Raw genomic sequence first — 57671 nt, 5'->3', positions numbered from 1 at the left:
TTGGCCCGCCAGTCGGCCGCCGATGCATCTGGAGTAGCCGTCGATTTTACCGCAAACCCCTCATTCCCCTTAATAATCGATTTCGATCTTTTCATAACCACACGAAATTAGAGGAGCACCGCTGGCGCGCCGCGACGGTGCCGCGACTATGATCCGGAACACACATGCCAACCGACAGGGGACACGCCAGATGACCGCCACCACTACGCCGGCCGCCGCACCCGCCACCGCAGGACCGGGCCCTGCGTCGTCGCCCGCGCCGACCATGGGCCGCCTGCGTACCGCGGACGGGCTCGAACTGGCGTCGTACCGGTGGTCTGCCGGCAACGGCACCGCGCCGCCGCGCGCGACGATCGCGCTCGTTCACGGTCTTGCGGAACACGCGGGCCGCTACGCCGCACTCGCGGGCCGGCTGAATGCGGCCGGCATCGACGTGCTCGCGATCGACCTGCGCGGGCACGGCCAGTCACCCGGCAAGCGCGCGTGGGTCGAGCACTTCGACGGCTACCTGAACGATGCGGATGCGCTTGTCGCCGAAGCCGCGCGCGGCAATTCGCAGCTGTTCCTGATGGGGCACAGCATGGGCGGCGCGGTCGCGGCGCTCTACGCGATCGAACGCGCGCCGACGCGCGGCCACGCGCTAACCGGCCTCGTGCTGTCGAGCCCGGCGCTCGCGCCGGGGCGCGACGTGCCGCGCTGGATGCTCGCGGTGAGCCGCGTCATCAGCCGCGTCTGGCCGACCTTCCCTGCCATCAAGATCGATGCAGCACTGCTGTCGCGCGATCCGGCCATCGTCGCGGCCAATCGTGCCGACCCGCTCGTGCATCACGGCGCGGTGCCCGCACGCACCGGTGCGGAGATTCTCGACGCGATGGCGCGCATCGAGAGCGGCCGCGGTGGGCTCCGCGTTCCGGTGCTCGTCTACCACGGTACCGAGGACAAGCTGACCGAGCCCGACGGCAGCCGGGCGTTCGGTGCGCATGTCGGCTCGCCCGATCGCACGCTGACGCTATACGAAGGCGGCTTTCACGAAACGATGAACGATCTCGAACGCGACCGCGTGATCGACGCGCTGATCGCGTGGATTCACGCCCGCGCGCCGGCGCGCTGAGCACGCACGACACAGCCCCGGTCAATCGATAATCAGATACCGGCCAGCACGCGCAGGTGCGCGACGACGCTGCGCCCGAGCGCAGACAGGTTGTAGCCGCCTTCGAGGCAGCTCACGATGCGGCCCTGCGCATGCCGGCGCGCCACGTCGACGATCTGCGCGGTCAGCCATTCGAAGTCGGCTTCGACGAGGCCGAGGTTGCCGATGTCGTCCTCGCGATGCGCATCGAAACCCGCCGACACGTACAGCATCTGCGGCTTGAACGCATCGAGGCGCGGCAGCCAGAACATGTCGACGGCCTCGCGGATCGCCATCCCGTTGCTGCGCGCGGGCATCGGCAGGTTGACCATGTTCGGCGCCTGGTGATCGACGCCCGAGAACGGGTACAGCGGATGCTGGAAGAAGCTGCACATCAGCACGCGCTCGTCATTCGCGAATGCGGCCTCGGTGCCGTTGCCGTGATGCACGTCGAAATCGATGATCGCCACGCGCTCCAGACCGTGTACGTCGAGCGCGTGCCGCGCGGCGATCGCGACGTTGTTGAAGAAGCAGAAACCCATCGCGCGCGCAGGTTCCGCATGGTGGCCAGGCGGGCGCACGCCGCAGAACGCATTCGCATAGCGGCCTTCGATCACCGCGTCGGTCGCCGCGATCGCGGCACCGGCCGCGCGCAGCGCCGCACGCCACGTATCGCGGTTCATCAGCGTATCGGGATCGATCTCGACATAGCCGTCGACCGGCGTCATGCTCCGGATGTAATCGATGTGCGCCTGCGTATGCACCCGGCCCAGCGCCACCTCGCTCGCGAACGGCGCGGTTTCATGCACGATCAGGTCGTCGATGCGGCTCGCGATCAGTTGATCCTGGATCGCCGACAGGCGCGCCGGGCATTCCGGATGCCATTCCCCCATCTCGTGCAGCATGCAGTCGGGGTGCGTATAGAAAGCGGTTGCCATAAGCTGTCATCCGCGGCGCGCGGTGCGCCGCAGGTCTCCATCAATGATGTCCATCGTCTGCCGCGAATTCGCCGCTAACTTACCACAACGGGGGGCCGCCACGCCCCGGCGCGCCGGATCCGTCGGGTATACTGCGCCGAACCCAATCGCCTCGTCCGCCCGCTTCGACATGAATCCCAGCAAGCCTGCCGCCCTTCTCTCCGCGCTGTTCCGTGCTCGCGCGCCGCTCGTTGCGGCCGCCGTGGTCGCGGCTCTCGGCACCACGCCTGCCGGCGCGCAGACGCAACCCGCGAAGTCGGCGGGCAAGCTCGTCGCACAGGCCCAGCCACAGCAGCCGACACCGCAAGGCCAGACCTTCGAAGAGGAAATTGTTCCGCAGCGTTACGCGAACAACGCGAAGGTCGATGCATTCATCGACGAGATGGTAAGCCGCAACGGCTTCGACTCCACCAGCCTGCACGCGCTGTTCGCGCGCATCAGCTACTCGGCGACGGCCGTCAAGCTCGTGAAGCCGGCCCCGTCGCCGACGGTCAAGAACTGGCGCGTCTATCGCTCGCGCTTCATCGAGCCGATCCGCATCAACGCGGGCGTGAAATTCTGGAAGGCGAACCAGGCAACGCTGCAGCGCGCATCCGAGCAGTTCGGCGTGCCGCCCGAGGTGATCGTCGGCATCATCGGCGTCGAGACGATCTACGGCCGCTACATGGGCAATTTCCGCGTGCTCGACGCGCTGACGACGCTCACGTTCGACTATCCGGACACGCCGAATCGCGACAGCCGCCAGGCGACGTTCCGCAAGAACCTCGAGGATTTCCTGGTCTGGACGCGCGACAACCAGCTCGACCCGACCACCGTGCTCGGCTCGTATACGGGCGCGATCGGGATCCCGCAGTTCCTGCCGAGCAGCATCCGCGAATACGCGGTCGACTTCGACGGCACGGGCCATGTCGACCTGCGCAGCAGTCCTGTCGATGCGATCGGCAGCGTCGCGAACTACCTGAAGCAGCACGGCTGGGAAACCGACCGCCCGGTGGTCTGGCAGATCACGCCCGATACGGGCAGCCTGGGGATCGCCCAGGCCGCCGCCGACGGCCAGCCCGAGCCGCACTGGGCACTGTCGCAACTGCTGCGCGCGGGCATGACGCTGAACGAGCCGACGGTCAACATCACGACCGAAGGCGGCACCCCTGTGACGGTGGTCGACCTGCCGTCGCCGGGGCGTGCGACCGAGTACATGCTCGGTCTCAAGAATTTCTATGTGCTGACGCGCTACAACCGCAGCTTCTTCTACGCGCTCACCGTGTACCAGCTTGGCGAGGCGGTGAAGGCGCAGATGGAAGCGAGCGGCGCACTTCAGCCGGCCACCGCCGACACCGAGTCGCAATAAGCGCCAACCGCTCAAAGAAAAAGCGCCGCAGTAGCGGCGCTTTTTTTATCGCACGCGCACGGCGCGCACCTGCCTGCGTTCAGGCGGGAAACACGCCCGTGGACAGGTAGCGGTCGCCGCGATCGCAGATGATGAACACGATCGTCGCATTCTCGACCTGACGCGCGATGCGCATTGCGACGTCACACGCGCCGCCCGACGAAATGCCCGCGAAGATGCCTTCGACCGACGCGAGCCGGCGCGCCATCGTTTCCGCCGCGGCCTGGCTCACGCTCTCGACGCGGTCGACGCGGCTACGATCGAAGATGGTCGGCATGTACGCTTCCGGCCACTTGCGGATGCCCGGAATGCGCGAACCGTCTTCCGGCTGCGCACCGACGATCTCGATCGCCGGATTCTGTTCCTTCAGATAGTGCGACGTGCCCATGATCGTGCCCGTCGTGCCCATGGCCGACACGAAATGCGTGATGCGCCCCTCGGTATCGCGCCAGATTTCCGGGCCCGTCGCTTCGTAATGCGCAATCGGATTGTCGGGGTTCGCGAACTGGTCGAGGATCACACCCTTGCCTTCGCGCTGCATCTGGTCCGCGAGATCACGCGCCAGCTCCATCCCGCCCTTCACCGGGGTCAGGATGATTTCGGCCCCGTAGGCGGCCATGCTCTGGCGGCGCTCGACCGACAGGTCCTCCGGCATGATCAGCACCATCTTGTAGCCGCGGATCGCCGCGGCCATCGCGAGTGCGATACCCGTGTTTCCGCTCGTCGCCTCGATCAGCGTATCGCCCGGCTTGATGCGCCCGCGCGCCTCGGCCTTGCTGATCATCGACAGTGCCGGACGATCCTTCACGGAACCAGCCGGATTGTTGCCTTCGAGCTTCGCGAGCAGCACGTTGTTGCGCGCGCGAATTTCATCGTCCGGCAAGCGGACCAGTTGGACGAGCGGCGTATTGCCGATCGTATCTTCGATAGTTTTGTAAGCCATGGATATACCGTGAGTACGAGGCCGATCAATCGATCGATTGTAAACCAGCACCGCTGCTCGCGCCGGCAACCCCATTACGACGATGGAATACACGTGCCGTGCAACGCACGGTCGCCATACGCCGTGCCCACGCAAAAAACCCGCGGCATGCCGCGGGAAGCCGTCGCAACGACGGCGACTGAAGGAGCTCGTTGTCGGTCGCGCGCGACGCGTTACTTCTGTGCTGTGCGGGCGGGTGGTGCCGCTGGCTTGCCGGGCGGTTTGCCCGGCGCCGGCGGCGTAGTGCCCGTACCGGCCGCGCCTATCGTCAGGCCTTCCTGCTGAAGCCGCTCGACGGTATGGCCGCCCATGCCTTTCACGCGCGATGCGAGATCTTCCGCATTCTTGAACGGACCGCGTGCGCCGCGTTCGTCGAGAATCGCCTTCGCTCGTGCCGGGCCGATGCCCTTGATGCCGACGAGCGCATCCTCGTTCGCGGTGTTGACGTCAACGGCCGCCCAGGCCGACGCGATCGTGCCGAGCATTGCCGCTGCGGCCAACCATTTCCTGATCATGTGCTGGATCTCCGATGAAAAACGGCCGGCGGCTGCCGACCGTGAGACCCAGTCTATCGATGCAACGCTTCCGTTTAAACCTGGCCAGATAGCCAACGCACATAGCGGTCGACGCCTTCCTGCACGGTCAGGAACGGTGCGTCGTAACCGGCCGCGCGCAGCTTCGTCTGATCGGCCTGCGTGAAGCACTGGTACTTGCCGCGCAGTGCATCGGGGAACGGCACGTATTCGATCAGCCCTTGCTCGACCTGCTGCGCGAGTGTCAGCGGCGGCTGGTTGTCGAGTGCACGCAGCGTATTCACGACCGTCGATGCGATATCGTTGAACGGCTGCGCACGGCCCGTGCCGAGGTTGAAGATGCCCGACTTCTCCGGATGATCGAAGAAGAACAGATTCACCTTCGTCACGTCCTCGACCGACACGAAGTCGCGCGTCTGCTCGCCCGGTGCGTAGCCGTTGTACTCGCCGAACAGCTTCACCTTGCCTTCTGCACGGAACTGGTTGAAGTTGTGGAACGCGACCGACGCCATGCGCCCCTTGTGCGTCTCGCGCGGGCCGTACACGTTGAAATAGCGGAAGCCGGCGATCTGGCTCTTCGCGGTCGGCAGCACGCGGCGGATCACCTGGTCGAACAGGAACTTCGAATAGCCGTAGATGTTCAGCGGCGCCTCGACCTCGCGCTCCTCGACGAAGCGCGTCGACCCGCCGTAGGTCGCGGCAGACGATGCGTACAGGAACTGCGTACCCTGCGCGAGGCAGGCGTCGAGCACCGCGCGGCTGTAGCGGAAGTTGTTGTCCATCATGTAGCGGCCGTCGGTTTCCATCGTGTCCGAACAGGCGCCTTCATGGAAAATCGCGCGTACCTTGCCGAAATCGCCGCGGGCGAAACGTTCGACGAATTCCGTCTTGTCCAGATAGTCGTCGATCTCGCAATCGACGAGATTCCGGAACTTGTCCGCGCGCGTCAGGTTGTCGACCGCGATGATGCGCGTTTCGCCGCGCTCGTTGAGCGCCTTGACGATGTTCGCGCCGATAAAACCGGCTGCGCCGGTGACGATGAGGGTCATGATCGTCCTGCCTGAAAAGTGCGAGCCATGCGTGCGGCGCGCTCGTCGCGCCACCGCATGCGCTCAGTGAAACAGTTCGTCGTAATCCACCGTGGCCGTGCCGAGCTTGCCGACCACGATGCCTGCCGCGCGATTCGCGAGCACGACGGCGTCGACGAGCGGCACGCCCGCGCCGAGCATCGTCGCGACCGTTGCAATCACGGTATCGCCCGCGCCCGACACGTCGAACACCTCGCGCGCGAGCGCCGGCGCGTGCAGTTCGCCGGTGGCGGAAAACAGCGTCATCCCTTCTTCCGAACGCGTGAGCAGCAGCGCGTCGATGCCGAGCTCCGCACGCAGCTTCGCGACGCGCGCGCGCAGATCGTCTTCCGACTTCCACTGCCCGACCACTTCGCGCAGTTCCGCACGATTCGGCGTGATCAGCGACGCGCCGCGATAGCGTGCCCAGTCGTCGCCTTTCGGGTCGACGAGGACGGACTTGCCGGCCGCACGCGCCTTCTCGATCATCGTCGTGACGTGCGTCAGGCCGCCTTTCGCGTAATCCGACATCAGCACGACGTCGTGCTGCGGCAGCAGCGCATCGAAGCGCGCAAGCCCCGCGAGCAGCACCTCGTGCGTCGGCATGGCCTCGAAGTCGACGCGCAGCAGTTGCTGCTGGCGCGCGAGCACGCGCAGCTTGATCGTGGTCGGCAGCGCCGGGTCGCGCTCGAGATGCGGCGTCACGCCGCTGCTGCCGAGCAGCTCGACGATCCGCTCGCCGGGTTCGTCGCAACCGACGACGCACAGCAATCCGGCCTGGCCGCCGAGCGTCACGGCGTTGCGCGCAACGTTGGCCGCACCGCCGAGGCGCTCTTCCTGACGCTGCACATGCACGACCGGCACCGGCGCCTCAGGCGAAATGCGATCGACGTTGCCGAACCAGTAACGGTCGAGCATCACGTCGCCGACGACAAGCACGCGCGAGCGCGCGAGCTGCTCGCGCGGCACCGGAACGACTTCGCGGAGAGTATTCATCGTGTGGTCAGCCACGGGTAGACGACTGGGGATCGACATACGGCCGGCCGATCGCGTAGTAGTCGATGCCCAGTTCGGCCATCGCATCCGGCTCATAGAGGTTGCGACCGTCGAAGATCACCGGCGCCTTCAGTTCGGCCTTCAGGCGCGTGAAGTCGGGGCTCCTGAACTCCTTCCACTCGGTCACGATCACGAGCGCGTCCGCGCCCGTCACGGCGATGTCCTGCGTCTCGACGAGATGCAGCCGCGCCAGCGCGTCCGCATCGGCGCCGAAATCGAGCGCAAACACGCGCCGCGCCTCGTCGACCGCGACCGGATCGTACGCACGTACGGTCGCGCCGCGTTCGAGCAGCGCGGCGATCAGGCGGCGGCTCGGCGCCTCGCGCATGTCGTCGGTGTTCGGCTTGAACGCCAGGCCCCAGACCGCGAACTCGCGACCGGTCAGGTCGGCGCCGAAGCGCTGCTCGATCTTGCTGATCAGCACGTCCTTCTGCGCATGGTTGGCCGCCTCGACGGCCTCCAGGATGCGCAGCGGCTGGCCATTCTCACCGGCCGTGCGAATCAGCGCCTGAACGTCCTTCGGGAAGCACGAGCCGCCGTAGCCGACGCCGGCGTACAGGAAGTGGTAGCCGATGCGCGGATCGGAGCCGATCCCGCGGCGCACGGCCTCGATGTCGGCGCCGACCTTGTCGGCCAGATTCGACATCTCGTTCATGAACGAGATGCGCGTTGCGAGCATCGCGTTCGCCGCGTATTTCGCGAATTCGGCCGAACGCACGTCCATGTAGATCGTGCGCTCGTGGTTGCGATTGAACGGCGCGTAAAGCTTCTTCATCTTCTCGCGCGCGATCGTGCCCGTCTCGTCGCCGTCGACGCCGATGATGATCCGGTCCGGACGCATGAAGTCTTCGACCGCGGCGCCTTCCTTCAGGAACTCCGGATTCGACACGACCGAGAAGCGATGCGCGACGCTGCCTGCCAGACCGCGGGCGGCAAGCGCCTCGTCGACCACGCCGCGCACGCGCTGCGCGGTGCCGACCGGCACGGTCGACTTGTCGACGATCACCTTGAAGCTCGTCATGTGGCGGCCGATGTTGCGTGCGGCTTCGAGCACATACTGCAGGTCGGCCGAGCCGTCCTCGTCGGGCGGCGTGCCGACGGCGATGAACTGGATCTCGCCGTGCGCGACGCTCGCCTCGATATCGGTCGAGAAGCGCAGGCGCCCCGCCGCGCGGTTGCGCGCGATGATGTCCAGCAGCCCCGGTTCGTGAATCGGCATCCCGCCGTTGTTCAGGATGTCGATCTTGCGCTGATCGACGTCGAGACAGAAGACGTCGTGACCGATCTCCGCGAGGCAGGCGCCCGTGACGAGACCGACATAGCCGGTGCCGATGATGGTGATTTTCATAGATGTTCCGGTACTTCCCGGTAATTGACTAACTTGGCCGCCGGGACGAGCCCGGCGGCAACCGCAGCGCGTTGGCTCCGCGTGCCGGGATCAGCCCGGCATCGCAGGTTCGACGCGGCGCGGCGCATAGGTTTCCCAGCCGCTGCATCCTGGGCACTGCCAATAGAAGAGCCGTGCCCGGAAACCGCAATTCTGGCACGTATACCGCGGCAGATTCTTCGTGCGCTGCTTGATCAGCGCACGCATCATTTCAAGTTCCTTACGACGCGGTTCGTCGGCCGCCGCAATTTGCGCGTCGAGCAGATGCAGCATCCCCGACAGGTTCGGCGACTTCTCCATCTGCGTGCGCGCGAGCGTGTGCGCCGCGTCCTGGCCACGCAACCCCGCAATGTGCTGGTACGCGATGTCGAGCAGGTCGTTCGACGGATAGCGGTCGATATACCCCATCAGCAGCTCGGCGCCTTCGACATTCTTGCCGAGCGCGACATACGCCTTCATCAGCTTGTCGGCGACGAGCGGCAGATACGCAGGATTCTGCGCTTCGACGCGCTTCCAGTACTCGATCGCGGCCGCGTGGTTGCCCTCGGCTTCCGCCGCGTCGCCGGACAGCACCGTCGCGCGAACGTTCTGCGGGTTCACGGTCAGCGCCAGGCGCAGTTGTTCGGCGGCCGCTATCGCGTTCTTGCGCTGCAGCGCGTCCTGAGCGAGTTCGCAGTGGAACTGGGCAATTTCGACGCCGAGCGGCTTGTCGCTCATCGACTCGATGCGCTTCGCCGTATCGATCGATTTGTTCCAGTCCTTCTCGATCTCGTAGATCGTCAGCAGCGCCCGCTGCGCACCGAGCGCGTAATCGCCGTCGGCGAGCTTGTGAAACGCCTCTTCGGCACGATCCAGCAACCCGGCCTTCAGGAAGTCCTGGCCAAGCTCGTACAGCGCGTGATCGCGCTCGTTGACCGGCAGGTCCGTGCGGCTCAGCAGGTTCTGGTGCACGCGGATCGCGCGATCGGTCTCGCCCCGGCGGCGAAACAGGTTGCCGAGCGCGAAGTGCAGCTCGACCGTCTCGGGATCGAGCTTGGCGACCTCGATGAACGCATCGATCGCCTTGTCGGGTTGTTCGTTCAACAGAAAATTCAGGCCGCGAAAATACGATCGCGGCAGGTTGGCACTCTCCGACAGGAGATTCTTCAGGTCGTAGCGAGACGCCGCCCAACCAAGCGCGAACGCGACCGGAATCGCGAGCAACCACCAGAAATCCAGATCCATGCGAAATATCGAAGCAGAGACGAAAACCGCGCGATGATCGCGCGGCGTCCGTGTTAAATGACGGGCGGCATCGGCGGCTGGTCGATGACGGCCGGCGTTTCGCGCGCCGCACGCAGATCGCGCTTCAGGCGCCCGTTCTCGAGACGCAGGCGGAAGATCGAAGGCAGCGCGGACAGCAAGCCGGCCAGCAGCCCCACGGCGAAGAACGCCAGGCCGATCAGGATCAGCGGCGCTTGCCATGAATAGCCGGCAACGAAATTCAGCGTCGCGGTTTGCGTATTGGCCAGCGCAAGCACCAGCAGCAGTACGAACACCAATACCCGGATCAGCCAGACGATAAACTTCATGAAGCCCTCTCTTTGTTGAGGTTTGCCGCGGCGCGCGACTCCCCTTCGTCGCGCCGAATCGACCCGTATTGTAAAGGATGCGTTTCCGCGGCTGCGCAGATCCTGCGCGCATCCGTCGCGCGGCGATCGCCGGAAATGAAAAAAGCGCCCGCAAGGGGCGCTTTTCTTTTCAGCCTTCGCCGGATGGGTTCCGGGCAAACCGGATGACGCTTAACGCTCGTCGTCCGGATCATCAGCCTTCAGCGGTTCACCGGCGCGGCCGTCGACGCGTTCGCGCAATTCCTTGCCAGGCTTGAAGTGCGGCACGAACTTCTCGGGCACCTGCACTTTCTCTCCTGACTTCGGGTTGCGTCCGACGCGCGCCGGGCGACGGTTGAGGCCAAAGCTGCCGAAACCCCGAATTTCAATGCGATGCCCTTTCGCCAGGGCGTCGGACATCGCATCGAGCATCGTTTTCACCGCGAAATCCGCATCCTTGAGGACAAGTTGCGGAAATCGCGATGCCAGCTGCGCGACCAACTCGGATTTGGTCATACTTCAGCAGACCTCGTGAGGCTTACTGGTTCTGGCCGTCGAGCTTCGCCTTCAGCAGCGCGCCGAGGTTGGTCGTACCGGTCGCAGCAGCGCTGGAGTCCGACTGCAGGCCGCGGATCGCTTCCTGTTGTTCGGCCGAATCCTTCGCCTTGATCGACAGGTTGATGCCGCGCGACTTGCGATCGATGTTGATCACCATCGCGTTGACCTTGTCGCCTTCCTTCAGCACGTTGCGTGCGTCTTCGACGCGATCCTGCGAGATTTCCGATGCACGCAGGTAGCCTTCGATGTCGCCCGTCAGCGTAACGACCGCACCCTTCGCATCGACCGTCTTCACGACGCCGTCGACGATCGAGCCCTTGTCGTTCATTGCAACGTAGTTGCTGAACGGATCGCCTTCGAGCTGCTTGATGCCGAGCGAAATACGTTCCTTCTCGACGTCGATACCGAGCACGATTGCTTCGACTTCGTCGCCCTTCTTGTACTTGCGAACAGCCTCTTCGCCAGCTTCGCTCCACGACAGGTCCGACAGGTGGACCAGGCCGTCGATGCCGCCCGGCAGACCGATGAACACGCCGAAGTCGGTGATCGACTTGATTGCGCCCGTGATCTTGTCGCCCTTCTTGAAGTTGCGGCTGAAGTCATCCCACGGATTCGGCTTGCACTGCTTCATGCCGAGGCTGATACGACGGCGGTCTTCGTCGATCTCGAGGACCATGACTTCGACTTCGTCGCCCAGCTGGACAACCTTCGACGGAGCAACGTTCTTGTTGGTCCAGTCCATTTCCGACACGTGGACGAGGCCTTCGATGCCCGATTCCACTTCGACGAATGCGCCGTAGTCGGTGATGTTCGTGACCTTGCCGAACAGGCGCGTGCCCGACGGGTAACGGCGCGAGATGCCTTCCCACGGATCGTCGCCCAGTTGCTTGATGCCCAGCGAGACGCGGTTCTTCTCCTGGTCGAACTTGAGGATCTTCGCGGTGACTTCCTGGCCAACCGACAGGACTTCGCTCGGGTGACGCACACGACGCCATGCGATGTCGGTGATGTGCAGCAGGCCGTCGATGCCGCCGAGGTCGACGAACGCGCCGTAGTCGGTGATGTTCTTGACCACGCCGTTGACGATCGCGCCTTCCTTCAGCGTCTCGAGCAGCTTCGCGCGCTCTTCGCCTTGGGTTGCTTCGATCACTGCACGACGCGACAGCACGACGTTGTTACGCTTGCGATCGAGCTTGATCACGCGGAACTCGAGCGTCTTGCCTTCGTACGGGGTCGTGTCCTTGACCGGACGCGTGTCGACCAGCGAACCCGGCAGGAACGCGCGGATGCCGTTGACCATCACGGTCATGCCGCCCTTCACCTTGCCGGTGATCGTGCCGGTGACGAGCTCGTTGTTGTCGAGCGCCTTTTCCAGCGACAGCCACGATGCAAGGCGCTTCGCCTTGTCGCGCGACAGGATCGTGTCGCCGTAGCCGTTTTCGAGTGCGTCGATTGCGACGGACACGAAATCGCCCGACTGCACCTCAACCTCGCCCTGATCGTTCAGGAATTCCTCGATCGGAATGTAAGCCTCGGACTTCAGGCCTGCATTGACGACCACGAAGTTGTGGTCGACGCGCACGACTTCGGCGGAAATCACTTCGCCGGCGCGCATGTCTTGGCGGGTCAGCGACTCTTCGAACAGAGCCGCGAAAGATTCAGTATTCGGGGTAGAGGTTTGCAGGTCGGACATAAAAATCTGATTGTGCATGGATCGCTGTGCCACGCCGGCCGGAATGGCAGGCTGAAAGGGCCAGATCGAAGTCCACACGGGGTTAAGGGTTCGAAACACGCTTCGCACTTACGCGCGGAGCACCTACCGCTGCCCGCCTTCTCAGGCGGGCTGGCCGAGCGCCCGGTACCACTGCAGCACCTGGTCGACGGCTTCATCGACCGAAAGCGCCGACGTATCGAGCAGCTTGGCATCTGCCGCCGGCTTCAGCGGCGCGGCCGCGCGATTGCTGTCGCGCGCATCACGTTCACGAAGATCCCGGAGCAAGTCATCTATATTAGCAGAAAAACCTTTTTGCATCAATTGCTTATGCCGCCTGGTCGCGCGCGCCTCGGCGCTGGCCGTCAGGAACACCTTCAGCACGGCGTCCGGGAAGATCACGGTACCCATGTCGCGCCCGTCTGCAACGAGGCCCGGCGTCTTGCGGAACGCGCGCTGGCGCGCGACGAGCGCGGTGCGCACCGGCCCGTGCACGGCAATCGCCGATGCGCGGTTGCCGACCGCCTCGGCGCGGATGTCGTTCGACACATCGACGCCGTCGAGCTGCGCGCAGCCTTCGCGGAACGTGATGTGGAGATCGTCGATCAGCTTCACCAGCGCGTCGATGTCCTCCGCCTCGATGCCGTAGCGCACGCTCGCGAGCGCGGCGAGCCGGTACAGCGCGCCGCTGTCGAGCAAGTGGAAGCCAAGATGCGCGGCGACGAGCGCGGCGACGGTGCCCTTGCCGGAAGCAGTCGGGCCGTCGATCGTGATGACGGGGGTCGGGTGAAAGGGGCGGGTCGATTTCATCAGAACAGTGGGGTCAGGCTTTGGCGAGCGCGGCGAAGCGGTCGAAATAGTCGGGGAACGTCTTGCCGACGCACTTCGGATCGTTGATCCGCACGGGCACGCCGCCGAGGCTGATGAGCGAGAAGCACATCGCCATCCGGTGATCGTCGTAGGTGTCGATCGCCGCGTTCGGCGTGAGCTTTTCCGGCGGCGTGACGACGAGGTAGTCAGGGCCTTCCTCGATGATCGCGCCGACCTTGCGCAACTCGGTCGCCATCGCGGCGATGCGGTCGGTTTCCTTCACGCGCCAGCTCGCGATGTTGCGCAGCGTGCTCGTGCCGTTCGCGAACAACGCCGCGACCGCGATGGTCATCGCCGCATCGGGGATCAGGTTGAAGTCCATGTCGATCGGCTCGAGCTTGCCGTGGTCGTGGCCGATGCCGCGCACGTCGATCCAGTCGTCGCCCATCGTCACGTTCGCGCCCATCTGCATCAGCGCGTTCGCGAAGCCGACATCGCCCTGGATGCTCGCGCGCCCCACGCCTTCGACGCGCAGCGGGCCGCCGCCAAGCGCGCCGGCCGCGAGGAAGTACGATGCGGACGACGCATCACCCTCGACCATGATCCGGCCCGGCGAACGGTAGCGGACGCCGGCGGGCACGACGAAGCGCTGCCAGCCGTCGCGCTCGACGGTCACGCCGAAGCGCTCCATCAGCCGGATGGTGATGTCGATGTACGGCTTCGAGATCAGTTCGCCGTCGACCTCGACGACGATCTTGCCGTCCTTTGCCTTCACGAGCGGCAGCGTCATCAGCAGTGCCGTGAGGAACTGGCTCGACACGTCGCCACGCACGCGGATCGGCGCGTCGACGGAAATGTTCGCGGGCTTGATCCGCAGCGGCGGGTAGCCTTCGTTCAGCTCGTAGTCGATCTGCGCGCCGATTTGTCGCAAGCCGTCGACGAGATCGCCGATCGGCCGCTCGTGCATGCGCGGCACGCCGTGCACGCGATAATCGCCGCCGTTCACGGCGAGCGCGGCGGTCAGCGGCCGCACGGCCGTGCCCGCGTTGCCGAGGAACAGATCGGCCGTCTTCGCGGTGAATGCGCCGCGCGTGCCGGTGACCACGCAGGTGTCGCCGTCGCGCGCGAGCTTCACGCCGAGCTTGCCGAGAGCGTCGAGCATCACGCGCGTGTCGTCGGAGTCGAGCAGGTTGGTGATCGTCGTTTCGCCTTCGGCGAGCGCCGCGAGCAGCAGCACGCGGTTCGAAATGCTCTTCGAGCCGGGCAGGCGCACGGTGCCCGAAGCGCTGGAGTACGGGCCGAGATCGAGGTAGTCCATGGGAATCGTCCTGTTATTTCTTGACCGGTTCGGCAGCGGGCGCGCCGCCGCGCTCCTGCCATGCCTTGCGTGCGGCACGCGAGCGCGTGAACACCGCTTCGAGCGCCGCGCCGTCGCCGGCGTCGATCGCCGCACGCAGCCGCGTGAGCACACGCGTGTAGCCATCGAGTTCATCGAGCAGCGCCGCGCGGTTCGCGACGCACACGTCGCGCCACATCTCCGGACTCGACGCTGCGATGCGCGTGAAATCGCGGAAGCCGCCCGCCGCATACGAAAATTTCAGCTCCGCGTCGGCCTCGCCGAGGATCTGCTCGACGAGCGCGAATGACAGCACGTGCGGCAGATGGCTGATCGACGCAAACACGCGATCGTGCTGCTCCGTGCTCATCGTGCGCACATCGGCGCCCGTTGCGCGCCACATCGCGTCGATCCGCGCGACCCATTCGGGTGCGTTCTCCGGCAGCGGGCACAACACGACGTTACGGCCGACGTACAGATCCGGTAACGCGGCCTCGACGCCGCTCGACTCGCGACCGGCGATCGGGTGCCCCGGCACGAACTGCGCGATCCGTGCGCCGAGCGCTGCGCGCGCGGCCGCGACGACATCGGACTTGGTACTGCCCGCATCGGTGACGATTGTCGTCGCTTCAAGCCACGGCGCGATGCGCGCGAGCAACGGGCCCGTTTGCGCGACGGGTGCGGCCAGCAGCACCAGATCGGCGCCAGCCAGTGCGTCGCGCAATTGCGCATCGTCGTCGAGCGCCGCCGCGCGGTCGATCACGCCGAGTGCGAGCGCACGCTCGACCGAAGTACGTGAACGCCCCACGCCGACAACCTCGCCCGCGCCGCCCGGCGCGCGCTCGCGCAGCGCGCGGGCCAGCGATCCGCCGATCAGGCCGACGCCGAAGATGACCAGTTTGTTGAATGCAAAGCCTGACACGACAAGAGCCAAGTTACGCGCACAGGACGACGCCCCGCACGCGGAATTCCAGATTCCGGGCAACGGGCCCGCAGCCGGCGCAACCTGCGCCGGATGCCGCCCGAACCCGCCTTCGGCAGCGCCGATCGGCCTGCCCTGCCCGCCCGGCCCCAACGCCTGCGCAAACAGGCGACGGGCCGCCACGCATCAGCGTGCGCGCGGATACGAACCGAGTATCTTCAGGAACGCGGCCTTCTGGCCGAGTTCCGCGAGCGCGGCCGCAACCGACGCATCGTCCCGGTGCCCTTCGATGTCGATGTAGAAGTAGTACTCCCACGTGCCGACGCGCGCCGGACGCGACTCGAAGCGCGTCATCGACACGCCATGCCGCGCGAGCGGCTCGAGCAGCTTGAACACGGCGCCCGGCTCGTTCTTCACCGACACGATCAGCGACGTCTGGTCGTGACCGCTCTGTCCGGCCGGCTGCTTGCCGATGATCACGAAGCGCGTGCGGTTGTGCGGATCGTCCTGGATCAGCGAGAACGCGATCTGCAAGCCGTAGTGTGCGGCTGCGCGGTCGCCCGCGATCGCCGCGACGGTCGGATCGGCCGCCGCGAGACGCGCGGCCTCCGCGTTGCTCGCCACCGCCTGCCGCTCGAGCTGCGGCGCATTTGCCGCAAGCCACTGCTGGCATTGCGCCAGCGCCTGCGCGTGTGCGCAGACGCGTTTCACGCCGTCGAGCGTGCCGCTCTGCGTCAACAGGTTGTGATGGATCGGCAGCGCGAGTTCGCCGCTGATCAGCAGCTGCGTCTGCAGCAGCAGATCGAGCGTGCGCGAGACGGCACCTTCGGTCGAATTCTCGACCGGCGCGATACCGAACGCGGATGCGCCGGCCTCGACCGAGCGGAACACCTCGTCGATCGACGGGCACGGCAGCCCCTCGATCGACTGGCCGAAATACTCGAGCATCGCCTGCTCGCTATACGTGCCGACCGGCCCGAGGAACGCGACGTGGATCGTCTGCTCGAGCGCGCGGCTCGCGGCCATGATCTCGCGCCAGATCGCGCTGATGTGCTCGCTCTCGAGCGGCCCCGCGCTCATGTCCTGCAGCCGCGCGATCACTTGCAGCTCGCGCTCCGGCCGGAACACCGGCGCGTTGAAATGCTTCTTGACCTCGCCCACCTCCAGCGCCACCGCGGCGCGCTGGTTGAGGAGCGCGATCAGCTGCGCGTCGATCGCATCGATGCGATCGCGCAGCGGTTTCAGGCGGGAATTCAGTTCGTCGTCCATGCGTTTTGCCGTGCTGTTTGAACAGCGCCGCCGTCAGGCGCCGCGCTGCTCGAAGTCCTTCATGTACTCGACGAGCGCTTTCACGCCCTCGAGCGGCACCGCGTTGTAGATCGACGCCCGCATGCCGCCGACGGACTTGTGGCCCTTCAGCTGCAGCAGCCCGCGCGCCTTTGCGCCGGCAAGGAAGTCTTCGTTGCGCGTTTCGTCGGCCAGGAAAAACGGCACGTTCATCCGCGAACGTGCTGCCGGCTCGACCTTGTTCAGATAGAAACTGCTCGCATCGATCGTGTCGTAGAGCAGCTTCGCTTTTTCGATATTGCGGGCCTCGATCGCTTCGAGGCCACCCTGCCGCTTCAGCCACTGGAACACCAGGCCCGCGATATAGATCGCGTAGGTGGGCGGCGTGTTGTACAGCGAGTTGTTCGCCGCGATGGTCTTCCACTCGAACGCGGACGGGCAGATCGACAGCGCGCGGTCGAGCAGATCCTCGCGCACGATCACGAGCGTCACGCCGGCCATCCCGATGTTCTTCTGCGCGCCGCCGAACAGCACGCCGTACTTCGCGACGTCCATCGGACGCGACAGGATGTGCGACGAGACATCAGCAACCAGCGGTACGTCGCCGAGATCGGGAATCTCGAACGTCTCGACGCCGTCGATCGTCTCGTTGGTACACAGATGCACGTAGGCCGGATCGTCCGACAGCTGCCATTCGGCGCGCGCGGGCGCACGCGTGAAGCCGTCTTCCGTCTTGCCGGTTGCGGCGAGATGGGGCGTGCCGTATTTCCTCGCCTCGTTGAACGATTTCTGCGACCACGAGCCCGTGACGACGAAGTCGGCCGTCGTGCGCGACCCGAGCAGGTTCATCGGTACGATCGCGTTTTCCGCGATGCCGCCGCCCTGCAGGAACAGGATCCGGTGACTGGCCGGCACGCCGAGCAGGTCGCGCAGGTCGGTCAGCGCGGCCTCGTGGATCGACATGAATTCCTTGCCGCGATGGCTCATCTCCATCACGCTCATGCCGCTGCCGTGCCAGTCGAGCATTTCGTCGGCCGCTTGTCGCAGCACTTCCTCGGGCATCGCCGCGGGGCCGGCGGAGAAATTAAAGACGCGCATCGTGAAAACCTCGGAGGGACGCGACCGGCTCGCCGCCGGCAGAACGCGCCAGAAAAGAAATGGCCGCTTGCGCTCGCGCGCAAACGGCCATTATCGCACTGTCGTCTGGCTCCCGCCAAACCCGGCCGAACGGCCGGGGGCGTACCCCGACGGCTTTACTTGCCCGGCTTGACTGCTGCGACTTCCTTGTCAGCCTGCGTGCGCGTTGCCTGGATAGCTTGCGGCATGTACTTCTGCATCAGGCCGTTGACCACGTCGCGACCGACCTGGTCCTGAACCTGGATGAACTTGCGGCCCGTCGGGCTCTTGTAGAACGTCGTCAGATCCTTGATCTCCGACGTGCTGTAGTACTTCGCGTACGCGTCGTACTGAGCCGACATCGCGTCGCTCTGGAACTGCTGCGTGCCGAACACCTTGCCTGCGCCGTCAACCAGCTTCGGCACCGCGTTCTTCTGCAGCGTCGGAACGGCAGCCTGCTTCTGCTTGTCGTTCAGCGTCTTGTTTTCCGACAGTGCGTCCGACAGGATCGCCGGGACGAGTTGCTTGGCCTGCATTTCGGCGCTGTTGCCGATTGCCGACACGAGCTTCGGCGCGTCGATCGCGTCGAGCAGATCCTTGATCGCTGCCTTCTTGTCGGCGTCGATCGGCGCAGCTGCCGCCGGAGCTGCCGGTGCGGAATTCGACAGCGCTTGCGCCATCGCGAACGTCGGCACCAGTGCAGCCAGCAGAACCAGTTGCTTGAATTGCTTTTGCATCATCACTCCCTTTTGGAAATATGAATGGTTGCTCGCCGGCCGCGGCGCTTTTCGCCCGCGGCGGCCAGAGTCTCATCCGTTCTTCAGGCTTCGCCGTCCGACGCCTCGTCGGCTTCGCCCTCTCCCTCTTCGGCCTCGGCGATCTGCTGCAGGCCAGAGAGCTTCGTACCCTCATCGAGACTGATGAGTGTAACACCTTGCGTGGCGCGCCCCATCTCGCGAATCTCGGAAACACGGGTGCGAATCAACACGCCGGCCGTCGTGATCAGCATGATCTGATCCTCGGCATCGACGAGCGTGGCAGCCACGACCTTGCCGTTGCGCTCGGACGTCTGGATCGCGATCATACCCTTCGTGCCGCGACCGTGACGCGTGTACTCGGTGATCGGCGTGCGCTTGCCGTAACCGTTCTCGGTCGCGGTGAGCACCGTCTGCTCCTCGCTGCCGGCAACCAGCATCGCGATGACCTGCTGCCCGTCTTCCAGCTGCATGCCGCGCACACCGCGCGCCTCGCGCCCCATCGGACGCACGTCGTTCTCGTCGAAGCGCACGGCCTTGCCGGAGTCCGAGAACAGCATCACGTCGTGCGCGCCGTCGGTGATCGACGCACCGATCAGGTAGTCGCCTTCGTCGAGGCCGACCGCGATGATGCCCTTCTTCATCGGACGGCTGAATGCCTCGAGCGGCGTCTTCTTCACGGTGCCGAGCGACGTTGCCATGAAGATGAACTTGTCGGCCGAGAATTCCTTGACCGGCAGCACGACGTTGATCTTCTCGCCTTCCTGCAGCGGGAACATGTTGACGATCGGGCGGCCGCGCGAGTTGCGCGAGCCCTGCGGCACTTCATAGACCTTGACCCAGTACACGCGGCCGCGGTTCGAGAAGCACAGGATGTAGTCGTGCGTGTTCGCGATGAACAGCGTCTCGATCCAGTCGTCTTCCTTCATCTGCGTCGCCTGCTTGCCGCGACCGCCGCGCTTCTGCGCTCGGTACTCGGACAGCGGCTGCGACTTCACGTAGCCCGCATGCGACATCGTGACGACCATGTCCTGCGGCGTGATCAGATCCTCGGTGTTCAGCTCGGTCGCGTTCAGCTCGATCTTCGAGCGGCGCGCATCGCCGAACTCGGCCTTCACCGAGGTCAGTTCCTCGCCGATCATCGTCGTGATCCGCTCGGGGCGCGCGAGGATGTCCAGCAGGTCGGCGATCTGTGCCATCACTTCGCGGTACTCGCCGATGATCTTGTCCTGCTCGAGGCCGGTCAGGCGCTGCAGACGCATCTGCAGGATTTCCTGGGCCTGCGTGTCGGACAGGCGGTACAGCCCGTCGGCCTGCATGCCGAACGCCGGGTTCAGGCCTTCCGGGCGGTACGCGGAGCGGCCGCCGGCCGCCGCGTTCTCGCTCTCGGCACGCGTGAGCATCTCGCGCACGAGCGACGAATCCCACGGCTTCGCCATCAACTCCGCCTTCGCGATCGGCGGCGTCGGCGCGGCCTTGATGATCGCGATGAACTCGTCGATGTTCGCGAGCGCGACCGCGAGACCTTCGAGCACGTGGCCGCGTTCGCGGGCCTTGCGCAGTTCGTAGATCGTGCGGCGCGTCAGCACTTCGCGTCGATGCGACAGGAAGCACTGCAGGATTTCCTTCAGGTTCAGCAGCTTCGGCTGGCCGTCGACGAGCGCGACCATGTTCATGCCGAACGTATCCTGCAGCTGCGTCGCCTTGTACAGGTTGTTCAGCACCACTTCCGGCACTTCACCGCGCTTGAGCTCGATCACGACACGCATGCCGCTCTTGTCCGACTCGTCGCGGATGTCGGAGATGCCTTCGAGCTTCTTCTCGTTGACGAGCTCGGCGATCCGCTCGAGCAGCGAGCGCTTGTTCACCTGGTACGGCAGCTCGTCGACGATGATCGCCATCCGCTGGCCGCGGTCGATCTCCTCGAAGTGCGTGGCCGCGCGCATCACGACGCGGCCGCGCCCGGTGCGATAGCCGTCGCGCACGCCGGCGACGCCGTAGATGATGCCGGCCGTCGGGAAATCCGGCGCCGGGATGATCTCGATCAGCTCGTCGATCGTCGCTTCCGGGTTGCCGAGCAGATGCTGGCACGCGTCGACGACTTCGTTCAGGTTGTGTGGCGGGATGTTGGTCGCCATGCCGACCGCGATTCCCGACGAGCCGTTGATCAGCAGGTTCGGGATGCGCGACGGCAGGACCGACGGCTGCATTTCGTTGCCGTCGTAGTTCGGCTCGAAATCGACCGTTTCCTTGTCGATGTCGGCGAGCAGCTCGTGGCCGATCTTCGCCATGCGAATTTCGGTGTAACGCATCGCCGCGGCATTGTCGCCGTCGATCGAGCCGAAGTTGCCCTGCCCGTCGATCAGCATGTAGCGCAGTGAGAAGTCCTGCGCCATCCGCACGATCGTGTCGTAGACCGCCGTGTCGCCGTGAGGGTGATATTTACCGATCACGTCACCGACGATACGCGCCGACTTCTTGTACGCGCGGTTCCAGTCGTTGTTCAGTTCGTGCATCGCGAACAACACGCGCCGATGCACGGGTTTCAGGCCATCGCGGACATCCGGGAGGGCACGTCCGACGATCACGCTCATCGCGTAATCGAGATACGAACGGCGCATTTCCTCCTCTAGGGAGGTGGGCAGGGTCTCTTTGGCGAATTGATCCATGTATCCGTATCGTTTCGGAGCGAAGACGGCGAACGCCTTTCGCGTGGGCGCTGCATGCGCAACGCAACGCGAGATTCTAACATGCGCCCATCAGCCGCCAATCCGCCTCCCCCTCTATATGTAAACAGCAAAAATCGCGGCCACGACGAATCGGCGAAATCATCGGCTGAAATCGCGCGCGACTCGACGTCGCAGGCAATCGCACCCGCCGCGTTTCACGCGCACAAGTAAACAACTGCACGCAATCGCGCAATTTCGCCGCCACACTCTTGACAATCTCTAAAAGTTACGGCAGGTCGGTGTTGCGCATGCACCACAAAGTTGAAGCGATCTTGGGGTGGGGAGGATTTTTTTTCGTAGGAAGGGAACGATATGGCAAAATGCCAACGCACTGAAAGTTAGACGCTGCTCGAAGTCTACACAGAGCGGTGCCGCGTTTTTTGTGCCGCACCAATGTTATACTTCGAGCAATGTATGACTTGTCACCGTCAACAGGCTCGCAGTAAACCTGCGGTAATCTCAATTTCGAGAGGAGAAATATGAATAAACTTTCAAAGCTCGCGTTCATTGCAGCTACCGCAGTTATGGCTGCATCCGCTTCGGCACAGTCGGTGCCGGCGTCGCGTCAAGCCGTCAATGACAACTGGGTGAACGGCACGGGCGAATGGGTGTGGATGAACGGCACGAACGAGCTCTGCTGGCGCGATGCGTTCTGGACGCCGGCCACCGCCAACGCTAAGTGCGATGGCGCACTGGTCGCCCAGGCACCGGCACCGGCTCCGGTCGCTCCGGTCGCTCCGGCAATCACGAGCCAGAAGATCACGTATCAAGCTGACGCACTGTTCGACTTCGACAAGGCAACGCTCAAGCCGCTGGGCAAGCAAAAGCTGGACGAACTGTCGTCGAAGATCCAGGGCATGAACACGGAAGTGGTCGTCGCAACGGGCTACACGGACCGCATCGGTTCGGACAAGTACAACGACCGTCTGTCGCTGCGCCGTGCGCAAGCCGTGAAGTCGTACCTGGTCAGCAAGGGTGTGCCGGCCAACAAGATCTACACGGAAGGCAAGGGCAAGCGCAACCCGGTTACGACTGGCTGCAACCAGAAGAACCGCAAGCAACTCATCGCCTGCCTCGCACCGGACCGCCGCGTGGAAGTCGAAGTGGTCGGTACGCAAGAAGTCCAGAAGACGACCGTTCCGGCAAACTAAGCCGCGGTTTTCGACTGCTTCAAAGCCCCGCTCCGGCGGGGCTTTTTCTTTGACGCTCGTCCAGGCGCTCGCCGCTTCGCCGCTCGTCCGCTTCTTATATACTCGGGGCTGACGAATCGCAGCACCGCCCTCCTCCCGTAGCCCGTTTGCCGACATGACCAACGCCGATCCGCACGAACTCCAGAAATTCAGCGACCTTGCCCATCGGTGGTGGGATCCGAATGCCGAATTCAAGCCGCTGCACGACCTGAACCCGGTCCGGCTCGGCTGGATCGATGCGCATGCGCACCTCGCCGGCAAGCGCGCACTCGACATCGGCTGCGGCGGCGGCATCCTGTCCGAATCAATGGCCGGACTCGGCGCGCAGGTGAAAGGCATCGACCTGTCGACCGAAGCACTCGGCGTCGCCGACCTGCACAGTCTCGAAAGCGGCATCTCGGTCGATTACGAGGCCATCGCAGCCGAAGCGATCGCCGCGCGCGAACCGGGCACCTACGATGTCGTCACGTGCATGGAGATGCTCGAGCACGTGCCGTCGCCCGGCGATATCGTCGCCGCCTGCGCGACGCTCGTGAAGCCGGGTGGCTGGGTGTTCTTCTCGACGCTGAACCGCAACCTGAAGGCTTACCTGTTCGCCGTGATCGGCGCGGAATACATCGCGCAAATGCTGCCGAAGGGCACGCACGACTACGCGCGCTTCATCCGTCCGTCGGAACTGGCCGGCTTCGTGCGGGCAACGGATCTGCACATCGTGGAGATCAAGGGCATCACGTATCACCCGATCGGCAAGCGCTTCGCGCTGTCGAACGACGCCGACATCAACTACCTCGTCGCGTGCCGTCGCGGCGCGTGACCCTCCAACCGGCATGACGACTCCCCTCTCGACCGCGCGGGCTGCATTCGACGAACCGCGCCTGCTGCACTGCGATGCCGTGCTGTTCGACCTGGACGGCACGCTCGCCGACACGGCCCCTGATCTCGCGGCTGCCGTCAACAAGATGCAACGCATGCGCGACCTGCCAGAAACACCGCTCGACGTGCTGCGGCCGCTGGCCTCGGCCGGCGCGCGCGGCCTGCTCGGCGGCGCGTTCGGCATCGATCCGCACACGCCCGGTTACGAAGCGATGCGCGACGAGTTCCTGGCCAACTACGCGACGGATCTGTGCGTGCATACGACGCTGTTCCCCGGCATCGGCGACGTGCTCGACGAACTGGACGCGCGTGGCGTGCGCTGGGGCATCGTCACGAACAAGGCAATGCGGCTCACGGCGCCGCTCGTCGACCTGCTCGGCCTCGCGCCGCGCGCCGCCTGCGTCGTCGGGGGCGACACAACGCCGCACTCGAAACCGCACCCGGCCCCGCTGCTGCATGCGGCCGACCAATTGACGCTCGCACCTGCGCGCATCGTCTACGTCGGCGACGACCTGCGCGACATCCAAGCCGGCAGCGCCGCCGGCATGGCGACGGTCGCGGCGGCGTACGGCTATTGCGGCGATGGCGCCGCACCGGCCGACTGGCAAGCGCAGCATCTCGTCGACACGACGCAGCAACTGCGCGAACTGCTGCGCGATGTTGGGCTATAATGGTTGATCTTATCCGCGGGGGCGACCTGGTTTCGACAGGGGTTGTGAAGCGGCTAGGGCATGTCGAGGACCCGTCACCTCGTTAATCAATGGGAAAATCGTAACTGCAAACGACGATACGTTCGCACTGGCAGCCTAACGGCCGCCGTCCTCTGCCTAGTTCACTGACGGGCTAGTGTCGCAAGACCGGTAGCAATACCGCCAGAGGTCATTTACGTCAGTTAAGCCCTGTCGGCGTCGCGACGCCAGGGTCGAAAACCTAGCGAATCGCCGTAGTGCAGCGTGTTCGTCCGCGTCGCTGCGGTTAAATCAAATGACTGAACTAAACATGTAGAACTAGTCGTGGAGCGCTTCTGGACGCGGGTTCGATTCCCGCCGCCTCCACCAAATTCCGCGCTCGCCGCACGAACCCCGCATGACGCAAGTCTGCGGGGTTTTTTGTTGCCGGCAAAACGCACTCACCCCCTTCTTTCGAAAAAGCGCCCGGCCACGGGCGGGCCGGGCGGAATGCCACCGGACTTCCGGCGACAGGAGGTGACGGATATCCTGCCTTGCCCGCGCACGCATCGATCGCGCCGGGCAGCGGCCGGCCCGGGTGCTACGCCGCCAGGCGCGACGCGTCGTCGCACCCGGCATTCACGCACACCGGGCGATACGCGGTTCAGCTGCCGCGATACAGCGACTTCATTTCTTCAGCGGTGGCCGGACGCACGCCCATTGCACGCGAACCCGCTGCCGATGCGCCCTGCGCCTGTGCGCCATAACCGCTGGCATCGGCGCCTTGCGCTTGCGCCAGCGCGGCACGCTGCTGCTCTGCAACACGAGCCGTGGCAGCCTGGATCGCTTCCGGATAATGCGGATCTTCGCCGCGAGCGGAGTTGTAACCTGCCTGCTGCAGCTGGACCAGTTCGGCGCGAACCTGCGCGCGGGTGATCGTCGAGCCCGACTGGGCGAACGACACGACCGGGGCAACGAGAGCGGCAGCAACGACAACAGCTTGAACGAGCGACTTCATGATGACCTACCTCCAGATTTGTCTGTGTTCGCGGTGAACACCTTGTTCATCGCTGACAACCCGAAGTTTATGTAGGTGAATGCTTAAGAATAAGGCAGGTTTCTGGAAGTCATCCTTGCTGATTTACGGGTTAACCCTAAATCACCCATCAGGCCGGCGATACGCATATCCCTGCGTCGCCCGGCATCGAATTGCACGACGACTCACCGGAAAGCAAAAGCCCCGCGAAGCGGCAACGCTTCGCGGGGCTCGGACAAAATCGGAATCGCACGGTAGTCCGGCTGCCGCCGATCAGCCAGGTCGGCGTGCGAGCGCAACACCCGCCAGTCGAACCCGTGCTGCGGGCCTCTCGTGCGAACGCGCCCGTCGGCCAGGTTACCGGCTATCCATCGGACACTTCAGGTTGCAGCCGTTGGGATCGCCCAGGTCGCCCTTGCGGCGCAAGGCCGATTTGTTGCCGCTCTGGTATTTCTGCGACGGCGCAGACGCCGCGAACGGCATCTGCGGATGCTCGTTCAGGCGAAACTGTTCGCTCAGGATACCGCCGGGCACCCCGGGCGAATTCTGCGCGAGCGCAAACGGCGAAACAGCGACCAGCAGCCCCGCGGCCAACACTGCCGCGGTGAGGGAAACGGAAAATTTCATGGCGGGATGACGCTTGAACGGCGTGCTTGTTGGAACGTTGGTCAAGCGGCAAGCGTAGCGCAAATCCCCTGCTGCTGCATCGCGGTTAGATTGCGTCCGCGTTACCGGGAATTGCCCTCCGGCGCGCTCGCGCCGTCGCCGCCGGCGAGCCCCGACGCGATGCTCGTCAGCGTTCCGCACGCAGCCGGATCGTAGCCGTCGAGATGCGCGACGCGCTCGACAAAGCGCGCATCGCGCAGCAGCGCCAGCACACCGGCAAGCGGCCGCGCGTCGAGCCGCGCGCGTTCGCATGCAAAGTAATAGTCTTCGTCGACGACCGGGATGAAATCGAGCCCGAAATGACGGGCGGCCGGCTCGACGCCGAAGCCGAGATCGGCCATCCCGCTCGCGACGAACGCCGCGATCGCCGAGTGCGTGAGCTCGGCCGACGCATAGCCGTCGATGCGCTCTGGATCGATGCCGATCGCGCGCAGCGCGAGATCCAGCAGCATGCGCGTTCCCGACCCCGGCTGGCGGTTGACGAAGCGGATGTCATTGCGCGCGAGATCCGCGAGCCCGCGAACCTGCTTCGGGTTGCCGCGCGGAATGAACAACCCCTGCTGACGTCGTGTCAGGTGGATCAGCACATGGCGCGTATCGTCGAGCCACGGCCGGTAGATCTGCGCGCACCGCGCGCGAAACGCGCCGCGCGGCAGATGGAAGCCGGCCAGGTCGCACTCGCCGCGGCCAAGCGCCTGCACGGCCTCGACACTCTCGCGATACTTGATGTCGACGGCCGCCTGCGCATCGACGAGCGCGGAGACGAGCGTCGCGACCGCATAGCCGTGCGACGCATGGATGCGCACGGCGCCGTCGCGCTGCGCGAGCCGCCGGTTCAGGTCGCTCGCCACTTCGGCCGCCAGCGTGCGCAGGTTCCCGTCGAGACGGCTGCGCGCGAGGCGCTGCGCATCGACGACGGCCTGCCCGAGCGCCGACAACGTCGAGCCCTTGCCGCGCGCGGTTTCGATCAGTTCCCCGCCGATGCACGCCTCCAGCGCGCGGAGCATGCCCCATGCGTGCCGGTAGGACAGCCCTTTCGCTTGCGCGGCCTGCGCAATGCTGCCCGTGTCGGCCACGAGTTCGAGCAGCGGCGCGACATCCGACAGGCCGGCCGCACGACCTTCCGTGTCGCGTACGGTCAGATACGCGTCGCATTCGATGCGAATCATTTATGCACTCTGATTTCCTATTGCGACCGCCAGATCTTCCGCTTATCGTTGTTCAAAATCAATCAGAACGAAGTTTCAATGTGCACTATATGAATCACGAGCACATATGAGACTTTGGAGGAGCACAGCTGATGTCCCCGAATTCCCAAGCGCCCGACGCACTTGTCGAGCGCCATGCACGCGCCGGCCGGTCGCTCGTGGCGATCCTGCACGCGATCCAGGACGACACGGGCTACGTGCCGCCGGGCTGCGTCGCGCCGCTCGCCCGCGCACTCAACCTGTCGCGCGCGGAAGTGCACGGCGTCCTGACTTACTACCACCACTTCCGCACCGCACCGCCCGCCCGCGTGACGATCCAGATGTGTCGCGCCGAAGCGTGTCGCAGCATGGGCTGCGAAGCGCTGGCCGCGCATGCGGAAGCCCGCACGGGTTGCCGGTTCGACGCAGCGCACGGCGATGCCGCCGATGCGCATGCGCCCGGTGACGTCGCGCTTGAATCGGTCTACTGCCTCGGACTGTGTGCGCAGTCGCCGTCGATGACGGTCAATGGCGTGCTGCACGCGAAGGTCACGCCGGAGAAGTTCGACGCCCTGCTCGCCGACGCGGCCGCTCACACCCCGGAGGCCGCATGACGACCCGCATCTACGTTCCGCGCGATTCGTCCGCGCTGGCACTCGGCGCCGACGCGCTCGCCGCCGCGATCGAGGCGGAAGCCGAACGCCGCGGCATCGCCATCGAACTGGTCCGCAACGGTTCGCGCGGGCTGCTGTGGCTCGAGCCGCTCGTCGAGGTCGGCACAGCCGCCGGCCGCGTCGGCTATGCGAATCTGTCGGCCGCCGACGTGCCGGCCCTGTTCGACGCGAACTGGCTCGAAGGCGGCACGCATCCGAGCGCTGTCGGGCTCGTCGATGCACTGCCGTATCTCGCGCGCCAGCAACGCCTCACGTTCGCACGCATCGGCCTGACGGACCCGCTGTCGATCGACGACTACCTGCGATACGAAGGGCTCGTCGGCCTGAAGAACGCGCTCGCGCTCGACGGCGATGCCGCGTGCGAAACGCTGATCGAATCGGGGCTGCGCGGCCGCGGTGGTGCAGCGTTCCCGGCCGGCATCAAGTGGCGCACGGTCCGGCAGGCGCGCGCCGCGCAGAAATACATCGTCTGCAATGCAGACGAAGGCGATTCGGGCACCTTCTCCGACCGCCTGATCATGGAATGCGATCCGTACTGCCTGATCGAAGGGATGATCATCGCGGGCGTCGCGACCGGCGCGACCGTCGGCTACATCTACGTGCGCAGCGAATACCCGCACGCGATCGCCACGCTCGAAGCCGCGATCGTCCGCGCACGTGAAGCCGGCTGGCTCGGCGAGCACGTGCTCGGCTCCGCGCACGCGTTCGAGCTGCACGTCGCGAAAGGCGCGGGCTCTTACGTGTGCGGCGAGGAAACGGCGCTGCTCGAATCGCTCGAAGGCAAGCGCGGCGTCGTGCGTGCGAAACCGCCGCTGCCCGCACTCGCCGGCCTGTACGGCCAGCCGACCGTCATCAACAACGTGATCACGCTCGCAACGGCGCCCGTGATCTTCGCGCGCGGCGCGGCGTTCTATCGCGACTACGGGATGGGCCGCTCGCGCGGCACGCTGCCGTTCCAGCTCGCCGGCAACATCCGCCACGGCGGCCTCGTCGAACTCGCGTTCGGCGTCACGCTGCGCGAGCTGCTGTTCGACTTCGGCGGCGGCACGGCCAGCGGCCGGCCCGCACGTGCCGCGCAGGTGGGCGGCCCGCTCGGCACCTACCTGCCCGACCACCAGTGGGACGTGCCGCTCGACTACGAAGCGTATACGGCGATCGGCGCGGTGGTCGGCCACGGCGGCATCGTGCTGCACGACGACACGTCGAACCTCGCCGAGCTCGCCGAATACGCGATGAAGTTCTGTGCGATCGAGTCGTGCGGCAAGTGCACGCCGTGCCGGATCGGATCGACACGCGGCGTCGAGACGATCGCACGCATCCGCCACGGCGATACGTCGGAGCGGCAGGTCACGCTGCTGCGCGACCTGTGCGACACGATGCTCGCCGGTTCGCTGTGCGCGATGGGCGGCATGACACCCTACCCGGTGCTGTCCGCACTCGACCATTTCCCCGAAGATTTCGGGCTCGCTGCCGGCAAACATGCCGCGTCGGGTCCGGTCAAGGCTGCGGCCTGACCCAGAAGGAGCCCTGCATGTCCCTCGACACGAACAACGTCCGCCAAGGCGGCTGCGGCTCGGGCCAATGCGCGTGCAAGAGCGCCGCTCAGGCGCGTGCCCGCGATCCGTTCGACGATACCGACTACGGCACGCCGCAACGTCATGCCGATACCGACGTCACGCTCGAAATCGACGGCCAGCCGGTCACGGTGCCGGCCGGCACGTCGGTGATGCGCGCGGCGATCGAAGCCGGCGTCAACGTCCCGAAGCTCTGCGCGACCGATTCGCTCGAACCGTTCGGCTCCTGCCGGCTGTGCCTCGTCGAGATCGAAGGCCGCCGAGGTTATCCGGCGTCGTGCACGACGCCTGCCGAAGCGGGCATGAAGGTGCGCACGCAATCGGACCGGCTGCAGTCGCTGCGTCGCAACGTGATGGAGCTGTACATCTCCGACCATCCGCTCGACTGCCTCACCTGCCCCGCCAACGGCGACTGCGAGCTGCAGGACATGGCGGGCGTGGTCGGCCTGCGCGAAGTGCGCTACGGCTTCGACGGCGCGAATCACCTGAAGGACACGAAGGACGAATCGAACCCGTACTTCACGTACGACCCGTCGAAGTGCATCGTCTGCAACCGCTGCGTGCGCGCCTGCGAGGAAACGCAAGGCACGTTCGCGCTGACGATCGCCGCACGCGGCTTCGAATCGCGCGTCGCCGCCGGCGAAAGCGAATCGTTCATGGCATCGGAGTGCGTGTCGTGCGGCGCGTGCGTCGCCGCGTGCCCGACCGCCACGCTGCAGGAAAAATCCGTCGTGCAACTCGGGCAGGCCGAACACTCGGTCGTCACGACCTGCGCATACTGCGGCGTCGGCTGCTCGTTCAAGGCCGAGATGAAGGGCACGCAGGTCGTGCGCATGACGCCGCACAAGAACGGCCTAGCGAACGAGGGCCACGCGTGCGTGAAAGGGCGCTTCGCATGGGGCTATGCCACGCACAAGGACCGCATCACGAAGCCGATGATCCGCGAGAAGATCACCGACCCGTGGCGCGAAGTCAGCTGGGAAGAAGCGCTCACCTACGCGGCAACGCAATTCCGCAAGCTGCAGGACAAGTACGGCCGCGATTCCATCGGCGGCATCACGTCGTCGCGCTGCACGAACGAGGAAACCTACCTCGTGCAGAAGCTGGTGCGCGCCGCGTTCGGCAACAACAACGTCGACACCTGCGCACGCGTGTGCCACTCGCCGACGGGCTATGGCCTCAAGACGACGCTCGGCGAATCGGCCGGCACGCAGACGTTCGCGTCGGTCGGCCAGGCCGACGTGATCGTCGTGATGGGCGCGAACCCGACCGACGGCCACCCGGTGTTCGGCTCGCGGCTGAAGCGGCGCGTGCGTGAAGGCGCGAAGCTGATCGTGATCGACCCGCGCCGCATCGACGTCGTCGACGGACCGCACGTAAAGGCGACCCACCACCTGCAGTTGCGGCCCGGCACCAACGTCGCGATCGTCAACGCGCTCGCGCACGTGATCGTCACCGAAGGGCTCGTCGCCGACGCATTCGTCGCCGAGCGCTGCGAGACGCGCGCATTCGAGCAATGGCGCGACTTCGTCTCGCGAGCCGACAACTCGCCCGAGGCGACCGCCGCCGTGACGGGCGTGCCGGCCGAGCTGGTACGCGAAGCCGCGCGCCTCTATGCGACGGGCGGCAATGCCGCGATCTATTACGGTCTGGGCGTGACCGAACACGCGCAGGGCTCGACGACGGTGATGGGCATCGCGAACCTCGCGATGGCAACCGGCAACATCGGCCGCGAAGGTGTCGGCGTCAATCCGCTGCGCGGCCAGAACAACGTGCAGGGCTCGTGCGACATGGGCTCGTTCCCGCACGAACTGCCCGGCTACCGGCACATCGGCGACGAGGTCGTGCGCACGCAGTTCGAAGCGGCGTGGTCGGCGAAGCTGCAACCGGAACCGGGGCTGCGCATCCCGAACATGTTCGACGCGGCGCTCGACGGCAGCTTCAAGGGGCTTTACTGCCAGGGCGAGGACATCGTCCAGTCGGACCCGAATACGCAGCACGTCGCGGCCGCGCTGTCGGCAATGGAATGCATCGTCGTGCAGGACATCTTCCTGAACGAGACCGCGAAATACGCGCACGTGCTGCTGCCCGGCTCGTCGTTCCTCGAGAAGGACGGCACGTTCACGAATGCGGAACGCCGCATCTCGCGCGTGCGCAAGGTGATGCCGCCGCTCGCGGGCTACGCGGACTGGGAAGTCACGCTGATGCTGTCGCGCGCGCTCGGCTACGAGATGGACTATGCGCATCCGTCGGAAATCATGGACGAGATCGCGCGGCTCACGCCGACCTTTTCGGGTGTGTCCTACGCGAAGCTCGATACGCTCGGCAGCATTCAGTGGCCGTGCAACGAGCACGCACCGGAAGGCACGCCGACGATGCACATCGACGCATTCGTGCGCGGCAAGGGCAAGTTCGTGATCACGCAGTTCATCGCGTCGCCGGAGAAGGTCACGCAGCGCTATCCGCTGATCCTGACGACGGGCCGCATCCTGTCGCAGTACAACGTCGGCGCGCAGACCCGCCGCACCGAGAACGTGCGGTGGCACGAAGAGGATCGCCTCGAGATCCATCCGCACGACGCGCAGGATCGCGGTATCCGCAGCGGCGACTGGGTGGGCATTGAATCGCGTGCGGGGCAGACGGTGCTGCGCGCGCTCGTGACCGAACGCATGCAGCCGGGTGTCGTTTATACGACGTTCCACTTCCCCGAATCGGGCGCGAACGTGATCACGACGGACAGCTCGGACTGGGCGACGAACTGCCCCGAGTACAAGGTGACGGCCGTGCAGGTGCTGCCCGTCGCGCAGCCGTCCGACTGGCAGCAAGCGTATGCGCGCTTCAACGCGGAGCAGCTCGACCTGCTCGAGCGCCGCGCCGCCGCGACCGCCGGCGTGACGACGGGCAAGTGAGGAAGCGATGGACAATGGACACCTGATCGACATGGCCAACCAGATCGGCGCATTCTTCGAATCGATGCCCGATCGAGACGAAGCGTTGACCGGCATCGCCGACCATATCCGGCGCTTCTGGGAGCCGCGGATGCGTCGCGCGTTGCTCGCGGCGCTCGACGATCCGTCGAGCGAGGCCGGGCAACGGGCGGCACCGATCGTGCGCGACGCGATCGCCGCGCACCGCGCGTCGCTCATACCCGCCGCGGCGAGCGCCTGACCGCACCGCTACGCGGACCGCGACATGCCAGCGAACCAGCTTTCGCAGTGGCGCAGCAGCGCGTTCGCGTCGGTCGCCGTGCGCCCGCGCGCAGCGACGTAACCATCCGGCCGCAGCAGGTAAAACGACGGCCGCGAGCGGCCGTATTCCTGCGCGAGGCCGGCATCGCCGCCTTCGGCATCGGTGACGCGCCAGACGCGCACCGCGTCCGGCATGATCCGTTCGAGCCCCTGCACGAGCGCCTGCGCATCGGTCGGCATCGGCGGCACTGCGCCGGTATCGGCGTTCACCGGCTCTTCCAGCAGCAGCAACGTGAAGCTCGCCGGATCGTGCAGGTCGTATAGCCGCGCCGTTCCGGGCGCCTGACCGAGCGGCCCGTCGAGCACCCGCACGCGCGCGTCGGGTGCCCGCTCGCCTGCGCGAGGCCCGCCATCGAGCACGCGCTCGAGCGTCAGCGGACTCTTCCGGTACTGCACGCCGAGTTCGCTGACCGTGCGCCGCACTGCGTCGCGCATCGGCCCGAACGACGCCAGCACCGGCACGACGTGATCGCGCAGCAGCTTCATCGCGCCGCGCTCGGCTTCGACGATTTGCGTGACGAACCCGGTTTGCCGCAACACGTCGCGCTCGATCGGGTGACGCTCCGCGTGATACGTGTCGAGCAGCCGCTCGGGCGTGCCCGCGCCGAGCACGCGCGCGAGCTTCCAGCCGAGATTGAACGCCTCCTGGATGCCGGTGTTCATGCCCTGCGCGCCGGCCGGACTATGGACGTGCGCGGCGTCGCCCGCGAAGAACACGCGGCCGTGACGCAGCCGGTCGACCATCCGGCTGTGCAGATGAAAATACGACGACCAGGCGAGATCGCTCGGCGAGATCGACGCGCCGGCGCGGGCACGCACGATCGCGTCGCATTCCGCGAGCGACGGGGTCGGTGCATCGGGCGATGCGTCGCTCCCGGGCGGCCGGTCGGCCACGAGCCGGTAACGGCCGCCGCCCATCGGAAACAGGCCTGCGATGCCTTCGGCTGTCGTGAACAGGTGGATCTCTTCGTCCGGCCAGTCGGGTATTGCCGCGAAATCGGCGAGCAGGAAGGTCTGCTCGAACGCATGCCCGGTGAAACCCAGGCCGAGCAGATGCCTGACCGTGCTGTGCGCGCCGTCGGCGGCGATCAGGTACGACGGCGCGAACGATTCGTCGCGGCCGTCCGCGCAGCGGATCGACACGTCGAGCGACGCACCGCCCGCATCGCATGCGGTCAGCGTCGCGCCGCGCTCGACCGTCACGCCGAGCCGGGCCAGATGGTCGGCAAGCAGGCGCTCGGTGATGGTCTGGTCGAGAAACAGCAGGTACGGATAGCGCGTTTGCAGCGGATCGAAATCGAGCCGCGCGATCACGCGGCCGTCGGCATGCAGCGCGGCCGCATGGGCACGATGGCCGAGCGCGAGAAACGGTTCGACCGCGCGATGCTGCTCCAGCAGTTCGAGCGTGCGCGCCTGGATGCCGATCGCGCGCGAATGCGGCGCGGGTGCAGCGAGCCGATCGATGATGCGCACCGGCACGCGGGCTCGCGCGAGGCTCATCGCCGCGGCAAGGCCGGTCGGCCCCGCGCCGACGATCAGCACGGGCTGGATATCGGGCAGTGTGTCAGCCATGAGAACCTCGATGACACGCGACCCTGCAAGTCTACGCCGCTCCGCGTGACGGGGCCATATGCCGATCGGCCGACGCGCGGCACCCCCGCGCGGTGTGGGAAAATACGCGCTTTCCGTCAGTTTTCGCGTTATGGATTCCGCATTCGACCGGGCGTATGCCGCACACCGCGCGGGCCGCCTCGCCGAGGCCGAGCACGGCTATCGCAACGCGCTCGCCTCCAATCCCGCCGACGCCGACGCGCTGCATCTGTTCGGCGTGCTGCGGCACCAGCAGGGCCAGCACGCCGAGGCGGCCGATCTCGTCGGTCGCGCCGTCGCGCTGCGGCCGGGCGATGCCGCGCTGCAGCTCAATCTCGGCAACGCGCTGAAGGCACTTGGCCGGCTCGACGAAGCAGTCGACCGCTTTCGCAACGCGCTGACGCTCGCGCCCGAATTTCCGCTCGCGCACTACAACCTCGGCAACGCGTATGCGGCGTTGCAGCGCCACGACGATGCGATCGACGCATTCGGCCGCGCGCTGCGGCTCACGCCCGACGATGCATCGATCCACAACAATCTCGGCAATGCGCTGAACGCGCTCGGCCGCCACGACGACGCGCTCGCCGCGTTCCATCGCGCGCTCGAGCTGCGGCCCGGACATGCGGGGGCGCACAACAACCTCGCGATGGCGCTGAACGCGATGGGCCGTGCCGACGACGCGATCGCGCACTTCCAGGCCGCGATCGCCGCGCAGCCGGGCTTCGTCGCCGCCCATTTCAATCTCGGCAACACGTTCGACGCGGTCGGCCGGCATGCGGAGGCGGCCGCCGCGTTCGAAGCCGCGCTCGCGCTGCATCCGTCGTTTCCGCTCGCGCTGTTCGGGCTCGCGAACGCACTGGGCGCGCAGGGCCGCCACCGCGACGCGCTGCCCTACTACGAGCGTGCCGTCGGGCTCGATCCGTCGTTCAGCCTCGCCTGGCTGAATCTCGGCAACGCACATCACGCGCTCGGTGCGCACGAGATGGCGCTGCGCGCCTTCGACCAGGCACTGCGCGTCGCGCCGGATCTCACGCTGGCACGGCTGCACCGCGCGGTCACGCTGCTGACGCTCGGCGACTTCACGCGCGGCCTGCCCGCCTACGAAGCGCGCCACGACACGCCGGGCGCGACGCCGCTCGGCACGCTGCCGCGCTGGCAAGGCGAGCCGATTGCGTCGCGCACGCTGCTGATCCGCGCGGAACAGGGCTTCGGCGACACGCTGCAGTTCGTCCGTTTCGTGCCGCTCGCCCGCGCACGCTGCGCGCGCGTCGTGCTCGAAGTCCAGCCGGAACTCGTTACGCTGCTGGCGCCGGCCGCGGCACGCTGGCGCGTGACGCTCGTCGCCCTGGGCGCGGCGAAGCCGCCTGCGGCGGATGTCGCGTGCACGCTGATGAGCCTGCCGTTCCTGCTCGGGCTTCAGACGCAAGAGGACATCGTCGCGGGCGCGCGCTACCTCGACGTCCCCGACGGCGCCGGCCGGCGCTTTCGCGGCTCGCTCGGCGGGCGGTCGAAGCGCAAGTTCGGCCTTGCGTGGTCGGGGCGCCGGCAGGCGCAGGAAAATCGCTCGATGCCGTTCGACGCACTCGCTCCGCTGCTCGCGCTACCGGGCATCGACTGGATCGTGCTGCAACCCGCACTCGACGACGACGAGCGAGCGCGCGTCGACGCACATCCGCGCGTGCATCGGCTCGACGGCCGGCTGAACGACTTTGCCGACACGGCCGCGCTGATCGATCGGCTCGACGGCGTCGTCACGATCGATACGGCGGTCGCGCACCTCGCCGGCGCGCTCGGCAAACCGCTGTGGGTGATGCTTCCGTTCGCGCCGGACTGGCGCTGGTTCACCGGCGACGACTGCCCGTGGTATCCGCAGGCCAGGCTCGCCCGCCAGCCCGCGCCGGGCGAATGGCACGACGTGGCGGCCGCGGTCGCCGGCATGCTGCGCGAAGCCTGACCGCAGACGAAAAAAGGGAGCGCGCCGCGCTCCCTTTTCAGTACATCGCGTGCGGCCGCCGCCACGCGTGATACGTGTGCCGGTCAGGCCGCCTTGTACTGGTTGCGCGCCTCGGGCGTGCGATACAGCACGAGTGTCGCGATCAGCCCGCAAATCGCGGCAACGCTCAGCCACAAACCCGGCGCCGCCTTGTTCCCGGTCTGATGAATCAGCAGCGTCGAGATTGCGGGCGTGAAGCCGCCGATCGTCGTCGCCAGGCTGTATGCCAGCGAGAAACCGGCCGTGCGCACGTCGGCCGGCATCACTTCGGTCAGCGCGACGACCATCGCCCCGTTATACGACGCGTACAGGAATGACAGCCACAGCTCGACCGCGAGCAGCCGCAGGAACGACGGATCGCCGACGAGCCACAGCACGGCCGGGTAAGCCGTCAACAGCGTCAGCACCGTGAACGCGATCAGCACCGGGCGGCGGCCGATGCGGTCGGACAACGCACCGGACAGCGGCAGCCACACGAGATTGGAGATCCCCACGCAGACGGTCACGACGAGCGCATCGAGCGACGACAGGTGCAGCACTTCCTTGCCGAACGTCGGCGTATAGGCGGTGATCATGTAGAACGACACCGTCGTCATGATCACCATCCCCATGCCCGCCACCACAATGCCCCAGTTGTCGAGCATCGAACGCATGATCTCGCCCATCGTCGGACGATGACGCTTCGCGAGGAACTCGTCGGTTTCCTTCAGCGAACGACGGATCAGGAACAGGAACGGCACGATCAGGCAGCCGATCAGGAACGGAATGCGCCAGCCCCACGCGGTCATCTCCTCGACCGGCAGTGCGCGGTTCAGCAGCACGCCGACGAATGCGGCGAACACGACGGCCACCTGCTGGCTGCCCGACTGCCACGACGTATAGAACCCCTTGTGCCCCTTCGTCGCAATCTCCGACAGGTAGACCGACACGCCGCCGAGTTCGACGCCCGCCGAAAAGCCCTGCAGCAGCCGGCCGAGCAGCACGAGCGCCGGCGCGAGCACGCCGATCGTCGCATAGCCGGGTATCGCGGCCACCGTGAGCGTGCCGAGCGCCATCAGGCCGAGCGTCAGGATCAGCCCCTTGCGCCGGCCGTGATGGTCGATATACGCGCCGAGCACGATTGCGCCGACCGGCCGCATCAGGAAGCCCGCACCGAACACCGACAGCGACAGCATCAGCGACGCGAATGCGTTGCCGCTCGGAAAATAGGTTTTCGCGATGGCCGACGCGTAATAGCCGTAGACCATGAAATCGTACATTTCCAGGAAGTTGCCGCTGACGACCCGGAATACGGTGCGGAATTTCGATTCCTGCGCGATGGCGTGTGACGCTGTGGACATGTTTTCTCGCTCAGCTCGGATGGCGCGAATCCGCGCCGCATGGATCCGACGACGCACGCGGCGCCGGGCCGGCGCGCACGGGCATCGCTGCCCGCCGGCGGCGCGCCGCGCAACGACGCGCGCACCGGCATGGTTCGCGCATCATGCCATGCCAACCCGACATTTGCCTTGTGCCGCCCCTGCCGCTGAGGTCGCGGCGCTCTCCTCGTACTAGTCGTCCCGAAACGGAAGCAAAAATCAGATTGATCTGATCGACCGGCCTTCGCCGGCTGACGACAATGTCTCGATTTGCGACGACATATCCGCGCCGCACCGGCACGGATGTCCGTGCCGCATGGCGCACCGCCCTCATGACTCCATCGCACCTCGTCCCCGTTGCCGGCGCGCTTGCCCGCCCTCGCATCGCTCCGCTCGATCAGGTCCCGTCGTTCGGCCAAGACTGGATCTTTCGCGGCGCACCCGGTGCGCGCGCCGGCAAGCACTGCCTCGCGACACTGGCAACGTCCTGCATCGACGTCGACCGGCCGCACCGCACGTGCCACTGGAAGCCGCTGCCGACGATCGCGCCTGCACCGATTTCCACCAGGCCGCCGGTTGCGATTCCGGCCGCCGCCGGCCGGCGCCCCCACCGTATCGCCGGTGGCGCTCGCGACCGGCGTGCGAAGTACGCGCTCTGCTGGAGCATCGGCGCGCTCGGCATCATTGGCTGGCTGATCGCCGCGCACGAGCCCATGACGGAATTCTGGCCCACCTACGCGATTCGAACGGCCGATGGCGCGCCCGATCACGCCACGTCGTCGTCCGGCACGGTGCAGGTCGCGATGGCTCAGCCGCATGCGTCGACGAACGCCATGCCGCAGCACGAGACGGCCGCCACCGTCGCGACGACGGCCGGATCACCGCCGGCCGCGCACCCGGTCACGCGTCGTCCGGCGTCGCTTCGTCCGCCGGCTAAATCCGACACGCCGCGCACCGCCACGGCCTCGTCGCTCCATTCGAACGGCAAGCGCACGACAGTGGCACCGGCCGGGCGCCCGACCGTGCAGCGGCTGGCTGCGCGTCCGCCGGTCCGGAACAACCCGATCGACACCCGGGCACGCGATCGGCTCGCCACCGCGCCGCACGCAATCGCCAATTCACACGATGCGCTCGACGATCCGCTCACGCTGATCGCCATGGCAGGCGCGCTGCGCGCGACGCAGCCAGCCCGCGCAACGCACGCTCCCCCCGTCAATTTCGACTGGACGGCACAACTGTCCCACCGCCGCTTGACCGACACGCCGAACGCGTTCGCGCGCTGACGGCACGGCCGTAAAAAAACCCGGCGAAGCTCGCTTCGCCGGGTTTTGCTCGTCTCTGTGTCGGTCTGACGATTCGTTACTTGTGCGTGGGCAGCCCCGTCTCGGTCTGCTTCTCGAGCTGTCGCACCTGCTCCTGCAGATCGCGCAGCTGCAACTGCGCAGCCCGCTTCTCGACCTGCAGCGCCTGTGCCTGCTCCTGCGCCGAGCGCTGCCGCTGCGCGACTTCGGCCTGCTGGCTGCGTGCAACACTCAGGTCGGCCTGCAACTGCTGTGCACGATTCGCCTGCAGCGCGATCACGCGCTCGAGAAACGCCTTCTGCGCCTCCAGCTCGGTACGGCGGATCTCGATGTCGGCAAGTTGTACGGTCTGCTGAACGAAGTTTGCATACACCATCTCCGCGCGGCTCTTTTCCTGCGACCGGATCACACGCCACAGATGCTTGTCCTGGAACAGCGCGACGTAGTACGTCATCTCGCGCGGGTCGAACATCAGGCTTGCACCGTAGCTGCCGTTGTAGGTCGTACGCATCTCGACGATGCGGCCATCGCGCAGCATCTGCGTCAGCTCGGCGACGTTGCCTTGTGCGGACGCATCCGTCGCAGCCGGATTGGAAGCCGCCGCGTCGCCGCGCAAGCTCGTGACCGCCGGACGCGTTCCGGCGGCGGGCGCGGTCGTGTCGGCAGACCAGGCCGCACCCGCTTGCGTGCAGGCAACCAGCGCAACGATCCACGTTGCGCACCGTGCAGGGGAAAAATTTCGGAAAGCCAACGTCAGACTCCGGCGAACGAATCGGAACTCGCGATTATCGTTCAAAACGAAACGGCCGCATCTCGAATTTATCGGACTGCGGCCGGTCGTCGTGCGACGCGAAGCATCCAGCTTGCTACAGGCGGGTTTCGCGCGCCGCGCGCAGGAATGCATCGAGCAACGGCGTGCAGTCGAGCAGTTCCGAACCGCCGGCCCGATGGAACTCCGGGTGCCACTGCACGCCGACGACGAACGGCGAACGGCGATGACGAATGCCCTCGATGATCCCGTCACCGGCCGACACGGCTTCGATGTTCAGATCGCGGCCGAGATCCCGGATCGCCTGGTGGTGGATCGAGTTGACGATCGCTTCGCTGCGCCCGGGGAACATGCTCGCGAGCGTCGACGAATCCGGGAAGCGGATCGCGTGTCGATGCTGGTCGTAATGCTCGCTCACGTGCGCATTCGCGGTCGGCACGTCGGTGGCGATGTCCTGGTACAGCGAGCCACCGAACGCGACGTTGATCAGCTGGCAGCCGCGGCATACGCCGAGCACGGGTTTGCCGGATTCGACGAACTCGTGCAGCAGCTCGAGCTCGTACATGTCGCGCACGCGATCGCCCGGCCATTCGGGGCGGGCGTCGGATGCGGCGTAGGTTTGCGGCGATACGTCCGCGCCACCCTGCAGCAGCAGGCCGTCGAGATGCTTCGCGTAGTCGCGCAGGCGGATGTTGCTCGGGTGAATCATGCCCTGGTGGCCGACGGTCGGAATCATGAACACGAGCACGTCGCGCGACATGACCCAGTGCGCGATCGATTCCTCGAGATACTGGAGCGTCTTGCCCCGCAGCCCCTTCGCACCCGGCTCCGGATGGAAGATCCGCGCCGACACGCCGATGCGCAGCGTGCGCTGCGTGATGCGCTGGCCTGCACGGTCGAACAGCCTGCGCGCGCGCGCGGCCACGATCCGGCCGAATACCGACCACGGCGTGTCGCTTTGCTTCAGATAGGCCGGCGGCGCATTCTGCGCGCTCGCAGGCGGCGGGCGCGGCGTGTCGAAATCAGGCGGTGCGCCGAAACCGGGTGGCGGCGTTCCAGCCTTCGGCGGCACGGCGGCAGCAGCACCATCGATGGCGGCGCCGGTCGCACCGGGCGCGCCCGGCTCGGACGCGGCCGTAACCGGTGACGCGCCGTCGGCAGCGACGTTCTGCGCGGCGGCCTGGGCAGCCGGCGCATCGGGCGCTTTCGCCGGATCGGAACGGGGGGAATCGGAAGAAACGGAGGAGGTGCCGGGCAGACCGGCCGGGGAAGGCGTGTTTTCGCTCATGACGATGGTCTGGTACGTCGCTCACGCGTATGGATAAACGAGGATTCATTATGCTTCAGCGCACGATCGAGCGGCAAACCTGCAACATCCTGTCGATATTGTTGCAAGTCGGCGGCAAACTGCGTCGGGGAGCGTCCCCGCCCACGCGCCGGCGAGGCTGTTACAGCGCCTCCGGCACTGGACACCAGTGATATATCACAATAATATCCACGCATCGTCCACGTTTCCCGCCAGCCTGCGCCATGATCGCGCCCCGCCCGGCCACCGCGCCGCACCCCGCATGAATGCCCTGACCGACGTCACCCGCGAGCCCCCGGCCGCACCGACGGCCAGCCTCGCCGACCGCGCGTATGCGCTGATCCAGCGCGACATCATCACGATGCGCCTGAAGCCCGGCGCCGCCCTCAACGAAGCCGACCTCGTCGCCCGCACCAGCATCGGCCGCACGCCGGTGCACCAGGCCGTGCATCGGCTCGTGCTCGAAGGGCTGCTGTCCGTGATGCCGCGCAAGGGATTGATGGTGCAGCCGCTGTCGCTCGACGACATCGTCGCGGTGATCGACGTGCGGCGCATCAACGAAGCGCACTGCGCGGAACTCGCCGCACGCCACGCAACGCCTGACGATCTCGCGCGCCTGGCCGCGCTGCTTGACGGCGGGCAGGCATGTGTCGACACGCACGATGTCGAAGGCATGATGGAACTCGACCGCGCATTCCACCAGGCGATCGCCGCGGCCGCGCGCAATGCGGTCCTCGCCGACATCCTGCGCGGGCTGCATGAGCGCTCGCTGCGCTTCTGGTTCGTCACGCTGTCCGAACCTCACCATCTCGCCGACGTCCAGCACGAGCATCGCGAACTGTTCGACCGGCTGTCCGCACGTGACGCCGCCGGCGCACGCGCGGCCGTCGAAAGTCATATCGATTCGTTCCGCTCCGCGCTTCTTCAACATCTTCGCCCCTGAGCCGCCCATGACCACTTTCACGCCCTTCCCCCCGCTCGCCCAGCTCGCCGCCGACCTCGCCGCCGGCCGGACCACGAGCCGCGCGCTCGTCGACACCGCGCTCGACCGGATCGCCGATCCGTCGGGCCAGGGCGCGGTCGTCTTCACGGAAGTCGATGCCGACAACGCGCGCGCGGCCGCCGACGCGCACGACCGGCTGCGCGCCGCGGGCACCGTTCTGTCGCCGCTCGCGGGCATTCCGGTGTCGGTCAAGGACCTGTTCGACGTCGCGGGGCAGGTGACGCGTGCGGGTTCGCGCGTGCTCGACGGCGCGCCGCCCGCCCGCACCGATGCGGTCGCGGTCGCGCGGCTCAAGCGCGCGGGCGCGGTGCTGGTCGGCCGCACCAACATGAGCGAATTCGCGTTCTCGGGGCTCGGGCTGAATCCGCACTTCGGCCATCCGCGCTCGCCGTACCACCGCGACGTGCCGGGTGACGCACGGATTTCCGGCGGCTCGTCGTCCGGCGCCGCCGCATCCGTCGCCGACGGCATGGCGGCCGTCGCGCTCGGCACCGACACCGGCGGCTCGATCCGCATTCCGGCCGCGCTGTGCGGGCTGACGGGCTTCAAGCCGACCGCGAGCCGGATTCCGACGCAAGGCGGCGTGCCGCTGTCGACGACGCTCGACTCGTTCGGCCCGATCGGCCTGACGGTTGCGTGCTGTGCGCTCGTCGACCGGATGCTCGCGGGCCTCGAACCGCACGTGCCGGCCGCCCGGCCGCTCGAAGGCGTGCGGCTCGGCGTGCTGACGAACTACGTGACGGACGGTGTCGATGCCGACGTCGCGGCCGCGCTCGACGCCGCGCTCAAGCATCTCGAAGCCGCCGGCGCGATCGTCACGGAAGTGCGCTTCCCCGCGCTCGACCGGCTGCCGGACGTCAACCGCTTCGGCTTCTCGCCAATCGAGGCCTACGCGTGGCATCGCCCGCTGCTCGCCAAGCACCGCGACCAGTACGACCCGCGCGTGCTCACGCGGATCCTGAAGGGCGAACCCGCGACCGCGGCCGACTATCTCGACCTGCTCGCCGCACGCACGGCGATGCTCGACGAAGCCGCCCACACGGTCTGGTCGCGTTTCGATGCACTCGTCGCGCCGACGGTGCCGGTCGTGCCGCCGCGCATCGCCGAACTCGAAGCGGACGACGCCGCGTTCACACGCACCAACGCGCTGATCCTGCGCAACCCGAGCGCGTTCAACTTCCTCGACGCGTGCGCGTTGTCGCTGCCCTGCCATCCGCGCGACGCGGCGCCGGTCGGGCTGATGCTCGCGGCCGCCCCGCACCGCGACGACGCGCTGCTCGCGATCGGCCAGGCGGTCGAGGCCGTGCTGAACACGATCCGCTGAGCGCAACCGTCCAAACGCCGGCGGACACGACGCGCGATGCGGCAGGTTGCCGCACGCGCGCTGTCAGTTTCGTGCCAGACCATTCGCGCTAAAATCGCGCGATTGTTTTCCGGACCGACCCACGAGGAACCCCGCCGACATGAACGACTACACGCTCGCACTCCGCCGCGAACGCCGCCTGCTGATGCTGCTCGGGTGGGTGTGCATCGCCCTGCTGGCCGGTGCGCTGTACCTGCAGTACGTGAAGAACGAAGATCCGTGCCCGCTGTGCATCATCCAGCGCTACTTCTTCTGCGCGATCGGGATCTTCGCGTTCCTGGCCGCCGGGATCCGCAACTGGCGCGGCGTCTGGGTGCTCGAGCTGCTGATCGCGATCGCCGCGGCCGGCGGCGTCGGCACGGCCGCCCGGCACCTGTCGATCCAGATGAATCCGGGCTTCAGCTGCGGTTTCGACACGCTGCAGCCGATCGTCGACAGCCTGCCGCCCGCGCAGTGGTTCCCCGGGATGTTCAAGGTCGCCGGGCTGTGCGAGACGGTCTACCCGCCGATCTTCGGCATCCTGCTGCCCGGCTGGGCGCTGATCGGCTTCGCGGTGATCCTGATCGCCGTGGTCGCGAGCCTCTGGCGCCATCGCCGCAAGCTCGCGGCCTGACCGGCCGGTTTCGACCGGCCTGCGCGCGGCCCGCTCGCCCCGGGGCGCACACTGCCGCCGGCCGGTAGCCGCCCGGCTCCGGCGCACCCGCCGTCCCGGCCCGGCGAGCCGCATCCGGCCCGTCAAGCGTAAACACCTACCCCGCCGCCGCCCGGCTCTCCGGGCGAACGCGCATCGCGCGACTTCCGCGCCCAGCCCCGCCACGCCTGCGTTTCGGCCCGATGTGCACGCATCGGCGCCCCGATCCCGCGCGGCGGGCCTATGATCGACATGATCGCCTCCTGATAGTCCGGATCACCGCCTGGCAATGTTCCCGTCGCCTTGCGGTGCTATCTTCGTGACTGGATGGCGATCTACGTGCGCGAGGCCAGGCGGTCTCACCACCCCTGCGTAACGCGCGCCCGATCCGCAATGTCGACTGGATTCATCATGACAACGCAAACCATCCGCATCCGTCATCCTCATGGCGTCCGCGCATCCGGCGGTGCCGACCGCGCGCGCCGTTCGCGCGCTGCCGCCGCACTGCATCGGCCGTGCGGCCGGCCCGCCTCGCTCCCGTCCGCCATCGTTGCCGCCGCGCCCGCCAGCCCGCGCCGCGTGTCGTGCCGCGTCGCCCCGAACGGAGCGTGCTGATGGAAGCCTGGCTCGGCGATCTGCAGCAACTGCTCGCACATGGCGAAGCGGCCGTGCTCGTGACGGTCGCGCACACCGACGGCTCCGCGCCGCGCGAAGCCGGCACCAAGATGCTCGTCACGCGCGACATGGCCCGCCATACGATCGGCGGCGGTCATCTGGAATGGAAGGCGATCGAGATCGCGCGGCATCTGCTCAAGGATGGCGCGCACGTGCCGCACGCGCGCCGGCTCGAACGGCTCGCGCTCGGCCCGAGTCTCGGCCAGTGCTGCGGCGGCGCCGTGGTGCTCGCGTTCGAGCGGCTCGATGTGGGCGATCTCGGCTGGATCATGTCGCTCGCGAAGCGTGTCGCGGCCGGCGCCGCGACCGTGCGTAGCGTATCATTCGGCCCCTCACCGGGCGCGCCGCTGTTGAGCGAGCCCGAATCGGAAGCCGCGCGTGCCGACTGCCTGCTGTGGGAAACCGGCGGCGTGTCGCTGATGACCGAAACGATCGCGCCGTATGCGTTCCCCGTCGTGCTGTTCGGCGCCGGGCACATCGGCACCGCGCTCGTGAAGGTGCTGGCGACGCTGCCGTGCCACGTGCGCTGGATCGACGGGCCCGATGCGGTGTTCCCGCCGGCCGACGCGCTCGCCGGCATCGGCAACCTCGCGATCGAAGCGGCCGCTGCCCCGGCCGACGCGGTCGACGCCGCACCGCCGCAGTCATACTTCGTCGTGATGACGCACGACCACGCACTCGATTTCGTGCTGGCCGAGCGTATTTTGCGGCGCGGCGACTACGCGTACTTCGGGATGACCGGATCGCACACGAAACGCGTGCAGTTCGATCATCGCCTCGCCGCGATCGGCATCGACCCGGCCCAGGTGGCACGGATGCGCTGCCCGATCGGTGTCGAGGGCATCATCGACAAGGCACCCGAAGTGATCGCGATCTCGGTGGCTGCGCAATTGCTGCAGGCCGTCGAGGCCAACGCGAATGCGAACGCGTCCACGCAGGCTTCCCCTACCTACTGACCGACCAAGAACGACGCCATGACCCCGACATTCAAGGACAAGATTGCCCGCGCGCCGAAAGCGGAGCTGCACATCCATATCGAAGGCTCGCTCGAGCCCGAACTGATTTTCGCGCTGGCGCAGCGCAACGGCGTGAAGCTCGCGTACGACTCGATCGACGCGCTACGCGCCGCGTACGCGTTCACCGACCTGCAGTCGTTCCTCGACATCTATTACGCCGGCGCGAGCGTGCTGCTGACCGAGCAGGATTTCTACGACATGACGGCCGCGTATTGCGAACGCGCGCTCGCCGACAACGTCGTCCACACCGAGCTGTTCTTCGATCCGCAAACGCACACCGAGCGCGGCGTATCGATCGAGACGGTGGTCGCGGGTATCGAGCGGGCACTCGCCGATGCCGAACAACGCGGGCTGTCGAGCAAGCTGATCCTGTGCTTCCTGCGTCATCTGTCCGAAGAGGACGCGCTCGCGACGTTCGAATCCGCGCTGCCGCTGTTCGAGCGCTATCGCCATCGCCTGATCGGCGTCGGCCTCGACTCGTCCGAGCTCGGCCATCCGCCGACGAAGTTCGCACGCGTGTTCGAGAAGGCGCGCGCGCTCGGGCTGAAGCTCGTCGCGCACGCGGGCGAGGAAGGCCCGCCCGCTTACATCTACGAAGCGCTCGACGTGCTGAAGGTCGACAGGATCGACCACGGCGTGCGCAGCATCGAGGACGAGGCGCTCGTCGAGCGCCTCGCGAAAACCCGCACGGCGCTCACCGTCTGCCCGCTGTCGAACCTGAAGCTGTGCGTGTTCGACGACATGGCGAAGCACACGCTGAAAGCGCTGCTCGATCGCGGCGTCGCGGTGACGATCAACTCCGACGATCCGGCCTATTTCGGCGGCTACGTCAATGAAAACTACTTCGCGACGGCCGAAGGGCTGCAACTCACGGATGCCGAAGTCCATGCGGTGATCCGCAACGGCTTCGAGGCGTCGTTCATCGAACCGGCGCAGCGCGACGCACTGTACGCGCGCCTAGACGCGTACTGGCAGGCCGCGTGACGGCCGGCATCGAGGAACGCTGGACAGATGAAACACGGCAACGGCATCCGCTTCGCGACCACCGGCCCGGCCTTGCGCCGGGACTATCGCGTGCGTGAGCGCGCGGCGACGGCGCTGTTCGTCGTCGCTCGCGCGTGCCTGCCGTCGCGATTTGCCGTTTCGCTCAAGGCCGCATCGGTCGTGAGCGCAACGGCTGCGAGGCCCGCCGGCAACCACTCGCGGGCGGCTTCGGCCGCCACGTTCGCCCGCGCAATCGCATCCGGTCGTGCCGCACGCAGCGTGCCGCACCCGCTCGCCAGGCGCTGTCTTGCCGCCGTGCGGCGTCGCCCGTTTTCTTCTGTTCGCCTTACCTTGATGCAGGATCATTCGTCATGACGCAAACCGCTTTCCGTTCCCAGTTACTGACCTTCAACGGCGACCCGGCGCAATCGAGCCAGGCCGCGATCTACGAGACCGACGGCCTCCTGATCGTCGACGACGGCAAGGTCGTCGCGGCCGGCCCGTACGCGCAGCTCGCCGCGACGCTCGCGCGCGACGCGATCGTCCATGAGCTGCGCGACAAGCTGATCGTGCCCGGCTTCATCGACACGCACATCCACTATCCGCAGACGGACATGATCGCGTCGCCGGCACCGGGCCTGCTGCCGTGGCTGGACAAGTACACGTTCCCGACCGAGCGCCAGTTCGGCGATCCCGAGCACGCGCGCGAAGTCGCCGACTTCTTCGTCGACGAACTGCTCGCCTGCGGCACGACGAGCGCGCTCGTCTACTGCACGGTGCACAAGCAGTCGGCCGATGCGCTGTTCGCGGCGAGCGACGCGCGCGACCTGCGGATGATCGCGGGCAAGGTGCTGATGGACCGCAACTGCCCCGAGTTCCTGCGCGATACCGCGCAATCAGGCTATGACGACAGCGCCGAGCTGATCGACCGCTGGCACGGCAAGGGGCGCCAGATGTACGCGCTCACGCCGCGCTTCGCGCCGACGTCGACCGAGGCGCAGCTCGAGGCGTGCGGCGAACTCGCACGCCGCCATCCGGACGTGTTCGTGCAGAGCCACGTCGCGGAAAACGTCGACGAGGTGAAATGGGTGGGCGAGCTGTTCCCCGGCCATCGCAGCTATCTCGACATCTACGACCGCTACGGGCTGCTGCGCCCGCGCGCGGTGTACGGCCACTGCATCCACCTCGACGACGAGGACCGCCGCCGGATGGCCGAGACGCGAACCGTCGTCGCGCACTGCCCGACGTCGAACTTCTTCCTCGGCAGCGGGCTGTTCGATTTCGACAAGGCCGGCGAATACGACGTGCCCGTCACGCTCGCGACCGACGTCGGCGGCGGCACGTCGTTCTCGATGCTGCAGACGATGAACGAAGCGCACAAGGTCGCGCGGCTGTCGGGCCACCACCTGACCGCGACGCGGATGTTCTGGCTCGCAACGGCCGGCGCCGCGCAGGCGCTCGACCTCGCCGACACGGTCGGCACGCTCGCACCGCGTACCGAAGCCGACTTCGTCGTGCTCGATCCGCAAGCCACGCCGCTGCTCGCACGCCGCACGAAGCGTGCGGATTCGCTCGAGGAACTGCTGTTCGCGTTCGCGCTGCTCGGCGACGACCGCGCGGTGTACCGCACCTATGCGGCCGGCCAACTCGTCCACGAGCGCGGCGCGGCACCCCGCCCCGCCGCGTAACGACCTGCCGGGGTGCGCCCCGGCACGTGCGGGCATCCACCGCCGCGCGCGCCGGGCCGCCGAGCTTGCCATGCGCCGATCCCGCCCCGACTCGGGGCGTAGCGCCCGCCAACCGCTTTCCCGCGCGTAACGCGCCGTGCTAGAATTCGCCGCTCATTGGGGAGTAGCCGCTCCGCTCGATGTCCCGCGCCCCCGGCGCGCATCGTGACGGAGGCGTCCGTCAACAGACTTGGCCATACGGCCATGGCGGACGCAGCCACCTAGGCCTGGCGAGACCGATGGTTCACAGCGCGCCGCATCAGGGCCCGGCGCGCGGTGGATCGTCGCTCGCACGCACAACATCGGCCCGTGGAACCCCATACGTGTCCCAAGCCTTCCTGATCTCCACCGGCGCCGTCGCCCTCGCTGAAATCGGCGACAAGACCCAACTGCTTTCCCTCGTACTGGCCGCGCGCTATCGCAAGCCGGTGCCGATCATTCTCGGCGTGCTCGTCGCGACGCTCGTGAACCACGGTTTCGCCGGCGCGCTCGGCGAATGGCTCGGCGCGCTCGTCACGCCGTCGATCATGCGCTGGGCGCTCGCATTCTCGTTCATCGCGATGGGGTTGTGGATCCTCGTGCCGGACAAGCTCGATGCCGACGAAGCCAATGCCAACCGCTCGCGGCTGGGCGTGTTCGGTGCGACCCTCGTCGCATTCTTCCTCGCGGAAATGGGCGACAAGACGCAGATCGCGACCGTCGCGCTCGCCGCGCGCTTCCAGGACTACATCGGTGTCGTGGCCGGCACGACGTTCGGGATGATGCTCGCGAACGTGCCCGCGATCCTGCTCGGCGACCGCTTCGCGCACCGCCTGCCGACGAAGCTCGTGCACGCGATCGCGGCCGTGCTGTTCGTCGTGCTCGGCGCGCTGGCGCTGCTGGGTATCGGGGTCTGACGGAAGGGCATGGCCGGCGCGGCCGGACGGCCGCGCCGAGAGGGATACCGCGTTACTTCGCGGCGGCAGCACCCGAGGCGGGCGCCGCCGGCACCGCGCGCTCGTTGGCAGCCGGCGCCGCCGAGCCGCCGCGCTTGTCGACCGGCAGCCGGACCGAGCGAACCGCGCCGTTGGACAGCGGGAAATCAGCGAGCGCGCTGCGCGCGAGGAACGGCATCGCGTACAGCAGCGTGCCGTTGTCGCCGGTCGTGCGCGCGGACACGTTGTACACCTCCTTGCCCGTCGCGCGCTCGGTGATGCGGATGCCAAGCGTGTAGTCGAACACCTGGTATGTCTGCGCGACGTAGCCGGCCGGCATCGGCCCCCAGGGACCCCACGGGCCCCACGGCCCGCGCCGCCAGTACGGCCCGGGCGCGAACCACGGATCGTAATAGACCGGCTGCGGTACCGTCACGAGATCGCTGCCGACCGCATAGGTCAGCCCGACGAGGTACCGCGCCTGCGCCTGCGGCACCTGCCGGAACGCATACGTCGACAGCTCGTTCGCGACGATCGGCTCGTAGGTCGACTGCTCGATGCTGTTCTTCTGCGCGTCGGTGCGCGTGAACGCATAGGTGCGTGTCGCGTCGCTGCCGCTCCAGTCGGAGAAGGCCGTGACCTGGGTCGTCACGTAGCTGGTACAGCCGGTCAGCAGCGCCACGCACAGCGCCGCCGCCCAGCCCGCACCGCGTTGAATCCATTCGCGTTTCATGTTGATCCTCTTCGATCCGTCACCCGTTCGTCGCACCGCGCGAACCGTAACGGGATGCCGATAATACGCGGACTCCCGGAACCGGTAAAAAGTTCGGCCGGCACGCGGCCGCCAGCCTTTGTACAATGGCCCGGTTCGCCCGGCCCGTGCCACGGGCCCGTCCCCTACTCCACCGATCTCGACGACCATGTCCGACAACGCCTCTTCCACCGTGATCCGCCGCGCCGACTACACGCCGCCGGCCTTCCTCATCGATTCCGTCGCGCTCGAATTCGATCTCGCGCCGGCCCGCACGATCGTCAGGAACACGATGCGCGTGCGCCGCAATCCGGACGCCGCGCCCGCGCCGCACCTGGAGTTGATGGGCGAAGCGCTCGAATTCCTCGGCGCGCACCTGGACGGCGCGCCGCATGGCGCCGTGCGCACGCACGAGCACGGGCTGACCGTCGAGAATGTTCCCGAGGCCTTCGAGCTGACGCTCGAAAGCGCATGCGCACCCGACCAGAATACGACGCTGTCGGGCCTTTATGTGTCGAGCAGCAACTTCTTCACGCAGTGCGAAGCCGAAGGTTTCCGCCGCATCACCTACTTCCTCGACCGCCCGGACGTGATGGCGTCGTACACGGTGACGCTGCGCGCCGACAAGGCCGGGTACCCGGTGCTGCTGTCGAACGGCAACCTCGTCGATTCCGGCGACCTGCCCGACGGCCGCCACTTCGCGAGATGGGAAGACCCGTTCCGCAAGCCGAGCTACCTGTTCGCGCTGGTCGCGGGCAAGCTCGTCGCGATCGAGGAAACGATCACGACCGGCTCAGGCAAGGAAAAGCTGCTGCAGGTGTGGGTCGAGCCGGCCGACCTCGACAAGACGCGTCATGCGATGGATTCGCTGATCCACTCGATCCGCTGGGACGAGAAGCGCTTCGGCCTCGAGCTCGATCTCGACCGCTTCATGATCGTCGCGGTGGGCGACTTCAACATGGGCGCGATGGAGAACAAGGGGCTCAACATCTTCAACACGAAGTACGTGCTGGCGAACCCCGAGACCGCGACCGACACCGACTTCGCGAACATCGAATCGGTGGTCGGACACGAGTACTTCCACAACTGGACCGGCAACCGCGTGACCTGCCGCGACTGGTTCCAGCTGAGCCTGAAGGAAGGCCTGACGGTGTTCCGCGATCAGGAATTCTCGGCCGACATGGCCGCGGGCGACGACGTCGAATCGGCGGCCCGCGCGGTCAAGCGCATCGAGGACGTGCGCGTGCTGCGCCAGCTGCAGTTCGCCGAGGATGCGGGCCCGATGGCGCACCCGGTGCGCCCGGAAAGCTACGTCGAGATCAACAACTTCTACACGATGACCGTCTACGAGAAAGGCTCGGAAGTCGTGCGGATGTACCAGACGCTGTTCGGCCGCGACGGCTTCCGCAAGGGGATGGACCTGTACTTCAAGCGCCACGACGGACACGCCGTGACCTGCGACGACTTCCGTCACGCAATGGCCGACGCGAACGGGCGCGACCTCGCGCAGTTCGAGCGCTGGTACAGCCAAGCGGGCACGCCGCGCGTGTCGGTGCGCACCGCGTACGACGCGGCCGCGCGCCGTTATACGGTCACGCTCGCGCAGGGCTACGGCGACGGGTCGCCGGCCGCGCGCGAAACGCAGCAGGGGCCGCTACTGATTCCGTTCGCGATCGGCCTGATCGGCCGCGACGGCCGCGACCTGCCGCTGCGTCTCGACGGCGAAGCCGCCGCCGCAGGCACGACGCGCGTGCTCGACTTCACCGACACCGAGCAGACCTTTACGTTCGTCGACGTGCCGGAACACCCGCTGCCGTCGCTGCTGCGCAACTTCTCGTCGCCGGTGATCGTCGAGTACGACTACAGCGACGACGACCTCGCGTTCCTGCTTGCGCACGACAGCGATCCGTTCAACCGCTGGGAGGCCGGCCAGCGCCTCGCGACGCGCGCACTGCTGACACTCGCCGCGCGTGCGGCCGCGAACGAGCCGCTCACGCTCGGCGAGAACTTCGTCGCCGCGTTCCGCCGCGTGCTGACCGACGCGACGCTGTCGCCGGCGTTCCGCGAACTCGCGCTGACGCTGCCGTCGGAAACCTACCTCGCCGACCAGATGGCGGAAGCCGATCCGGCCGCCGTGCATCGCGCGCGCCAGTTCGTGCGCCGCCGGCTCGCCACCGCGCTGCGCGCGGAATGGCTCGCCGCCTACGAGCAGCACCAGACGCCCGGCGCCTACGAACCGACGCCGGAGGCCTCCGGCCGCCGCGCGCTGAAGAACCTCGCGCTCGCGTATCTCGCCGAGCTCGAGGATCCGGCCGATGCGGTGCGCCTCGCGACCGCGCAATACGACGCGGCGAACAACATGACCGATCGCGCGGCTGCGCTCGGCGCGCTGCTGTCCGCCGCGGCCGCCGGCGCGACCGAACCGGCCGAGCACGCACTCGACGATTTCTACCGCCGCTTCGAGAAGGAAGCGCTCGTGATCGACAAGTGGTTCGCGATGCAGGCCGCGCAACGCGGTACGCCCGCGCAGCCGACGCTCGCGAAAGTGCGCAAGCTGCTCGCGCATCCGGCGTTCAACCTGAAGAATCCGAACCGCGCCCGCTCGCTGATCTTCAGCTTCTGCGCGGCCAACCCCGCGCAATTCCACGCGGCGGACGGCTCGGGTTACGCGTTCTGGGCCGAACAGGTGCTCGCGCTCGATGCGATCAACCCGCAGGTTGCCGCGCGCCTCGCGCGCTCGCTGGAACTGTGGCGCCGCTTCACGCCGGCACTGCGCGACCGGATGCGCGAAGCGCTCGAGCAGGTTGCCGCCGGCGCGAAATCGCGCGACGTGCGCGAGATCGTCGAGAAGGCACTCGCGTAACGCGATCGCCCGCATCGCGCCTGCGCGATACAGCCGGTGCCGCCCGTCGCGGCACCGGCTTTTTTATTGTGTGAAGACTCCCGGAACCGCGCGCAATCGCAGGGTCCGATCACACCGCCTGCCGTTGCCGCGAAGCGTGTCGCGCCGGTTTCCCCCACCGGAAAGCGGGCCGGTCCGGCTGCCCAGCCGTGTAACCGGACGAAAAAACCCGGCGGCACGGAAGGCGCGACGGGTAAAATTGCGGCCATTCAAGGATTCTTTGGCCTTCTGGAGTCTGTCATGTCCATTGCCCGCCGCACCACGCTGTCGAAGTTCCTGATCGAACAGCAACGTGAGACCAACAACCTCCCCGCCGACCTGCGCCTGCTGATCGAAGTCGTCGCACGCGCGTGCAAGGCGATCAGCTACAACGTGTCGAAGGGCGCGCTCGGCGAAGCGCTCGGCACCGCCGGCAGCGAGAACGTCCAGGGCGAAGTGCAGAAGAAGCTCGACATCCTGTCGAACGAAATCCTGCTCGACGCGAACGAATGGGGCGGCAACCTCGCCGCGATGGCATCGGAAGAAATGGAAACGTTCTTCCCGATCCCCGCGAACTACCCGCGCGGCGAGTACCTGCTCGTGTTCGATCCGCTCGACGGCTCGTCGAACATCGACGTGAACGTGTCGATCGGCACGATCTTCTCGGTGCTGCGCTGCCCGGACGGCAAGCAGGCCACCGAGGAATCGTTCCTGCAGCCCGGCACGCAGCAGGTTGCGGCCGGTTACGCCGTGTACGGCCCGCAGACGGTGTTCGTGCTGACGACCGGCAACGGCGTGAACTGCTTCACGCTCGACCGCGAAGTCGGCTCGTGGGTGCTCACGCAGAGCAACATGCAGATCCCGGCCGACACGCGCGAATACGCGATCAACGCATCGAACGCGCGCCACTGGTACGACCCGGTCAAGCGCTATATCGACGAACTGAACGCCGGCAAGAACGGCCCGCGCGGCGACAACTTCAACATGCGCTGGATCGCATCGATGGTGGCCGACGTGCACCGGATCCTGAACCGCGGCGGCATCTTCATGTACCCGGCCGACAAGCGCACGCCCGACCGTCCGGGCAAGCTGCGCCTGATGTACGAAGCGAACCCGATGTCGTTCATCGTCGAACAGGCGGGCGGCGCCGCGACGACCGGCACGCAGCGCATCATGGAAGTGCAGCCGACGGGCCTGCATCAGCGCGTCCCGGTGTTCCTCGGTTCGAAGAACGAAGTCGAGCGCGTGACGGGCTACCACCAGGAAAAGGAATAAATTTGCACTGCAGCACTAGACAGTATCGCGCGACGTACGTAGAATCGCGGCTCTCGATGTGACCCCAACGGGTCGCATCGCAGTGAAACGAAGCGGGAAGTTTGCCGAGTCGATGAGTTTCGCGAAACAGCAGCAGCAAGCTGAAAAAAATTCGCAAAACCTATTGCCAAGGTCTCAGATTTCACCTTATAATTTCGTTTCTCTGATGCCGGTGTAGCTCAGTTGGTAGAGCAGCGCATTCGTAATGCGAAGGTCGTAGGTTCGACTCCTATCTCCGGCACCAAGTTATAAAGGGCTGACAAGCAATGCTTGTCAGCCCTTTTCTCATTCCGGGCGCCAAATCGTGCGCTGCCCTTCTTCTCTCTGCGTCCGCTCCGCTTGCGGGCATCACCCGACTCCCGCGCAGCACGCCGCCGATTACAATCGCCGGACCACTCCGCCCTTTCCGAGCATCATGCGCACCTGGCGTCTCGAGCGACCGAACCTCACCGGGCAACTGGACGTATTACGTGCGACGCGCCTTGTCGCCGCGATCGGCGGCAACGAGCCCAACGCATTCGCAGCCGAAGTGCTGAAGCTGTTCGACGATGCGCTGTCGGTCACGCAATGCACGATCTTCGCGTACGAGCTCGGCAACCGCCCGCGCACGCTATCCGTCGCCGACCATCGCGGCGGCCGCTACCTGCGTGACGTCGCCGACATCTACGCACGACACTTCTACACGCTCGACGGCAACCAGAAGATCGTATCGAGCGCGCCTCGCGGCGCGCGCCGCCACGACCTGCTGCTGCACCAGCAGGCCGGCGACGAGATCGATCACGAAGCGTATCGAGCGGCCTGCTACCGCGGCCCCGACGTGTCCGACCGGCTGTCGTTGCTGATGCAGCCCAACGATGCGAGCTGGCTGTCGATCAACCTGTACCGCGCGCATCGCAGCGGCGCGTTCCAGCCGCGCGAGATCGCGGAGATCGAAGCGCTCGCCCCGCTGATCGCGCAGGCCGCGAAGCATCACTACGCACTCGCCGGTGCCGCGCAGATCGGCATCCCGCAACGGATGCTCGCGCGGTTACGCAGCGCCTGCCCGGCGCTGTCCAAGCGCGAACTCGACGTGCTGCGCGGCGTGCTCGAAGGCCAGACCGCGCACGAGATCGGCGAGACGATCGGCGTGAAGGCGTCGAGCGTCGTCACATACCAGAAGCGCGCGTACCGGCGCCTGGGCATCTCGAGCCAGCGCCAGTTGTTCGCGCTCTGCCTGCAGCCTTGAACCGACCCGGCTTGCGATGACCGAATCGGGGTAAATCCCGGTCGGCTTGCCGTACCCCGAATGGGGACAGCGGATTCCCGCACGGCTTCCATACTGCTTCGACTGCCTGCACGCGGCCCCGGCGCGCGTGCACGTCGAACCGCTCTCCCCTGGAAGCCAACGATGGATATCGACTTCAAGCCCTACCCGTTCGTCGCCGAGCGCCATCCCGCGCATCTGCCGGCCTGCGACGACGGTATCGACACGCACCGGCATCGCGTCGCGATCGTCGGCGGCGGCCCCGTCGGCCTCGCCGTTGCGCTCGGTCTCGCGAACCACGGCATCCGGAGTGTACTGATCGAGGCCGACGACGCGGTCTGCCACGGCAGCCGTGCGATCTGCATCTCGCGGCGCAGCCTCGAGATCATCGAGCGGCTCGGCGCGCTCGACGACTTCCTGCGCACGGGGCTGCCGTGGACCGGCGGACGCAGCTTCTACCGTCGCGACGAAGTGCTGCATTTCACGATGCCGCAGGACGAAAACCAGAAACTGCCGCCGATGATCAATCTCGCGCAGTATCACATCGAACAGTTCCTGCTCGACGCCGCACTGCGCCGCCCCGAACTCATCGAGATCCGCTGGCAGGCGAAAGTCACCGGCGTCTCCCTGCACCCGGAGGGCGTGCGCCTCGACGTCGACACGCCGCTCGGCGGCTACGCACTCGACGCCGACTGGGTCGTGGCGTGCGACGGCGGACGCAGCACGATGCGTGAAGCGCTCGGCCTGTCGCTGCAAGGCACGAGCTACGAGGGCCGCTACGTGATCGTCGACATCGCGCTCGACAGCGACCGGCCGACCGAACGGCTCGCGTACTTCGACCCGTCGTCGAACCCGGGCTCAACGGTGCTCGTCCACAAGCAGCCCGACAATGTGTGGCGGATCGACTACCAGTTACGCGACGATGAGGATCCCGAAGCGGCCATCAAGCCGGAAAACGTGATCCCGCGCGTGCAGAATCTGCTCGACATGATGGGCGAGCGCGGCGACTGGTCGCCGATCTGGATCACGATCTACAAGGCGAATGCGCTGACGCTCGAACGCTATCGGCACGGCCGCGTGCTGTTCTGTGGCGACGCCGCGCATCTCGTGCCGATCTTCGGCGTGCGCGGCGCGAATTCGGGCATCGACGATGCCGACAACCTTGCATGGAAACTCGCGTACGTGATTCGCGGCCTTGCATCGGACACGCTGCTCGACAGCTACTCGGACGAACGCGTGTTCGCGACGCACGAGAATCTTCGCTACGGCACGAAGAGCACCGAGTTCATGGCGCCACCGTCGTTTGCATTCGACCTGATGCGCAAGGCCGTGCTGTCGCTCGCGGTCCGGCATCCGGCGCTGCGTTCGCTGATCAATCCGCGCCAGACGACGGCCATCGCCTATGCGACGTCGTCGCTCAACGCAGTCGAACGCGATACGTTTTCAGCCGGCCCCGCGCCCGGCACGGTGCTCGCCGAATGTCCACTGATGCTGTACGCGCCGCACGGCAACGCCACGCGGCGCGGCCACCTGACCGATCTCGTCGCCCCGCGCTTCACCGCGTTCTGCTTCACGTCCGACGGCGTGCCCGATCCGACGCTCGCTGGCCTTGAACAGCGCCTGCAGGCTGCGCGGATACCGTTCGCGCTCGTGACGCTCACGCGACATGTGGCGCCGCGGCAACCGGCCTGCGGCGGCCGTGACGGAGACGGCCGGCTGTTCGACATGTACGGCGCGCGCGATGGCACCGTCTATCTCGTACGTCCGGATGGCCACGTACTCGGCCGCTGGCACGACGCTCGCGCGAGCGACGTGATCACCGCGCTCGAACGCGCACTTCGTCCGTGCGCATCAACCGATCCTCAGGAGACCGCATGATGACGGATACCGAACGCGACGTCCTCTACACCGACCTGTGCCACACGATGACACGGATCGGTGAAGCCGATGCATCGCTCTTTCTCGCCCGCTTCGCACTGCTGTCGATCGAGGCGATCGGCGAACCCGCGACCGTCGCACGGCTGATCGCCGACGCAGGCGACGGATTGCCCGACGTGGGCATGCAGGCATCGGTGCACGAACGATGACGCCGACGGGCGACCTGCTTCACCGGCGGCCGTTTATTACAACTTCATTTCATCATGCATCACCCACGCACGAGCCTAGCCGTATGCAGACAAATTCCCTGGAAAATCCCGTTAAGGGTGCATAACATTACTTAACGATTCCGACCCGTCTAACGCGTTACATTGCGTGGGCGGCGCGGCAGGTCGCGATGCCGCCTTCATTCAGCTTGCGGCAACGCAGCCGACGTCCGGTCTTTCGACACAACTCAAGGAGAGGACAACCATGACTCATGGCTTGATTATGTGGCTCATCATCGGCGCGATCGCCGGCTGGCTTGC

Annotated in this window: 50 protein-coding genes, 1 tRNA gene, 1 other RNA gene and 1 riboswitch (1 of these 53 running past the window's edge); of the genes, 27 read left to right on the top strand and 25 right to left on the bottom strand. The window is 66.6% G+C overall.

Annotation, left to right across the window (positions count from 1 at the left end; translation table 11 throughout):
- Positions 1–190: 190 nt before the first annotated feature.
- Positions 191–1111 carry an alpha/beta hydrolase gene (locus tag LXE91_RS10150; protein ID WP_039343252.1) on the top strand — a complete coding sequence of 307 codons (921 nt, stop codon included), beginning with the start codon at positions 191–193 and terminating at the stop codon, positions 1109–1111.
- A gap of 32 nt (positions 1112–1143) precedes the next feature.
- Here LXE91_RS10150 and LXE91_RS10145 read toward each other — a convergent pair whose 3' ends face one another.
- Positions 1144–2067: a histone deacetylase family protein gene (locus LXE91_RS10145; RefSeq protein WP_039343253.1), complete on the bottom strand. Its 924-nt coding sequence runs from the start codon at positions 2065–2067 to the stop codon at positions 1144–1146.
- Between the two features lie 43 nt (positions 2068–2110).
- Here LXE91_RS10145 and mltB point away from each other — a divergent pair, with 43 nt between their 5' ends.
- Positions 2111–3454, top strand: coding sequence for a lytic murein transglycosylase B (gene mltB, locus LXE91_RS10140; RefSeq protein WP_076841720.1), 1344 nt, complete (start codon positions 2111–2113; stop codon positions 3452–3454).
- Positions 3455–3533: 79 nt separating this feature from the next.
- Here mltB and cysM read toward each other — a convergent pair whose 3' ends face one another.
- The 16 genes from cysM to gyrA form a co-directional block, all read right to left on the bottom strand.
- Positions 3534–4436, bottom strand: coding sequence for a cysteine synthase CysM (gene cysM, locus LXE91_RS10135; protein WP_039343255.1), 903 nt, complete (start codon positions 4434–4436; stop codon positions 3534–3536).
- Between the two features lie 212 nt (positions 4437–4648).
- On the bottom strand, positions 4649–4990 hold the full coding sequence (locus LXE91_RS10130) for a ComEA family DNA-binding protein (protein WP_039343256.1): 342 nt from the start codon (positions 4988–4990) through the stop codon (positions 4649–4651).
- 74 nt (positions 4991–5064) lie between these two features.
- The gene (gene rfaD / locus LXE91_RS10125; protein WP_039343257.1) at positions 5065–6057 is read right to left on the bottom strand and encodes an ADP-glyceromanno-heptose 6-epimerase; all 993 of its coding nucleotides are present in this window, start codon (positions 6055–6057) and stop codon (positions 5065–5067) included.
- A gap of 63 nt (positions 6058–6120) precedes the next feature.
- Positions 6121–7071, bottom strand: coding sequence for a D-glycero-beta-D-manno-heptose-7-phosphate kinase (gene rfaE1, locus LXE91_RS10120; protein WP_011351339.1), 951 nt, complete (start codon positions 7069–7071; stop codon positions 6121–6123).
- A gap of 7 nt (positions 7072–7078) precedes the next feature.
- Complete coding sequence (locus tag LXE91_RS10115; protein WP_039343259.1) at positions 7079–8479, bottom strand: UDP-glucose dehydrogenase family protein; 1401 nt, start codon at positions 8477–8479, stop codon at positions 7079–7081.
- A gap of 90 nt (positions 8480–8569) precedes the next feature.
- The gene (lapB, locus tag LXE91_RS10110; protein ID WP_039343261.1) at positions 8570–9742 is read right to left on the bottom strand and encodes a lipopolysaccharide assembly protein LapB; all 1173 of its coding nucleotides are present in this window, start codon (positions 9740–9742) and stop codon (positions 8570–8572) included.
- 53 nt (positions 9743–9795) lie between these two features.
- Positions 9796–10089, bottom strand: a complete 294-nt coding sequence (locus tag LXE91_RS10105) for a lipopolysaccharide assembly protein LapA domain-containing protein (RefSeq protein ID WP_021157458.1) — start codon at positions 10087–10089, stop codon at positions 9796–9798.
- Positions 10090–10299: 210 nt separating this feature from the next.
- Positions 10300–10623: an integration host factor subunit beta gene (locus tag LXE91_RS10100; protein ID WP_006486894.1), complete on the bottom strand. Its 324-nt coding sequence runs from the start codon at positions 10621–10623 to the stop codon at positions 10300–10302.
- Positions 10624–10645: 22 nt separating this feature from the next.
- Positions 10646–12358, bottom strand: coding sequence for a 30S ribosomal protein S1 (rpsA, locus tag LXE91_RS10095; protein WP_011544885.1), 1713 nt, complete (start codon positions 12356–12358; stop codon positions 10646–10648).
- Between the two features lie 141 nt (positions 12359–12499).
- Positions 12500–13186, bottom strand: a complete 687-nt coding sequence (gene cmk, locus LXE91_RS10090; RefSeq protein WP_039343267.1) for a (d)CMP kinase — start codon at positions 13184–13186, stop codon at positions 12500–12502.
- A gap of 13 nt (positions 13187–13199) precedes the next feature.
- A complete protein-coding gene (gene aroA, locus LXE91_RS10085; RefSeq protein ID WP_039343269.1) occupies positions 13200–14504 on the bottom strand; it encodes a 3-phosphoshikimate 1-carboxyvinyltransferase in 1305 nt (434 codons plus the stop codon).
- 13 nt (positions 14505–14517) lie between these two features.
- Positions 14518–15444, bottom strand: coding sequence for a prephenate dehydrogenase/arogenate dehydrogenase family protein (locus LXE91_RS10080; RefSeq protein ID WP_039343273.1), 927 nt, complete (start codon positions 15442–15444; stop codon positions 14518–14520).
- Between the two features lie 186 nt (positions 15445–15630).
- Complete coding sequence (gene pheA, locus LXE91_RS10075) at positions 15631–16713, bottom strand: prephenate dehydratase (protein ID WP_039343277.1); 1083 nt, start codon at positions 16711–16713, stop codon at positions 15631–15633.
- A gap of 33 nt (positions 16714–16746) precedes the next feature.
- Positions 16747–17829, bottom strand: a complete 1083-nt coding sequence (serC, locus tag LXE91_RS10070; protein ID WP_039343280.1) for a 3-phosphoserine/phosphohydroxythreonine transaminase — start codon at positions 17827–17829, stop codon at positions 16747–16749.
- Positions 17830–17984: 155 nt separating this feature from the next.
- Positions 17985–18584, bottom strand: coding sequence for a DUF2059 domain-containing protein (locus LXE91_RS10065; protein WP_006486966.1), 600 nt, complete (start codon positions 18582–18584; stop codon positions 17985–17987).
- A gap of 83 nt (positions 18585–18667) precedes the next feature.
- On the bottom strand, positions 18668–21271 hold the full coding sequence (gyrA, locus tag LXE91_RS10060) for a DNA gyrase subunit A (protein ID WP_039343282.1): 2604 nt from the start codon (positions 21269–21271) through the stop codon (positions 18668–18670).
- A 539-nt stretch (positions 21272–21810) separates the two neighbouring features.
- Between gyrA and ompA the strand changes: the two genes are divergently transcribed.
- From ompA to ssrA, 4 genes are all read left to right on the top strand, one after another.
- Entirely contained in the window at positions 21811–22482 is a 672-nt protein-coding gene (gene ompA, locus LXE91_RS10055; RefSeq protein WP_039343284.1) for an outer membrane protein OmpA, read from the top strand.
- Positions 22483–22636: 154 nt separating this feature from the next.
- A complete protein-coding gene (gene ubiG / locus LXE91_RS10050) occupies positions 22637–23335 on the top strand; it encodes a bifunctional 2-polyprenyl-6-hydroxyphenol methylase/3-demethylubiquinol 3-O-methyltransferase UbiG (RefSeq protein ID WP_039343286.1) in 699 nt (232 codons plus the stop codon).
- Between the two features lie 13 nt (positions 23336–23348).
- Entirely contained in the window at positions 23349–24065 is a 717-nt protein-coding gene (gene gph, locus LXE91_RS10045) for a phosphoglycolate phosphatase (RefSeq protein WP_039343288.1), read from the top strand.
- Between the two features lie 17 nt (positions 24066–24082).
- Positions 24083–24452: a transfer-messenger RNA gene (gene ssrA / locus LXE91_RS10040) on the top strand.
- 274 nt (positions 24453–24726) lie between these two features.
- On the opposite strand, the gene LXE91_RS10035 is transcribed toward ssrA, so the two are convergent.
- From LXE91_RS10035 to LXE91_RS10025, 3 genes are all read right to left on the bottom strand, one after another.
- Positions 24727–25080, bottom strand: a complete 354-nt coding sequence (locus LXE91_RS10035) for a DUF4148 domain-containing protein (RefSeq protein ID WP_039343289.1) — start codon at positions 25078–25080, stop codon at positions 24727–24729.
- Between the two features lie 375 nt (positions 25081–25455).
- Positions 25456–25725, bottom strand: a complete 270-nt coding sequence (locus tag LXE91_RS10030) for a hypothetical protein (protein WP_039343291.1) — start codon at positions 25723–25725, stop codon at positions 25456–25458.
- A 101-nt stretch (positions 25726–25826) separates the two neighbouring features.
- Positions 25827–26933: a substrate-binding domain-containing protein gene (locus LXE91_RS10025; protein WP_039343293.1), complete on the bottom strand. Its 1107-nt coding sequence runs from the start codon at positions 26931–26933 to the stop codon at positions 25827–25829.
- 131 nt (positions 26934–27064) lie between these two features.
- Here LXE91_RS10025 and LXE91_RS10020 point away from each other — a divergent pair, with 131 nt between their 5' ends.
- The 4 genes from LXE91_RS10020 to LXE91_RS10005 are packed head-to-tail and all read left to right on the top strand — an operon-like array spanning position 27065 to position 32367.
- Positions 27065–27565 (top strand): NAD(P)H-dependent oxidoreductase subunit E, encoded by a 501-nt coding sequence (locus tag LXE91_RS10020; protein ID WP_039343296.1) that lies wholly within the window; start codon positions 27065–27067, stop codon positions 27563–27565.
- The gene (locus LXE91_RS10015; protein WP_039343298.1) at positions 27562–29139 is read left to right on the top strand and encodes a formate dehydrogenase beta subunit; all 1578 of its coding nucleotides are present in this window, start codon (positions 27562–27564) and stop codon (positions 29137–29139) included. The genes LXE91_RS10020 and LXE91_RS10015 overlap by 4 nt, the downstream gene beginning before the upstream one ends.
- 17 nt (positions 29140–29156) lie before the next feature.
- Positions 29157–32108: a formate dehydrogenase subunit alpha gene (fdhF, locus tag LXE91_RS10010; protein ID WP_039343300.1), complete on the top strand. Its 2952-nt coding sequence runs from the start codon at positions 29157–29159 to the stop codon at positions 32106–32108.
- Positions 32109–32115: 7 nt separating this feature from the next.
- Positions 32116–32367 carry a formate dehydrogenase subunit delta gene (locus tag LXE91_RS10005; RefSeq protein WP_039343302.1) on the top strand — a complete coding sequence of 84 codons (252 nt, stop codon included), beginning with the start codon at positions 32116–32118 and terminating at the stop codon, positions 32365–32367.
- Between the two features lie 8 nt (positions 32368–32375).
- Here LXE91_RS10005 and LXE91_RS10000 read toward each other — a convergent pair whose 3' ends face one another.
- A complete protein-coding gene (locus LXE91_RS10000; RefSeq protein ID WP_039343305.1) occupies positions 32376–34019 on the bottom strand; it encodes an FAD-dependent monooxygenase in 1644 nt (547 codons plus the stop codon).
- A gap of 130 nt (positions 34020–34149) precedes the next feature.
- On the opposite strand from LXE91_RS10000, the gene LXE91_RS09995 reads away from it, so the two are divergent.
- Complete coding sequence (locus LXE91_RS09995) at positions 34150–35991, top strand: tetratricopeptide repeat protein (RefSeq protein ID WP_321199932.1); 1842 nt, start codon at positions 34150–34152, stop codon at positions 35989–35991.
- 83 nt (positions 35992–36074) lie between these two features.
- On the opposite strand, the gene tcuC is transcribed toward LXE91_RS09995, so the two are convergent.
- Positions 36075–37370, bottom strand: a complete 1296-nt coding sequence (gene tcuC / locus LXE91_RS09990) for an MFS transporter (protein WP_039343310.1) — start codon at positions 37368–37370, stop codon at positions 36075–36077.
- Positions 37371–37720: 350 nt separating this feature from the next.
- Between tcuC and LXE91_RS09985 the strand changes: the two genes are divergently transcribed.
- Complete coding sequence (locus tag LXE91_RS09985) at positions 37721–38671, top strand: hypothetical protein (RefSeq protein ID WP_076841771.1); 951 nt, start codon at positions 37721–37723, stop codon at positions 38669–38671.
- 76 nt (positions 38672–38747) lie between these two features.
- On the opposite strand, the gene LXE91_RS09980 is transcribed toward LXE91_RS09985, so the two are convergent.
- Positions 38748–39440 carry a DUF2968 domain-containing protein gene (locus LXE91_RS09980; RefSeq protein WP_039343315.1) on the bottom strand — a complete coding sequence of 231 codons (693 nt, stop codon included), beginning with the start codon at positions 39438–39440 and terminating at the stop codon, positions 38748–38750.
- Between the two features lie 115 nt (positions 39441–39555).
- On the bottom strand, positions 39556–40746 hold the full coding sequence (locus LXE91_RS09975) for a gamma-glutamyl-gamma-aminobutyrate hydrolase family protein (RefSeq protein WP_039343319.1): 1191 nt from the start codon (positions 40744–40746) through the stop codon (positions 39556–39558).
- 280 nt (positions 40747–41026) lie between these two features.
- On the opposite strand from LXE91_RS09975, the gene LXE91_RS09970 reads away from it, so the two are divergent.
- The 8 genes from LXE91_RS09970 (at position 41027) to LXE91_RS09935 (ending at position 49059) form a co-directional block, all read left to right on the top strand.
- Positions 41027–41707 carry a GntR family transcriptional regulator gene (locus LXE91_RS09970; protein ID WP_039343321.1) on the top strand — a complete coding sequence of 227 codons (681 nt, stop codon included), beginning with the start codon at positions 41027–41029 and terminating at the stop codon, positions 41705–41707.
- A gap of 7 nt (positions 41708–41714) precedes the next feature.
- On the top strand, positions 41715–43091 hold the full coding sequence (locus LXE91_RS09965; RefSeq protein ID WP_039343325.1) for an amidase: 1377 nt from the start codon (positions 41715–41717) through the stop codon (positions 43089–43091).
- A gap of 139 nt (positions 43092–43230) precedes the next feature.
- Complete coding sequence (locus tag LXE91_RS09960) at positions 43231–43743, top strand: disulfide bond formation protein B (protein WP_039343326.1); 513 nt, start codon at positions 43231–43233, stop codon at positions 43741–43743.
- Between the two features lie 632 nt (positions 43744–44375).
- The gene (xdhC, locus tag LXE91_RS09955) at positions 44376–45392 is read left to right on the top strand and encodes a xanthine dehydrogenase accessory protein XdhC (protein WP_039343328.1); all 1017 of its coding nucleotides are present in this window, start codon (positions 44376–44378) and stop codon (positions 45390–45392) included.
- 18 nt (positions 45393–45410) lie between these two features.
- Positions 45411–46436 (top strand): adenosine deaminase, encoded by a 1026-nt coding sequence (locus tag LXE91_RS09950; RefSeq protein WP_039343331.1) that lies wholly within the window; start codon positions 45411–45413, stop codon positions 46434–46436.
- A 27-nt stretch (positions 46437–46463) separates the two neighbouring features.
- Positions 46464–46811: a hypothetical protein gene (locus tag LXE91_RS09945; protein WP_039343334.1), complete on the top strand. Its 348-nt coding sequence runs from the start codon at positions 46464–46466 to the stop codon at positions 46809–46811.
- Entirely contained in the window at positions 46808–48124 is a 1317-nt protein-coding gene (gene guaD / locus LXE91_RS09940; RefSeq protein ID WP_039343337.1) for a guanine deaminase, read from the top strand. Before LXE91_RS09945 ends, guaD begins: the two co-directional genes overlap by 4 nt.
- 146 nt (positions 48125–48270) lie before the next feature.
- Positions 48271–48408, top strand: a riboswitch (yybP-ykoY riboswitch).
- Positions 48409–48486: 78 nt separating this feature from the next.
- Positions 48487–49059 carry a TMEM165/GDT1 family protein gene (locus tag LXE91_RS09935; RefSeq protein WP_039343340.1) on the top strand — a complete coding sequence of 191 codons (573 nt, stop codon included), beginning with the start codon at positions 48487–48489 and terminating at the stop codon, positions 49057–49059.
- Between the two features lie 52 nt (positions 49060–49111).
- Here the strand turns inward: LXE91_RS09935 and LXE91_RS09930 are convergent, their stop codons facing one another.
- Complete coding sequence (locus tag LXE91_RS09930; protein WP_278068078.1) at positions 49112–49810, bottom strand: DUF4136 domain-containing protein; 699 nt, start codon at positions 49808–49810, stop codon at positions 49112–49114.
- Between the two features lie 187 nt (positions 49811–49997).
- Here LXE91_RS09930 and pepN point away from each other — a divergent pair, with 187 nt between their 5' ends.
- The 7 genes from pepN to LXE91_RS09895 all read left to right on the top strand — a co-directional run.
- Complete coding sequence (pepN, locus tag LXE91_RS09925) at positions 49998–52691, top strand: aminopeptidase N (RefSeq protein WP_039343345.1); 2694 nt, start codon at positions 49998–50000, stop codon at positions 52689–52691.
- 279 nt (positions 52692–52970) lie between these two features.
- Positions 52971–53984 (top strand): class 1 fructose-bisphosphatase, encoded by a 1014-nt coding sequence (locus LXE91_RS09920; RefSeq protein ID WP_039343348.1) that lies wholly within the window; start codon positions 52971–52973, stop codon positions 53982–53984.
- A 207-nt stretch (positions 53985–54191) separates the two neighbouring features.
- Positions 54192–54267, top strand: a tRNA-Thr gene (locus LXE91_RS09915).
- A 171-nt stretch (positions 54268–54438) separates the two neighbouring features.
- Positions 54439–55248 carry a helix-turn-helix transcriptional regulator gene (locus LXE91_RS09910; RefSeq protein WP_039343351.1) on the top strand — a complete coding sequence of 270 codons (810 nt, stop codon included), beginning with the start codon at positions 54439–54441 and terminating at the stop codon, positions 55246–55248.
- A 162-nt stretch (positions 55249–55410) separates the two neighbouring features.
- The gene (locus LXE91_RS09905) at positions 55411–57144 is read left to right on the top strand and encodes an FAD-dependent oxidoreductase (RefSeq protein ID WP_039343355.1); all 1734 of its coding nucleotides are present in this window, start codon (positions 55411–55413) and stop codon (positions 57142–57144) included.
- The gene (locus tag LXE91_RS09900; protein WP_039343357.1) at positions 57141–57353 is read left to right on the top strand and encodes a hypothetical protein; all 213 of its coding nucleotides are present in this window, start codon (positions 57141–57143) and stop codon (positions 57351–57353) included. The genes LXE91_RS09905 and LXE91_RS09900 overlap by 4 nt, the downstream gene beginning before the upstream one ends.
- A 262-nt stretch (positions 57354–57615) precedes the next feature.
- Positions 57616–57671, top strand: the 5' end (the start) of a protein-coding gene (locus tag LXE91_RS09895) for a GlsB/YeaQ/YmgE family stress response membrane protein (RefSeq protein ID WP_039343362.1). 199 nt of this gene lie beyond the right edge of the window; the window shows 56 of its 255 coding nt (coding positions 1–56); it begins with the start codon at positions 57616–57618; its stop codon lies beyond the right edge, outside the window.

The organism is Burkholderia contaminans (genome assembly GCF_029633825.1).
GTDB lineage: Bacteria > Pseudomonadota > Gammaproteobacteria > Burkholderiales > Burkholderiaceae > Burkholderia > Burkholderia contaminans.
This window is presented reverse-complemented; position numbering and strand designations above follow the sequence as displayed.

Bases quoted from the DNA above. Each gene is read 5' to 3' on its own strand.
- gyrA (WP_039343282.1), bottom strand. From the start codon at position 21,271: ATGGATCAATTCGCCAAAGAGACCCTGCCCACCTCCCTAGAGGAGGAA.
- LXE91_RS10100 (WP_006486894.1), bottom strand. From the start codon at position 10,623: ATGACCAAATCCGAGTTGGTCGCGCAGCTGGCATCGCGATTTCCGCAA.
- lapB (WP_039343261.1), bottom strand. From the start codon at position 9,742: ATGGATCTGGATTTCTGGTGGTTGCTCGCGATTCCGGTCGCGTTCGCG.
- LXE91_RS09930 (WP_278068078.1), bottom strand. From the start codon at position 49,810: ATGAAACGCGAATGGATTCAACGCGGTGCGGGCTGGGCGGCGGCGCTG.
- LXE91_RS09970 (WP_039343321.1), top strand. From the start codon at position 41,027: ATGAATGCCCTGACCGACGTCACCCGCGAGCCCCCGGCCGCACCGACG.
- cmk (WP_039343267.1), bottom strand. From the start codon at position 13,186: ATGAAATCGACCCGCCCCTTTCACCCGACCCCCGTCATCACGATCGAC.
- LXE91_RS10030 (WP_039343291.1), bottom strand. From the start codon at position 25,725: ATGAAATTTTCCGTTTCCCTCACCGCGGCAGTGTTGGCCGCGGGGCTG.
- LXE91_RS10145 (WP_039343253.1), bottom strand. From the start codon at position 2,067: ATGGCAACCGCTTTCTATACGCACCCCGACTGCATGCTGCACGAGATG.
- LXE91_RS09945 (WP_039343334.1), top strand. From the start codon at position 46,464: ATGAAACACGGCAACGGCATCCGCTTCGCGACCACCGGCCCGGCCTTG.
- LXE91_RS09910 (WP_039343351.1), top strand. From the start codon at position 54,439: ATGCGCACCTGGCGTCTCGAGCGACCGAACCTCACCGGGCAACTGGAC.
- LXE91_RS09995 (WP_321199932.1), top strand. From the start codon at position 34,150: ATGGATTCCGCATTCGACCGGGCGTATGCCGCACACCGCGCGGGCCGC.
- ubiG (WP_039343286.1), top strand. From the start codon at position 22,637: ATGACCAACGCCGATCCGCACGAACTCCAGAAATTCAGCGACCTTGCC.
- xdhC (WP_039343328.1), top strand. From the start codon at position 44,376: ATGGAAGCCTGGCTCGGCGATCTGCAGCAACTGCTCGCACATGGCGAA.
- LXE91_RS09960 (WP_039343326.1), top strand. From the start codon at position 43,231: ATGAACGACTACACGCTCGCACTCCGCCGCGAACGCCGCCTGCTGATG.
- LXE91_RS10020 (WP_039343296.1), top strand. From the start codon at position 27,065: ATGTCCCCGAATTCCCAAGCGCCCGACGCACTTGTCGAGCGCCATGCA.
- pepN (WP_039343345.1), top strand. From the start codon at position 49,998: ATGTCCGACAACGCCTCTTCCACCGTGATCCGCCGCGCCGACTACACG.
- LXE91_RS09965 (WP_039343325.1), top strand. From the start codon at position 41,715: ATGACCACTTTCACGCCCTTCCCCCCGCTCGCCCAGCTCGCCGCCGAC.
- LXE91_RS10005 (WP_039343302.1), top strand. From the start codon at position 32,116: ATGGACAATGGACACCTGATCGACATGGCCAACCAGATCGGCGCATTC.
- cysM (WP_039343255.1), bottom strand. From the start codon at position 4,436: ATGGCTTACAAAACTATCGAAGATACGATCGGCAATACGCCGCTCGTC.
- LXE91_RS10000 (WP_039343305.1), bottom strand. From the start codon at position 34,019: ATGGCTGACACACTGCCCGATATCCAGCCCGTGCTGATCGTCGGCGCG.
- LXE91_RS10065 (WP_006486966.1), bottom strand. From the start codon at position 18,584: ATGCAAAAGCAATTCAAGCAACTGGTTCTGCTGGCTGCACTGGTGCCG.
- gph (WP_039343288.1), top strand. From the start codon at position 23,349: ATGACGACTCCCCTCTCGACCGCGCGGGCTGCATTCGACGAACCGCGC.
- rpsA (WP_011544885.1), bottom strand. From the start codon at position 12,358: ATGTCCGACCTGCAAACCTCTACCCCGAATACTGAATCTTTCGCGGCT.
- rfaE1 (WP_011351339.1), bottom strand. From the start codon at position 7,071: ATGAATACTCTCCGCGAAGTCGTTCCGGTGCCGCGCGAGCAGCTCGCG.
- tcuC (WP_039343310.1), bottom strand. From the start codon at position 37,370: ATGTCCACAGCGTCACACGCCATCGCGCAGGAATCGAAATTCCGCACC.
- LXE91_RS10015 (WP_039343298.1), top strand. From the start codon at position 27,562: ATGACGACCCGCATCTACGTTCCGCGCGATTCGTCCGCGCTGGCACTC.
- serC (WP_039343280.1), bottom strand. From the start codon at position 17,829: ATGCGCGTCTTTAATTTCTCCGCCGGCCCCGCGGCGATGCCCGAGGAA.
- LXE91_RS10130 (WP_039343256.1), bottom strand. From the start codon at position 4,990: ATGATCAGGAAATGGTTGGCCGCAGCGGCAATGCTCGGCACGATCGCG.
- LXE91_RS09985 (WP_076841771.1), top strand. From the start codon at position 37,721: ATGACTCCATCGCACCTCGTCCCCGTTGCCGGCGCGCTTGCCCGCCCT.
- LXE91_RS09920 (WP_039343348.1), top strand. From the start codon at position 52,971: ATGTCCATTGCCCGCCGCACCACGCTGTCGAAGTTCCTGATCGAACAG.
- LXE91_RS09950 (WP_039343331.1), top strand. From the start codon at position 45,411: ATGACCCCGACATTCAAGGACAAGATTGCCCGCGCGCCGAAAGCGGAG.
- LXE91_RS09900 (WP_039343357.1), top strand. From the start codon at position 57,141: ATGATGACGGATACCGAACGCGACGTCCTCTACACCGACCTGTGCCAC.
- LXE91_RS10150 (WP_039343252.1), top strand. From the start codon at position 191: ATGACCGCCACCACTACGCCGGCCGCCGCACCCGCCACCGCAGGACCG.
- LXE91_RS10035 (WP_039343289.1), bottom strand. From the start codon at position 25,080: ATGAAGTCGCTCGTTCAAGCTGTTGTCGTTGCTGCCGCTCTCGTTGCC.
- fdhF (WP_039343300.1), top strand. From the start codon at position 29,157: ATGTCCCTCGACACGAACAACGTCCGCCAAGGCGGCTGCGGCTCGGGC.
- LXE91_RS09975 (WP_039343319.1), bottom strand. From the start codon at position 40,746: ATGAGCGAAAACACGCCTTCCCCGGCCGGTCTGCCCGGCACCTCCTCC.
- guaD (WP_039343337.1), top strand. From the start codon at position 46,808: ATGACGCAAACCGCTTTCCGTTCCCAGTTACTGACCTTCAACGGCGAC.
- ompA (WP_039343284.1), top strand. From the start codon at position 21,811: ATGAATAAACTTTCAAAGCTCGCGTTCATTGCAGCTACCGCAGTTATG.
- pheA (WP_039343277.1), bottom strand. From the start codon at position 16,713: ATGGACGACGAACTGAATTCCCGCCTGAAACCGCTGCGCGATCGCATC.
- LXE91_RS10025 (WP_039343293.1), bottom strand. From the start codon at position 26,933: ATGATTCGCATCGAATGCGACGCGTATCTGACCGTACGCGACACGGAA.
- rfaD (WP_039343257.1), bottom strand. From the start codon at position 6,057: ATGACCCTCATCGTCACCGGCGCAGCCGGTTTTATCGGCGCGAACATC.
- LXE91_RS10115 (WP_039343259.1), bottom strand. From the start codon at position 8,479: ATGAAAATCACCATCATCGGCACCGGCTATGTCGGTCTCGTCACGGGC.
- LXE91_RS09905 (WP_039343355.1), top strand. From the start codon at position 55,411: ATGGATATCGACTTCAAGCCCTACCCGTTCGTCGCCGAGCGCCATCCC.
- mltB (WP_076841720.1), top strand. From the start codon at position 2,111: ATGATGTCCATCGTCTGCCGCGAATTCGCCGCTAACTTACCACAACGG.
- aroA (WP_039343269.1), bottom strand. From the start codon at position 14,504: ATGGACTACCTCGATCTCGGCCCGTACTCCAGCGCTTCGGGCACCGTG.
- LXE91_RS10105 (WP_021157458.1), bottom strand. From the start codon at position 10,089: ATGAAGTTTATCGTCTGGCTGATCCGGGTATTGGTGTTCGTACTGCTG.